The following is a 57671-nucleotide window of genomic DNA, read 5'->3' as shown; positions in this document are numbered from 1 at the left end:
GTGCGCGGCTTGGGCATCGAAGGTATTGCGCTGCACCGGCACTTCGTGTCGCTGTCGTATCGCGCGAACAGCCTGCCGCATGTGGCCGTGATGACCAAGCAGGACGCCGCGCAGGACTTCCTTGCCGGTAGGCCGTGGCGCTTTCGGGAGATCGAGCCACAGGAAGATGAATCGCAGGATGGCGAGGGCAGCAATGAGCGTGCGAATGAGCCGCAGAAAGCCAGCGCGACTGGTGAAGCTGGTGAATCCGGTGAAGCCGCGAAACTGAGGCCCAAAGAGCCGAGGCGGCTGTATTCCTTCGGCACCGGCGGCAATCCGTCATACGACGCGCCGCGCATGCGCTATTCGTTTGGCAGCTACACGCGGCCAGCCGAGCTGCACGAGTTGGACCCCGCCACCGGCGAGGATGTCTTGCTCAAGCGCGCGCAGGTGCTTGGCGGCTTTGATGCGCGCAACTACTCGGAGCGCCGCGTCTGGGTGAAGGTGCGTGACGGGGAGGATGTGCCGGTTTCGCTCGTCTGGCGCACCGAGGCGATGCCCCGGCTGGCCGCGTGCCCCAGGCATATCTCGGCCCCGGCTCCGGATGCGGTGCCAGGAAGCAGCGCCGGCATCGCCGCGCATGGAGCAGCCGGGTCTGCCGTTTCGATGCCGATGTTCGTCACCGGCTATGGGGCCTACGAGATCAGCTCGGACCCTGGTTTCTCCGCAGGCCGCATCAGCCTGCTTGATCGCGGCGTACTCTACGCGGTGCCGCATATCCGTGGCGGCGGCGAAATGGGCCGCGCCTGGTATGAGCATGGCCGACGGCTTGAGAAGAAGCATTCCTTCGAGGATTTCGTCGATGTGACCGCCGCACTGCAGGAGGCCGGGTACGTCGATCCGGCGCGGACAGTGGCCAATGGCGGGTCAGCGGGCGGCCTGCTCATGGGGGCCGTTGCCAATATGGCGCCGGAGCGCTTTGCCGCCATCGAAGCGGATGTGCCCTTCGTGGACGCGCTGACCTCGATACTCGACCCTTCGCTGCCGCTGACCGTCACCGAATGGGACGAGTGGGGCGACCCGCTGCACGACGAGCAGGTGTACCAGTACATGAAGTCGTACACGCCCTATGAAAACGCGCCGAGCGATGAGCATCCGGTTGCGCGCTTCCCGAAGATCCTCGTGACCACCTCGATGAACGACACGCGCGTGCTGGTCGTCGAGCCACTCAAATGGATTGCCAGGCTGCAATCCGCCGGCGTCGATGTGATTGCCAAAATCGAGATTGAGGCGGGTCATGGCGGCACCACCGGGCGCTACAAGCAGTGGCGGGAGGTCTCCTACGAGAACGCCTGGTGCCTTGACGCGATGGGAGCCACGCGGTTGATGACGCTTGGGCGTTGAAACGTCACAACCCCCGCATTATCTTGAACATAGTGCGGGAGTTGTGATGTCTCAGCGCGGCCAAACGTCACAAATCCCGCAGCATCCCGCCCTTTGTGCGGGGGTTGTGATGTATAACCACGGTTTTACGTCACGATTCCCGCACAAGGGTCGAGTTAGTGCGGGGGTTGTGACGGTTCGTGGCTCAACGACTGTCCAAGGGTGAACTCCGTTGTTTCCTCGGGCCCTTGGCGGGCCCTCGGCGTCGGCTACGCAGAACCCACTGGGTTCTGCGCTTAACGCCTCCGCAAACTGATTCCATAATCATGTCCAATACTTGGAACGCGCGCTCGGGTCGGCGGGCGGGCGCGACTAGTGTCACGGCTATGAGTACAACCCAGACATATCACATCGCCGTCATCCCCGGCGATGGCATCGGCAAGGAAATCATTCCGGTCGCGCAGGCGGCCCTCGATAAGGCGGCTGAAGGCGCGGCGCACTTCGAGTACGAGTCCTTCGACCTCGGTGCCGAACGCTATCTGCGCGACGGCGCGATTCTGCCGGACGAGGACCTTGAGCGCATCAAGCGCACCGACGCCATCCTGCTCGGTGCCATCGGCGACCCGCGCATCAAGGCGGGCATCCTGGAACGCGGGCTGCTGCTCAAGCTGCGGTTCGCGCTTGACCAGTATGTGAACCTGCGCCCCTCCAAGCTCTACAAGGGCGTCACCTCGCCGCTTGCCGACCCCGGCGACATCGACTTCGTTGTCGTGCGCGAGGGCACAGAAGGGCTGTACTGCGGCGCGGGCGGAGCGATTCGGCGCGACACGCCGGCAGAGGTCGCCACCGAGGTATCGCTTAACACCGCGTATGGCGTCGAGCGCGTCGTGCGCTACGCCTTCGAGCTGGCGATGAAGCGGCGCAAGCATGTCACGCTCGTGCACAAGAAGAACGTGCTCGTCAACGCCGGCGACATGTGGCAGCGCATCGTGGACCGTGTGGGCGAGGAATACCCCGAGGTGTCGCATGACTACCAGCACATCGACGCGGCGACGATCTTCCTGGTCTCCGACCCCTCGCGCTTCGACGTGATTCTGACCGACAACCTCTTCGGCGACATCCTCACCGACGAGGCGGGCGCGGTCGTGGGCGGCGTGGGCTATTCGGCCTCGGGCTGCATCAACGCGTCGAATGAATACCCCTCGATGTTCGAGCCGATTCACGGCTCTGCGCCGGATATCGCCGGCAAGGGCATCGCCAATCCGACCGCTGCGATTCTATCCACCGCCATGCTGCTGCGCCATCTCGGCTTCGAGGAGCCCGCCGTGCGCATCGAGAGGGCCGTCGAGGCCGATATCGAAGAGCTCGGATCCACGCAGCGCAGCACCCAGCAGGTGGGGCAGGACATCCTCGCCCGGCTGTGAGGCGCAATCGCATGCTCGCTGCGTTGGCTGACAACGTGTTGTATGACACTGTGTTGGCTAACGCTGTGTTGGTCAACGCTGTGCCGCACAACACTGCGTTAGCCAACACAGTGCTATGTCACAAACACTACGCCATAACGCAGTAAGCATAATGGAGCAGTAAGCGCAATACAGTAAGGTTGTAGGCATGAGCGACTTCAACCCCGATAACGGCCAGCAGCAATACCCGAGCGACAGCTATGCGCAGACGCCACAGGCTCCTGTCGGCGGCGAGCAACCGACGCAACCGACGCAGCCAAGTCAGCCAGCCCAGCCGGCACAGCCAATGCAGCAGGGTCAGGCCGGCCAGACGGGCCAGCAGCAGTATGCGGCTGGGCCAGCTGACCCGTACGGCTATGCTGGAGCGAATGCCGGTCCGAATACGAACCCGAATGCCGGGCAGCCGCAGTACGCTCAGCAGCCGTATGATGCATATCAGGGCGCGTACTATGCCCCCGGGCAGGATGGGTTCGAGGGCGGTTTCGCGCAGGGCGGGCAGCAAGGCCAGCCAGGCCAGCAGTGGGGCGCGCAGCCATACTCGGCGCAGGGCTATGCTGGTCCGGAGCTCCCGTACGGCTATATCCCTCGGCAGAAGCTGGTGGCCGGGCTCTTGGGCATTTTCCTGGGGAGCTTCGGCGTGCATAACTTCTATCTGGGCAATACCGGCAAGGCGGTCGCGCAGCTGCTGCTGACCTTGGTCGGGTGGATTATCGTAGTTGGTCCATTCGTGGCTTGGGTGTGGGGGCTGATCGAAGGCATCCTCATCCTATGCTCCAACTATGGATCGCCGTGGCACCGCGATGCGCGTGGAGTCGAGCTTAGGGACTGAGCGGCGTAAACGCTGCTCGGTGAGCAGGCGGAAGCTTGGTACGGCTATTCGTACGGCGAAGGAGTGGGCGCGCTCATGCAGATGAGTGACGAGCAGAGTATCCGTGAAGATGCCCGTAAGGGCTTCTCGCGCGGGGAATGCAAGCTCGCTGGCGGCAAGCTTGTGGGAGTCAATGTACGTCGTGATGGCACCGGAGCTGTCACGCAATGCCATCTTGACGGCGATTTCTTTCTTGACAGCGCCGACGAGCGGGAAATCGCGGCGCTGGTGCGCGATATCGAAGACGCGCTCATAGCGGGAACGCCAGTCGAAGAAGCCTTTGCCCGGCATCCAGACACGTCGATCGTCGGGATTGACGCGGCAGCAATCGAAACCGCTTTCGCCCGGGCCGTGGGCAGCACTGTCATGAACAGTGCCGACACGCGCAGCACCGACAGCTGCAATGCCTCCGTCAAACATACGGCTGGCAAGGGTGCTGCGGGTACGAATGCCGCCACGGCAATGGCCGGCCCGACTGCCGATGCACTGTGTGAGGAGGCACTGCGTGAGGATGCACTGCGCGACGAGGCGCGGCGGCGCTGGAAGGCCCTGCATCCGCAAGTCATCCACGACATCGCCCGCCAGCCACAGGAGCAGATGGATATCGACGAGCAATGGGCCCGCGAGGTGGCCGCAGGAACGCGACCGGCGACGCTGCGCATCTGGGAGTGGGCCAATTCCGCGGTGATCATCGGCCGTTTCCAGTCGCTTGAGGATTCGGTCGATCTGGCGGCCTGCCGCCGCGAGCAGGTGAGCGTGGTGCGCCGGTGCACCGGAGGCGGTGCGATGTTCGTGGAGCCGGGCAACACGATTACTTACTCGCTGTATGCGCCGAGGGATTTCGTGCGCGATGTCAGCATTGAGCAGTCCTACCGGCTGTGCGATCAGTGGCTGGTGGACGCCTTGGGCGGCATCGGCCTGGATGTGCGGTTCTCGGGGCTCAACGACATCGCCTCCCAGTACGGGAAAATCGGCGGAGCCGCTCAACGCCGCTTCCCGCCGCAGGGCGAGGGCCCGGGCTCGCTGCTACACCACGTCACGATGGCGTACGACATCGATACGGCGAAAATGAGTCGTATGCTCAAGGTGTCTCAGGAGAAGCTGCGTGACAAGGCCGTGCAGTCGGCGGCCAAGCGCGTCGATCCGTTGCGCTCGCAGACGGGCATGGGCAGGGCGTCCGTAATCGCGCTGCTTATGGAATCGGCGCGGGCGGGTCTACAATGGGCCTGAGTCGATGAGGATTCACCTGTTCATGGAGGATGACAAGCGTGGCAAAGCCGAATGAGATGCCTGAGCCGGATAATATCCTGCTGCGTACCGCCTTGTTCAAGCAGGTCTCTCCGGGGCAGGCCGAGGAGCTGCTGCCGCATTTGAAGCGGGCCACATTCGCGAAGAACCATTTCATCTTCCGCGAGGGCGGCGAGGACCAGCGCATATTCCTGCTCGAAGAGGGGCGGGTCAAGCTCATCCGCGAATCGCGCGACAATCGCGTGCAGCTGCTCAGCATCCATGCCTATGGCGAAGTACTCGGCGAGATACCCGTGTTCGACCCCCACGGAGGGCCGCGCACCGCCTCGGCGGTCGCGATGACGAACAACACGCGCGTCGCCTGGCTCGAACATGATGCGTTGTTCGCCTGGCTCGGCAAATACCCCCGGGTTGCTGTGGACATGCTGCAGGTGCTGGCCAACCGGATGCGCGCCAACAACGAGCGCATCTCCGACCTCGTGTTCATGGATGTTCCGGCGCGCCTGGCCAAAACCCTGCTGAGTCTTGCCTCGCGCTTCGGCGAACCGGTTGAAGCCGGTCTCAAGGTGCCGCACGACCTGACCCAAGAGGAGCTGGCGCAGCTGGTTGGCTCCTCGCGCGAGACGGTGAACAAGGCGCTTATGGATTTCTCCAATCGCGGCTGGATCGCGCGCGAAGGCCGTTCCATCATCATCTACAAGCCAGGCATGCTCATTCGTCGCTCCCGGCGCTGAAATCTCCTTCAGGCGCGTCGCATCGTGCGCTGCATCACTGTTTCGTACTGGTGCATTCTTCGCTGTCCTCATTGGCGAATCCAGCGAGTTATCGGCGTTCGCACAGCTTCGGCACCGCAACGTGAGGGCTTCGTTACGACTTCGCGACGGCGGCGATGCGGTAGAGACGCCCCCCTAGAATGGTCACCATGCCGAAGAAGAAACCCCTCATCGTCCGGCGCGTGCTTGCGCTGATTCTCGCCTACGTGATGCTGTGCGTCGCCGGTGGCGTGGTGGCGAGCTTATTCCTTGCGCCTGGCGTACTGGGGATGAACAGACTCACCAAAGCCGTCGTGCCGTCGCTCAAGGTGGAGGGCATCGACTTCGATGTGACATCGCTGCCGCAGAAATCGCGGCTGTACGCCTCCGACGGCAAAACCGTGCTGGCGTCGTTCTATGCGCAGAACCGCACGGTCGTGCCGATCAAGGACATCTCCGAACCGATGCGGCAGGCTGTGGTCGCCCGCGAGGACCGCCGTTTCTTCGAGCACTCCGGCGTGGACGTGCAGGGCGTGCTGCGCGCCTTCATCCAGACCTTCGTTAAGAAGGGCGACACCCAGGGCGGCTCGTCGCTGACCCAGCAGTACGTGAAGAATGTGCTGCTCATCAAGGCTCGCGAGAACAACGATCCGATCGGCGAATACCATGCCTCGGAGGATACGATCGCGCGCAAGATACGCGAAATGCTCATCGCTGTGCAGATGGAGAAGAAATACTCCAAGATGGAGATTCTGCAGGGCTACCTCAACATCGCGCAGTTCGGCACTGACAATCTCTACGGCGTCGAGACCGCGGCGCGGCGCTATTTCAACACCTCTGCCAAGGACCTGACCATCGTGCAGGCCGCGACCATAGCCGCCATCACCAAGAACCCGGCCGCCTTCGACCCCTCGATTGAGCAGAACCAGCCCGAGGCGCAGGACCAGCGCAACATCGTGCTCGATTTGATGTACCAGCAGGGCTACATCACCAAGGGAGAGCATGACAAGGCGCGCAATACGCCGCTCAAGGACACGCTGAACATTCAGGACAATGTGACCAACGTGGGTTGCCAGGCCGCAGGCGATGCCGGATTCTTCTGCGATTACGTGACCAAGCAGATACTCAATTCTCCCGAATTCGGCAAAACCGAGACGGATCGGCAGAAGATGCTCACCGAAGGCGGGCTGGATATCTACACGACGATGGATGTGCGCGCCAACGCGGCAGCCATGCAGGCGGCGCGCGACACCATCCCGGTGGGCGATCCCAGCGGCTTCGAGGTGTCCATCGCCGCAATCAAGCCGGGCACCGGCGAAGTGCTCGCTTTCGGCAGCAACCGCATCTATGACGCCACGGACGCGGCGAAAAGCGATCCGACGCACACCGCCATCAACTACGCCGTCGACCAGAAGGACGGCGGTGGATATGGCGCTGGCGTCGGATCCACATGGAAGCCGATCAACATGGTGGCCTGGATGCTTGCCGGCAAATCAATCAACACGCCGCTTGCCACATCGACGCGCTACAGCAACAGCTCTTTCAACTGCAGCCGTTACGGCGGCATAGGCGTATGGTCCGTGCAGAATTCAGGCGGCGGCACTACCAGCCCGGAATCGCCGCTGCAGGGCCTTGTCCGTTCGCACAATACGACTCAGGCTTCGATGGCGGCGCAGATCGGGCTGTGCTCGATAGCGGATGCGGCGAAGACGCTGGGCTATGAGAATTCGCCGCTTGGGCATGAGGATGTCTACGACCTCAATTCGCTGAACCCGCCAATGACTATCGGCGCGGTGCAGGCCTCGCCGCTTACGATGGCGAACGTCTACGCGACTCTTGGTGCCAACGGCGTGGAATGCACACCTATCGCAATCAAGAAGGTCACTGACAGGACGGGCAAGAATGTCCCGGTCCCCAAAGCCAACTGCCATCAGGCCATATCCCCTGAAATCGCCCAGACCACGGCCTACGCGCTGAATCAGGGCGTGGTGACGCCCGGTGGCGAGGCCGCCACGACCCAGCTTGACAACGGGCGCAAGACCTTCTCCAAAACCGGAACGAACGAGGACACCTACATGACCACTGCCGGGTTCACCCCTGGACAGGTGGCGGCGTTCGTGAGCGTGGGCAATATGGAGGTCCCGAAGAGCTTCACTGGCATGACGATCAACGGGCGTTCGATGGGCAGCTGGTACGGCATGTACATCGCGACTCCGGCTTGGAAGGAGTTCATGAACAATTACCTGAACTCGGCCGGAATCCCGCCGGACAATAATTACGGCAATCCGGCTCCGCAGTACATGTCCGCTCCGGCTGCGGCTCCGCGCACGCAGCAGAGCACGCCGCAGCGACGGTAGGCGGCATGCTCGTCCGGCTCGTCGACTCGGCTTGCGGTGCCAGGTAACGCGGAAAACGAGTCGTGGGAGAATTGGGAATTGAGCATTGAACCGTGCGGGAGACGAATCGCACTGAAATCAAGCAAAGGATGACTGCTATGGGCAAAGCCACGAAACCAGAGACGCCGAAGCTGTTCGAGCCGCTGACTTTGCGCGGCCTGACCATGCGCAACCGCGTGTGGATGCCGCCGATGTGCATGTATTCCGTGCCTGATCGCGACGGCAAGCCGACCCCATTCCACTATCAGCATTACGTTTCGCGTGCACTGGGCGGCTTCGGCATGATCATCGCCGAGGCGAGTGCAGTGAGTCCGGACGGGCGCATTTCGCCATGCGATGTGGGACTGTGGAACGATGACCAGATCGATGCATGGCGCTGGATTGTCGAAGGCGTCAAGGCTGCGGGCGCGGCCTTCGGCGTGCAACTCAACCATGCCGGGCGCAAGGCCTCGACAGGGTGTGTGGGGCTAGGGTATGAAAACGCCTCAGTGCCGCAGGATAAGGGCGGCTGGCAGACCGTCGCGCCGAGCCCGATTCCCTTTGGGGACTATGCCGAGCCTCGCGAACTGAGCGTAGACGAGATTCACGGCATCGTGGACGAATTCCGCAATGCTGCTGGCCGTGCGGTGGCCGCCGGCTTCCAGATGATTCAGATTCATGCGGCGCATGGATATTTGATTTCGCAGTTCCTCGATCCGCTGTCCAACAACCGGCATGACGAATATGGCGGCGAGCTGGTCAACCGCATGCGCTTCCTCATCGAGATAGTCGATGCGATTCGCGGCGTCATCCCCGAGACCATGCCGCTGACGGTTCGCATTTCAGCTACTGATTGGGCGACGAACGGCTGGGATCTTGAGGAGACGACCGAAACCGCCCGTGTGCTTAAGGAACATGGCGTCGACCTGGTCGACGTATCGACTGGAGGCATCGTCGCCGGCGTTTCCATTCCCGTCAAGCTGAACTATCAGGTGCCTTTCGCCGATGCGATTCGCCGCGATGCCGATGTGCCGGTGACGGCCGTAGGGCTTATCACCAAGCCGAAGCAGGCGGAGAAGATATTGCGCTCCGGCAAGGCCGACGCCATCGAAATCGGCCGGGCTTCGCTGCGCGACCCGTACTGGCCGCTGCGAGCTGCCGATAAGCTGGGCCTGAGCGCCGATCAGATTCCCTACCCGCAGCAGTATGTGCGCGGGGCGTTTGGCGATTGAGTTAGTTCAGGCGACTGAGCTGCCTCAGGCGTCGATGCCGACCGCGTCCGATACATGCTCGAAGCCGTCGGCGCGCAGCAGCTCGGCCAGGCCGCGCTTGAGCACGGTAATCTGCTGGGGGCCGCGGTACATCAGCGAAGTGATGAACATGACCAGGCTTGAACCGGAGCGAATCTTGGCATAGGCCTGCTTCGGAGTGAACACGCCGCCGACGCCGGCGATGGTGAAGCGGCCGCCGAACTCGCGATAGGTGTTGCGGATCAGCTCATTGCTGGACTGGTATGCCGGGCCGCCCGACAGGCCGCCCACCCAGTCGCGCGGAATGCTCAAGCCCGTGCGGTCCTTGCGCAGATTGGCGATGGTGACACCCTGCACGTCATGCTCGGCGAGCACTTCCAGCAGCTCGCGGAAATGCGGCCAGCCGGTGTCCTGCGGCATCTTGACCAGCAGCGGTTGCGGATGCGAGACATTGTCCAAGACGGTGAACAGCCTGTCGAGGCTATCCGGCTCTTCGACAAAGGGCTCGCCCACATGGGTGTTGGGGCAGGAGATGTTGATTTCCACCATCGAGCTGCGGCCCGAGGCCTGCTCGAGCGAGAGTCGGTAGTCTTCGATGCCTTCGTCGATTTCGCCGACAAGATCATCGTTGGTGCGGGCGATTGAGATGGACATGCGCATCGTCTTCGCCGCGCGTTCGGCCTGCTCGACGCGCCCGATGATCTTCGCGCTGCCCTCATTGGCCAAGCCGACATGCACGATCATCGAATCGTACTCAGGCAGCCGGTGGAACCAGGGCTTCGCATTGCCCAGGCAGGGGCGGGAAGTGATGGAGCCGACCGTTTCGAAGCCGAAGCCGGCATTGTCCATAAGCACGGGCATATCGCAGTTCTTGTCGAGCCCGGCTGACAAGCCGAAGGGATTGGCGAAATCGAGGCCAAGGGCTTCGGTTTCCAGAATCGGATCGGTATAGTCGATCGTCTCGCGCAGCAGCCACATGAGCGGCGTGATGCCTTTGGTCAGGCGGCAGAAATCAACCATGTTCTCATGCGCCTCGTCCGGGGCGTGGTTGAACACGAAATGCGGCTTGACGACATGCTTGTACCCGAAGGTGACCATGTCGGTCGCAGCCTTGTTCAGTGCATCGTGCCAGTAATTCGTCGAAACATAACCCATGACCACATTGTGCCACTGGTGCGAGAGAACGACACTCAGGCGGATGCTGTGTACCTTCTGCGCGTTCTGCGCTGCGGCAAGGAGGCGCGAGGCCACATGGCTTGTGATGCTGGCGGCATTGCGAGGCGACGCGGCTGTGGACAATGAGGCGGCGACGCTTGTACAGTGAAGCCGTGAGAATCAGACAGGACGCGGACACGACGGCTGCGCAGCCACGCGGCGAGCGAACGAGCAGCGGGAGCGCGGCGAACGATGCCGCTGCTGAGGTGGCTGGCGGCTTGGCGCATGATGGCGCTGTACATGATGAAGATGTGAATAATAGTGCTGTAGACGCTGAAGCGTTGGGCAATGACGCTGCGGATAATGACGCGGTGCATAGTGACGCATTGGGTGATGATGCCGTGGATGACAACACCGCAGGCGGCGGCGAGATATGCGTCATCATGCCGACGTATAACGAGCGTGAGAATATCGGGCCTACGCTGGCTGCGCTGTTCGAGTGGAATCCGCAGGTGCACGTGCTGGTCGTCGACGACGCTTCGCCGGATGGGACCGGCGAAGCAGCCGAAGCCATAGCGGCCGGCGAGCCGCGCCTGCATGTGCTGCACCGGGAGGGCAAGAACGGGCTGGGGCCGGCATATCTGGCGGGTTTCAATTGGGCGCTGAAACGCGGCTATGCCACGCTGTGCTCGATGGATATGGACGGCTCGCATCGCGCGCAGGATCTGCATGCGATGCTGCGGGTCATGGCCGATAATCCGCATGTCGCCTTGGTAATCGGCTCGCGCCGTGTGCCGGGCGGGCGTACTGAAGGCTGGTCGCGGCATCGCAACTGGATTTCGAGCGCTGGCTCGTGGTATGCGCGTACGATGCTCGGCCTTGGCGTGCGCGATATGACGTCAGGCATGCGCGCCTACCGCGCCCGGATTCTACGCGCGTCGGACCTGCGCTCGGTCGAGGCGAACGGCTACGTCTTCCAGATCGATATGACTCGGCGTGTGGCGGCGGCAGGCGGAAGCATCGTCGAAGTGCCGATCGTCTTTCCGGAGCGGGTGCGTGGGCGCTCGAAGATGGGCATTGGCATCGTGGTCGAGGCAATGCGGCGCGTGACTGGATGGGGATTACGGCGGCTGTTCGGCCGGAGTTGACCGGAGCTGACCGGAGCTGACAAGGCTCAGCGATGTGAAGTCGTGTTCGGTTAAAAGTATGTTTTGTTTGACTTTCTGGAAAATATGTGCGATAATGTTCATATGATTTCGTCACAACGTCAGCATCTCATACTGAGCCGGTTGCGCACCCGTGGAGCCGTGCGCATCACTGCGCTGTCCAAGGAACTCGGCGTGTCCGCGATGACCATTCGGCGCGATATCGCTGATCTCGCCGATAAAGGATTGCTCAAGCGCGTTCATGGCGGGGCGGTGACCACCAGCACGCTGCTGAGCGAGCCGCTGTTCTCCGTCAAATCGCAGCTGGACATCGGCCTCAAGGACGCCATCGCGCAGGAGGCGGTCAAATACGTGGCGCCCGGGGATGTGATCGCCATCGGTGGCGGCACTACGGCCTACGTCTTCGCGCAGCACCTGCTCGAATCGCAGCAGTCGTCGGGCATCACGATTCTGACCAATTCGATTCCGGTCGCCGAACTGGTGCAGGCCTTGGAATCCAAGGACATTGAGGTCATCGTCACCGGCGGCGTCATCACCCGGTCGAATTCGCTGGTCGGGCCGATCGCGGACAAGGTCATCGAATCGCTGCGCGTCAACACGGTGTTCCTCGGTTCGCATTCCGTGTCGATTCCGCGCGGCTTCCTCATGCCGAACTCGCTTGAGGCCGCCACGGATATGGCGATGATGGACATTGCCGACCGCACGATTATCCTGACCGATCACACCAAATGGAGCTCCACGTCGCTTTCGCTGTTCGCGCGTTTCGACCAGGTGGACACGGTCATCGCCGATGACGGGCTCGACCCTGATTCGACGGCTAGGACCAAGGAGCTGGTCAAGGAGCTGGTGCTGGTTCATCAGAACGAGAACGCGCAGGAAGGCGAGCGGCAATGACTGCACAGGCAGCGGCAACAACGGCCCAATTCGACCACTACGCGCCGGGAACATATGCGGCGCAGCATATTCGCATCACGCCCACGACGCTTGCGGACGGGCGCGAGTTCTTCTATATGGATGATGACCCGGAGTATGTCTCCGGGCGCAAGACGCGAGAGCTGCACGACCCGCGCCCGCTGGCGTACCGTTTCGCGCCGCACCTCGACGCCGATGGCAATGAAGTGCCGTACGCCGCCCCGCAGATGCGCCGCGACCCGCTTACCGGCGACTGGATTCCCATGGCGACCGCACGCATGAACCGCCCGATCAACACCGGTCCGGGGGCCACGGCGAAGGGCAATCCGCTCGCCGCGCGCAAACCCGGCGACCCCTACCAGGATGGCGAAGTGCCGGACAGCGATTACAACGTCGTGATCTTCGAGAACCGTTTCCCCTCGATGGTGCGCGTGCCTGGGGCTTCCACTGAAGTCGGCTACGTCAACAACAACCCGCTGTGGGAGCAGGAGCTTGCCGCGGGGCGCTGCGAAGTCATCTGCTTCGACCCCAACGAAAACGGACTGCCAGCCGATCTGCCGGTATCTCGGCTGCGTACTGTGGTCGAGGCGTGGGCGTTTCGAACCGCCGAGATATCGCATATGGAGGGCATCGAGCAGATATTCCCCTTCGAGAATCACGGTCAGGAGATTGGCGTTTCGCTCGCGCACCCGCACGGGCAGGTGTACTGCTACCCCTTCATCGCGCCGAAGCTGGAAAAGGAACTGGTGCAAACGCAGGCCTATTATGAGCGCACCGGCGGCAATCTGCTGCACGACATCATGCGCAGCGAGATCGAGGCGGGGGAGCGCATCGTGATGCGCAACCACAGCTGGGTGGCCTACGTGCCGGCCGCTGCACGCTGGCCGCTCGAAGTGCATGTCGCCCCGCTGCGCGACGTGCTGACCTTGGATGAGCTGAGCGATCAGGAGCGATGGGACTTGGCTCAGATGTATTCCACGCTGCTCAAGCGCGGAAACGCTTTCTTTGATACGGGCGACGGCAAAGGCATGGACCTGCTGTACATCGCCGCCTGGCATCAGGCCCCGATTCACGACGAGCGTCGGGCGCACTACCGGTTGAACTTGCAGTTCTTCTCCTTCCGGCGTGCGACGAACAAGATCAAGTACCTGGCCGGGTCGGAATCGGGCATGGCTGCCTGGGTTTCCGACACCACGCCGGAGCTGATCTCGCAGCGCTTCCATGAGATCGGCGGCATTGACATCGATGACTAGCTGCTGTTACAGCTGCGCAAACAGCGGCTGCAACATCAGACAATATATGCATATATACAAAGGAGTACCTATGAAAACCGTTCAGTTCATTGACGCACTGACGCATGACGAGGGCGTTGAGCGAGCCACCCGATTGTTTGCCCAGGCTTATGGCGAGCAGCCTGATGGCGTATGGTCCGCTCCGGGGCGGGTCAATCTGATCGGCGAGCACACCGATTACAACGCCGGTCTGTGCCTGCCCATCGCCCTGCCGCACCGCACCTTCATCGCGCTCAAAGCTCGAAACGACACGACGGCGCGGGTCGTTTCGGACATTTCGCCGGACAAAGTCGCACAAGCCGATCTTGACGGTTTACGGGCTGGCGGCGTAGACGGCTGGGCCGCCTACCCGATTGGCGTGGCCTGGGCGCTGCGCGAAGCCGGGTTCGCGCAGGTGCAGGGCTTTGATGCCGCCTTCACGTCCTGCGTGCCGCTCGGCTCGGGCCTAAGCTCGTCGGCGGCGATGACCTGCTCCACTGCGCTGGCTCTGGATGACGTATACGGCTTGGGCTACGGCGCGTCCGATGCGGAGCGTGTGACGCTGATCAACGCGGCGATGGCCTCCGAGAACGACATGGCCGGCGCGTCCACCGGCGGGCTTGACCAGAACGCCTCGATGCGCTGCACTGCCGGGCACGCCCTGCTGCTTGACTGTCGCCCGGAGCTTACGCCCCTCGAAAACGTCTCTCAGCAGCCCTTCGACCTTGACTCGCTTGGGCTTGAGTTGCTCGTGGTCGATACCCAGGCGCCGCACCAGCTCAACGACGGGCAGTATGCGCAGCGCCGTGCCACCTGCGAAGAGGCCGCGCGCATCCTCGGCGTCACCAGCCTGCGGGTCAGCGCCGATGGCATCGTGAAAGCGGGCGACTCCTTCCAGGCGCTCAAGGAAACGCTGGACGCGCTGCCGGACGAGACGATGAAGAAGCGCGTGCGCCACGTCGTCACCGAAATCGAGCGCGTGCGCTCCTTCGTGCATGCCTTCGCGCAGCACGATATCGTGGCGGCCGGGCGGCTGTTCAACGCTTCGCATGATTCGCTGGCATCCGATTACGAAGTCACCGTGCCCGAGCTGGATGTAGCCGTGGATGTGGCCCGGCACAGCGGCGCCTACGGTGCGCGTATGACCGGCGGCGGCTTCGGCGGCTCCATCATCGCGCTGGTGGATCGGGGCCGCAGTCAGGAGATTGCGCAGCAGATCGCCGACGAATTCGACGTGCGAGGCTTCCATGCGCCCCGCGCACTCGCTGCCGTGGCCGCCGACAGCGCTCGTCGCGAAGGCTGAAACCGAAGGTTTGCGCACTATGCCCCTTTCGTGACGCTTATCACGGGTTAGCGTCACAAAAGGGGCATTATCTGTGGGGAGTTGCGTGGCGACGAGGCATACTGCTGCGCCGAGGGTGAAGAAATCGTTGCAGAGCGCTTGTCTTCATAGGACGTTCACGTTGTTGCCGGTAGTCTGCTTAAGGGTTGATGAAGGTGACGGCGTGTCCGGATGACTATGGAGGGTGTATGACTCAGGCTCAAACGGTGGCGGATGCGGCTGCGCTTGACGGCAGCGATGTCGTCATCACCTCCGCGTACCGCACGCCGACCGGCAAGTTTCGCGGGAGCCTGAGCGATGTCAACGCCGTGGATATGGCGTCCCGGTTGGTGTCTTTGGCGCTTGAACGCGATCATATCGTCTCCAAATACGTGGATCAGATGATTTTTGGTAATGTCCTGTCCACCGGACTGGGGCAAAATGTTGCGCGGCAGGTTCAGATCAATGCCGGGCTGTCGGTCGACGGCACGGCGATGACCGTGAATCAGGTCTGCGGCTCCGGCCTCAAGGCGGTCCGGCTCGCCCAATCGGCCGTGCTGCTCGGCGACGCGCGTGTGGCGATTGCGGGCGGCGTCGAAAGCATGTCGGGAGCGCCGGCTTTTGCGCCAAGAACCGGCAAGAAGACATTCGATACTGACGACTGGCGTGACACGCTGTTCAACGATGGGCTCAACGATGCCTTCGAGGACTATGCGATGGGAGTCACGGCCGAGAATCTCAACCAGATGTTCCATCTTCGCCGTGCTCAGCTTGACGAATACGCGCTGGATTCGCAGCGCAAGGCGGCGCAGGCGTGGCAGGCCGGCTGGTTCGACGCGGAAGTGCTACCGATCAATGAGCTGCTGCGAGACGAGTCCTTGCGGCCGAGCTCGACCTTGGAAATACTGTCTGGTCTGCCCCCGGTCTACCAGCAGGACGGCATGGTGACTGCGGGCAATGCGGCGCCGCTGAACGATGGCGCGAGCATGGTGGCCGTGACCACGGCGCGCACGGCGGCGGAACTAGGACTGACGCCGCTGGTGCGCATCACCGGCTATTGCGAGGCGGGCTACCAGCCCGGGCTGATGGGCTACACGCCGATTCTGGCTATTCGCCGGCTGTTGGACCGCTGTGGGCAAAGCATCGGGGACATCGATCTGTTCGAGGTGAATGAGGCCTTCGCCAGCCAAGCCGTAGTGGTGCGGCAGGAACTCGGCATAGACCCGGATATCTATAACATTTCCGGCGGTGCTTTGGCGTTGGGGCATGCGCTGGGGTCGTCAGGCACGCGGATTCTGACGACGCTGATTCACAATCTGCGGCGCACCGGGGCGCGCATAGGCATCGCAGCGCTGTGCATCGGCGGTGGGCAGGCCATCGCGATGGAAGTCGAGAATCTAGGCAGTTGCGAAAAACTTGAGGGTCAGGCATGACGAAATTCTATGAGCTGAGCACCGATGAGCGGCTCGACCGGCTGGTTGCCGATGGGTTGCTAAGTGAATCTGACGCCGTTTTGCTGCACGATGGCGGGCTGAATGCTGATATTGCTTCGCGAATGGTCGAAAACCATATCGGTGATTTTCCGGTGCCACTGGGTCTTGCCGAACATTTCCTCATCGACGGTGAGCAGTATCTCATTCCGATGGCTACTGAGGAGCCGTCGGTTATCGCAGCCGCGGGCAACGCGGCGCAGCGTATCGCCCGCAGCGGCGGATTCCACACAGATTCGGTGCGTGGCGGCATCACCGCACAGATTGTGTTTCGGGGTGGTCGATCGGGTGACAGCGTTGATGCGGTTAACGAAGATGCTGATGGAGCTGGTGCAACCCATGTCGGTGCCGATGGCGATATTCCTTCCTTAGCTATCCTTGCCGAGATGAATGTGGCTGGAAACGTTGTCGATTCACAACAGACGAAGAATCCGTGGCTCGATTTCCTGCATGCGCATATCGCGCGAATCAATGAGATTGCGCAGCAGGCCCACCCGACGCTGGTGAGCCATGGGGGAGGGCTGCGGTCGGTGAGCGTGCGGCGAACGAGTGATATCGGCGCTGTTGAGCACGGCGCAATGCATGGTGACACGCTGAATCACACAGGAAACTGTGCAGGAAATAATGCGAAGAGCGTTGCGACGAACAGCACAGGAACATGCGCAAAGATGTATGCAGGCGAGTTCATCGAATTCGACCTGCTTATCGATCCGGGCGCGGCGATGGGCGCGAACACCGTTAACACGATTGCGGAGGCGGTGTCGCGCTATCTGGCAGATCAGCTGCCGCAGTACGAGCTGCTGATGGCTATCCTGTCCAATTGCGCGCCGCAGCAGCGGGCAAAGGCCTGCGCATGTATCGACGCTGAGCTGCTGGCGACCAAGGATATGCCCGGAGCCCAAGTGGCAGAGCGGATTGCGGCTGCATCGCGGTTCGCGCAAGTTTCGGAGCTGAGGGCTGCCACGCATAACAAGGGCATCATGAATGGCATCAACGCGGTCGTGCTGGCGAGCGGCAACGACACGCGCAATGTGAACGCTGCCGCATATGCCGACTTGAGCGAGCGCCATCGCACATGGACGGATTGGCGCTTCGACGGCGAGCAGCTCATTGGCGAAATCGATATGCCGATGCCTATAGGCTCGGTAGGCGGCGCGATTTCCACGCTGCCGACAGCGAAGCTTGCCATGCGGCTATTGCGCCAGCCATCCGCTGAGTCCCTGATGGGCATCATCGCCAGCGTCGGTCTCGCCTCGAACCTCTCAGCGATGCGCGCGCTGGTGACGCGGGGCATTCAAGCGGGGCATATGAATCTGCAATTGCAGAGCCTGGCTATGATGGCTGGCGCGCAAGGTGCCGAGGCAGAAGAACTGATTCGCTGGCTCCGTGCGAACCCGCGTCAGGCGAGCCTCGCCGTCGCGCAGGAACAATTGCGACGGCTGCGCGAAGAGTAACAGCGTGGCAATCGAAAGACGGAAATGCGCGGACGTGATGATAATGCATGTGTGCGCATGCTACTGAGCCTGCAACGTAAAACGAGAGCATATATACATATATAAGGAGCAGCACATGAAGGTCGGCATCGACAGGATTGAGTTTTCCACGCCGAATCGCTATCTGGATCTGGTGGATCTGGCGCATGCTCGCGGAGCCGACCCCAACAAGTATTTGATTGGCATTGGTCAGCGCAAGATGGCCGTGCCGACGCTCAGCCAGGACATCGTGGCAATGGGTGCCAATGCGGCAGAGGGAATACTGGAAAACCTCGATGATGCGGCAAGAGCGTCGATTGGCTTGCTGATTGTCGCCACTGAAAGCGGCGTAGACCAGTCCAAGGCCTCGGCGCTATTCGTGCACGACCTGCTTGGGTTGCCGACCTCGATGCGTGCCATTGAGATCAAAGAGGCTTGCTATGGCGGCACGGCCGGCTTGCAGCTTGCTGCGGATTTCGTGCGTGCACATCCCGGTACCAAGGCTCTGGTGATTGCGGCTGATATCGCCCGATATGGTCTCAACACCGGCGGCGAGGTGACGCAGGGCGCCGGCGCAGTGGCGATGCTGGTGAGCGAAAATCCGCATATCCTCGCGCTTGAGGAGCGCTCGGTGGTGCGCAGCCGCAGCACCGATGACTTCTGGCGACCGAACTATTCCGCCGAAGCCTTCGCGAAAGGCAAATATTCGGAGCAGGTCTATCTTGAGATGTTCGCCGAGGACTGGCGCGAGGCCGAGTCGCTTGGACTGACACAGGTGAGCGGTCTGCAGGCGCTGCTCTTCCATATTCCCTTCTCGAAGATGGGTCGCAAAGGGCTGCGCTCGCTGGAACCCATAATCCCCGCAGCAGACTACGAGCGGCTGACCGCGCGCTTCGAGAAGGGAATTGTGTACGGCCAAGAGGTCGGCAATCTGTATACTGCGTCGCTCTACCTGAGCCTGATCTCCCTGCTTGAACAGGACGAGAGTCTGTGCGCCGGCGATCGCATCGGATTGTTCTCCTACGGTTCGGGTTCTGTAGCCGAGCTGTTTTTCGGCACGCTGCAGCCCGGCTATCGCGATCGACTCAATCGAGTCGGCCACGAGGCGCTGCTCGCAGCTCGCCAAAGGCTTTCGATGGATGAATACGAGGCGATTTTCAGCGCCTCGCTGGTTATCGACGGTTCGCGGCAGGATATCGAAGACGGCGACCCGGCCGCTCCGCATGCCCTGGTTCGCATGGAAGGCCACGAGCGCTTCTATCGGTGAGATGTAGCTGCGCATTTGCCCGCCCTCAGAGCTTGTAATGAGCAGGCGGTCGACAGTTCGTCCGCACGTACTAAGCAGATTGTGGTGAATCACGGTGTTGCGAGAGCTGTAGTGCCAATGCGTCATAGGCCAGGAATGGCGGCATTCCGCCATTCCGTTGCGGGCTGGTTTTCGAGGCTACTTGGCGGAGTGCTTAATAGGCGAAAAATGTGCTTAATAAATGATGTTAGCGGGGATTCTGCACGGTACTTCGTTTGGTTTAGCTTGTCTTGTCTTGTTCGGGCGGATAATTTCTGCTCGGCAGGCCATTATTACCCTTTATAGACACGTATTAAGCACTTTTTTCGTCTATTAAGCACCTCAGCGAAGTACAAGCCCAATGCACTATTTTGGGATCCTTGGAATTCCGCCATTCCTCGGCAACGGCAATGTCTAGGGAAGTCCTTCGCATGCGGTTTCAGTTGGTAAAGTGCTTAATAAATGATGAGCGCAATGGTAAACAGCGATAAAGTGGGCAGTTGGTAGCGCCGCAAGATCGACAGCACTATCAGTAAGGGTTGTTGGGAATGCTGTCGTTGGGAATGCGCGAGTCTGCATAGGCGCGGGAAACAGGCAGCGTTGTTGCGGAGATGCAGAGACGTCCAATCTCATATGATGATGCCCCGCACAAGCGTTTGGCTTGTGCGGGGCATCTGTTCAGATATCGCATGTGCGAGTCGGTTCAGCGATTTGTTTCTGCTGACCTATCGCTCGGCGATTGCGCCTCAGCGGTCGCTGGTGCGCTGGGCGTCACGGTGGTAGTCGCGGCGGCCACGGTCATCATAGGAGGAGTGACGGCGGTTGTCGCCACGGCGATAGTCGCCGGAGCCGCGATGCGACTGGCCTTCGCGCCTGTCATAGGATTCGGCGTGATTGCGGCGCTTGTCGCTGCGGCCGTCGAAGGGCTTCGACCAATCGTCGTTGTCGGCGTCAGTACGACGGGATTCGGCGTGATCGTGGAAGTCCTTGCGCGAGTCGAATTTGGAATCGTTGCGGAAGTTGCGGTGCGAGTCGTGCGAACGCGGCCCACGATTGAAATCACCATCGTGGTGTCCACCACGGCGGTCGTCGCGATAGTCAGAGCGATCAGAACGGTCCGAGCGGTCGAATCCATTGGAACGCTCGGCATCATCCGAACGATCAAAACGATCGGCATGCTCGAAACGGTCGGAACGGCGGAAGCGGTTGCCCCGACCCGAATGACGGCGATCCGAGCCATCGCGATTGTCACGCGAACCGTATCCGCGATGGCCGTAGCCGCCTCGGCGTGAATCGCGCGAAGTCTTGCGATTGCGCCTGGTGAAGTCTTCCAGCGACCAGCCTTCGACAAGCGGCGCGGTTTCGCCGACGAGATCGAGCAGGGCGTCAGAATCCTCGTCCACGCGCACGACATGGCCCTGGAGCCCGGCGCGGTGCAGCATCTGCATGGCGCGGCGCTTCTGCCGAGGCAGCACGAGCGTGACGACATCGCCATCCTGACCGGCGCGTGCGGTGCGGCCCGAGCGGTGCAGGAAGGACTTGGGGTCCTGCGGCGGGTCGAGCTGAGCGACCAGCTCGACGCCGCTGATATCCATGCCGCGAGCAGCCACGTCGGTGGCGACCATCACGCGCACTTCGTCGGAGCTGAAGGCCTTGAGGTTGCGATCGCGCTGCGACTGCGAGAGATTGCCGTGCAGTTCGGCCGTCGGAATGCCGCGCTCGATAAGCGATGCAGCGAGCTCCTCGGCCTGGATCTTGGTCTTGGTGAACAGGATGCGCTTGCCCATGCCGGAGGCGAGTTCGTTGATGATCTGCGGCTTGTCTGCGGCGCTCACCTGGAAGATGTGCTGGGTCATGGTCGAGACCTGCGCGGTGGCCGAATCGATTTCGTGCACCTTCGGGTCATTGAGGAAGCGGCGCACCAGCGTGTCGACGCCGTGGTCGAGCGTGGCGGAGAACAGCAGGCGCTGGCCGTCGGCCGGAGTCATGCCGAGCAGTTCGCTCACGTCGGGCAGGAAGCCCATGTCGGCCATCTCGTCGGCCTCGTCAAGCACGGTGATCGCTACGTCATCCAGCGTCAGGCGGCCCTGATCGATGAGGTCCTTGAGGCGGCCGGGGCAGGCCACGACGATGTCGACGCCGCGACGCAAATCGCGGGTCTGCACGCTTTGGCGCACGCCGCCGTAGATGGTGGTCGTGGTCAGATTGCAGTCGCTGGCCAGCGGGCGCAGCACGTCGTTGATCTGGTTGGCGAGCTCGCGGGTCGGTGCCAGCACCAGGCCGCGCGGGCGGTTGGGCTGGGCGCGGCCTTCGAGGCGGGCGAGCAGCGGAATCGAGTAGGCGAGCGTCTTGCCTGAGCCAGTAGCTCCGCGGCCCAGGATGTCGCGGCCCTGCAGCGAATCAGGGAGCGTTTCGGCCTGAATGGGGAAAGCGGTGGTCTTGCCGTCTCGGGCCAGACCCTTCACCAAGGTCGAGGGAACGCCCAGCTCGGCGAAGGTCGGCGCGTCGGAGTGCTGATCAGCGGTGCTGTTGCCAGCGTTGCTGGCATCGTTTGCGGCGTCGGCCATAGTGTTGGCAGCGTCGGCAGTGTTGACGGACTCGACAGAAGCGTTGCTATCAGCGGAATCAGCGGTAAGCGTTGCTGCGGATGTCATATCGGTTGTGTCTGAATAAGACAAATGGGTACCTTTCGGGATGTGAAGAAAGTGTCTGCATAGGGTCTGCGCCGGTTGGCGCGCCTGATGAATCGCAAGTAAGTGAGCCGTGTACCTTATGGAATTCGCGATTCACTCCTGCGGCCTGTATGCAGCCGACTCATCGTCTATCCCGAAATACTTAAGCATTTTTCAGCGACGCCGGGGCTCTTTCTTGTCCTTACCCCGGACTGTTGCAACACTATACGCGAGGGTCGCTACTTTCGGTTGCGGCGGTCGATGCCGCGGCGGTTGACGCCGGCTTGGCTGGTGCCTTCCTTATACTGAGGAACGATTGACGCGGGGCATGTGGATTGCGCGCATTCGGCGGCGCTACGGCGCTAGAATTCGGCGTTTAGGCAATGTGTCGATTCGGCACGGCGAATGCCGCATCGACACGGGCCGGCACTAGCCGCAATGCCCATGCTGCCCGCGTCGGCAACGCGAAGCACCGGAGGAAGCATGAACAAGGCCATCATCACCGTCGTCGGGCAGGACACCGTCGGCATCATCGCACGCGTGTGCACATACCTGTCGCAGCATCGCGTCAATGTGCTCGACATCTCGCAGACCATCATCGACGGATTCTTCAACATGATGATGATTGTCGACTACGCCGATTCCGATAAGGAATTCGGCACCATCGTCACCGATCTGGACTCGCTGGGGGAGGAGATCGGCGTGCGCATCCGCTGCCAGCGCGAGGAGATCTTCACCAAGATGCATCGCGTCTGAGCCGGCTGAAAGGGAGAAGACCATGCTGAATATCATGGAGGTCCACGAGACCAACCAGATGATCGAGCAGGAGAAGCTCGACGTGCGCACGATTACGATGGGCATTTCGCTGCTCGATTGTGCGAGCGACGATGTAGACCAGCTGTGCGAGAACATCTACCGCAAGATCACCCGGCTCGCCAAGGATTTGGTAGCTACCGGCGAGGCCATCGAACGCGATTACGGCATACCGATCGTCAACAAGCGCATCACCGTCACGCCGATTTCGCTGGTCGGCGGCGGGGCGTGCAGGACGTCCGAAGATTTCGTCGCCATCGCCCACGCGCTTGACAGGGCGGCCAAAGAGGTCGGCGTCGATCTCATCGGCGGGTATACCGCGCTGGTGTCCAAATCGATGACCAAGGCCGACGAGCTGCTTATCCGCTCGCTGCCGCAGGCCTTGTCCGAAACCGACATCGTGTGCTCCTCGGTGAACGTCGGCTCGACGAAAACCGGCATCGATATGGATGCGGTCGAGCTGCTCGGGCACATCGTCAAGGACATCGCCTATGCGACCCGCGACACGGACAGCTACGGCTGCGTGAAATTCGTTGCCTTCTGCAACGCGCCGGACGACAACCCCTTCATGGCGGGCGGATTCCACGGCGTGACCGAGGGCGACGCGGTTATCAACGTCGGCGTGTCGGGCCCGGGCGTGGTCTCGCGATCCTTGGACGCCGCTGTGGGCAAGGATTTCGAATTCCTGTGCGAGACGATCAAGCGCACCGCGTTCAAGATCACCCGCGTCGGCCAACTGGTCGCGCAAGAGGCTTCGCGCCGGCTCGGCGTGCCCTTCGGCATTATTGACCTTTCGCTTGCGCCGACTCCTGCAGTGGGCGACTCGGTGGGTGAAGTGCTTGAGAAGATCGGACTTGCGCAGGTCGGCGGGCCGGGCACCACAGCGGCGCTCGCCATGCTCAACGATCAGGTCAAAAAGGGCGGCATCATGGCCTCGTCGTATGTCGGCGGGCTTTCGGGCGCATTCATCCCGGTCTCTGAAGACAAGAACATGATCGACGCCGCAGCGGCCGGCTGCCTCACCTTGGAGAAGCTTGAAGCGATGACCTGCGTGTGCTCGGTCGGCCTCGATATGATTGCGATTCCGGGCGATACGCCGGATTCGACCATCTCCGGCATCATCGCCGACGAAGCCGCCATCGGCATGGTCAACCAGAAGACGACCGCCGTGCGGCTCATTCCGGTGTACGGCAAGGGCGTGGGCGATATGGCCAACTTCGGCGGCCTGATGGGCTACGCGCCCATCATGCGGGTCAACACCTCATCGTGCGAGCCCTTCGTGACGCGTGGCGGGCGGATTCCCGCACCGATTCACAGTTTTAAGAACTGAGTCTTGAAAACCTGAGTAGACGCACCATTTTGGGATGTGGCTACTCAGGTTTCATATTTTCCCGTGAAAATGCAAGCTGACGATTGGGCTATTCACCGCCGGTGAAGTTTGACTGCCTCCACGCCTCGTAGAGAGCGATGGAGGCGCAGTTGGTCAGGTTGAGCGAACGCAGGCTGGGGCGCATGGGCAGACGGACCTGCTCGGCGACGTGCGGGCCGGCCATGATGTCCATCGGGTCGGGGATATCGCCGGGTTCGGGGCCGAACAGCAGAATATCCGAAGGCTTGTAGTCGACTTCGGTGTACAGCTTCGTGGCATGGGCGGTGAAGGCGATGATGCGCGAATTCGGCATCGACGTGACCAGATCATCGAAATCCGGATGCAGCACCACATGCGCCATATCGTGATAGTCGAGCCCGGCGCGGCGCAGCTTGGTGTCGTGCAGGTTGAAGCCCAGCGGCTCGACCAAGTGCAGAATGCTGCCGGTCACCGCGCACAGGCGTATCGCGGAGCCGGTATTGCCCGGGATACGCGGCGAGTAGTAGCACAGGTGCGGCGTGACGGTTTCGGTCTCGCTGGCCTCGCGCGCGCTCAACATCGCGTCGACCACGCTGATCGGGTTACCGTGCGCGTCGGTCACCAGCTCGTCCGGGCCGTAATTCGACTTGCGATACCCGTACTCGTACATGCCGTCCACGCGCGACTCGGGGTCAGTTGTTTTCTTTACAGTCGTATTGTTCTGCGCGCTTTCGCCCATGTCACTGTCCTGATTCTCTAATTTCCTTCGTGATAATGCTTTGGCTGTGTGCGAATCGAACTGAGGCCGCAAACATCATCCATCACCATGCATGAATGAGCTTAGAACGGCCCGTACCCGGTGATGAAGTGGGCGCTGGTGTATCCCGCGTGGAGCACAATGGTGGCCGTGCAGTATGTAGGGAACAATGCCGCGACGACGGCTGACGACATGACCGATTCTGATCAGACGATGAAGGAACTCATCGAAAATGAGCTGTTCGCGTGGTGGAATCGGAACGCGCGCGATTTGCCGTGGCGCTTCGGGCGGACGACGCCGTGGGGCGTGCTTATATCCGAGGTCATGAGCCAGCAGACGCAGATGAGTCGCGTGGTGCCGTATTGGCTCGCGTGGATGGAGGTGTGGCCCGACGCGGCGTCATTGGCCGGCGCGAGCACGGCCGAGGTGATCACCGCGTGGGGGCGGCTCGGCTACCCGCGTCGTGCGCTGCGCTTGCAGGAATGCGCGCGCGTGGTCGCGCAGCAATACGATAACGAGCTGCCGCGCACGTACGATGAGCTGCTTGCGCTGCCGGGAATCGGCGACTACACGGCCTCGGCGGTGATGAGCTTCGCCTTCGGGGGCCGCATCGCAGTCATCGACACGAATATCCGCAGGGTGCTCTCCCGCGTATTTCTGGGGGTTGAATCGCATGGCGGCTCGGCGACTAGGCAGGAACGCGAACTGGCCGCACGGGTGCTGCCCAAGGATGCCAAGGCCAGCGTAACGTGGAACCAGTCCGTCATGGAGCTTGGCGCCGTGGTGTGCACGGCCAAGAATCCGCTGTGCGAGCAGTGCCCGCTGGCCGATTCGTGCACGTTCCTCGCCGCAGGGCGACCGGGGCTGGGAGAGCAGCGAACCCGGCCTCGCCAGCGCTTCCAAGGCACGAACCGACAGGTGCGCGGCATGATACTGAATGCCTTGCGTGGGCTTGGTGCTGGCGGCAGCGCAGATGAGGCGGCTGGGAAACGAGCAAAGGGGATAACAAAGAAGGCGCCAGCGGATGCGGGGCATGCAGCAGCCACATCGCTGCCGCGCGATCAGGTCGAGGCGCTATGGGGCGACCATGTGCAGCTGGACTTGTGCATCGCTTCGCTGGATGAGGATGGCCTGATCGAGATTCTCCCTGACGGGTCGCTGCGGCTGCCGCAGTAGCTGCGCGGGCTCGCAGGTTCGGTTCGTGTCTGCTGTGAGTCATCCTGGTTGGGCAGTCGGTTTAGACTCGTGGGTATGGCCAGCACACCCCACTCTCCCAACACGCGCAAATCCTCTACCGGACGCGGCGCATCGGGCACATCGGGCACATCTGGCGGGCGTCAGCAGCGCGGCCAGCGCAGAAAACCAAGCAAGGAGCAGCAGCGGATCTTTCGCCGTCGGCGCATTGTGGCGGCTGTGGCCTTGGTGCTGGTGCTCGCGTTCATTGTTTTCTGCGTCTACAGCCTCGGCAGGGGGGTCGCGGCGGTTTCCGGCGTCATTCGGCATGACGATCTCACGGCGCTGACGCGCAATGAGGTTCCAGGCGTGAAGCAGACCAGTGGCGTTCACGATTGCACAGCCAGTGACGTGAAGCTGGAATTGAGCGCGCAGTCGCAGACCGTGCCGGTGGGCGGTTCCTTGGATTTCACGATGACGGTCGCCTATGAAGGCACGAGCAGCTGCCTGATTGACGTGTCGAATGCCTCGCGGATCCTGACAATCACCTCGGGCAGCGACACGATATGGAGGTCGGACGCGTGCCCTGCCGACCCGCATAGGCTGCTTATGTCCAAGGGCGACAAGCGCGTGGACACGCTGACGTGGAATGCGGACAGCACGGGTTCGCAATGCGTTGACGACGCCAGCCTCCCCAGAGTCAATCCCGGGACGTATATGGCCAAACTGAGCCTGAAGAACGATGCCAAAGCAGTGAGCGATCCGGTGCCGGTTATCGTGCAGTAGGCGCGATGGTGCAGTAGATGTGGCAGCGCAGTAGGAGCGGCATTCAAACACGCCAGCTTGCGCAACCAATTCCAGCGTGCTATACTTTTGACTCTACGTGAAGTATGTCATATAGCGGGCATGCCAACAAGACAACGAAGCGCCCGCAGCTTAGGCATACGGCGGTTTGCGTTGTGCAGCTTATTAGTGGAAGTATATGAGCTTGCACAGTGCGGCTGCATCCGGGCGTTTCGCTAGCCATACGGTGCTGATAGTAGCTACTTTAAGCAGCTGCACAGTGCTGATCCGTACAGCATCGATCGAACAGATCGTAACGAACAAGCGAGCGATAAGGAACGTCTTTTGGCTGACGAACAAGCTATGACGAATACCACAACAGTCAACGCACGCGCCGACGAGCAGGACATTGCACGACATCTGGCATCGGACCGCGTGAATTTCGGTTCCATCAAGGAACCTATCGATGTGCCCTACCTGCTGGGTGTGCAGACCGACAGCTTCGATTGGCTGATCGGCAACGAGCGCTGGAAGAAGCGCGTGGAGGAGGACGAGGCCAACGGCACCAACACCGTCCCGCACGCATCCGGCCTCGACGAGGTCTTCCATGAGATCTCCCCGATTGAGAACTTCGCCCAGACCATGAGCCTGACCTTCTCCGACCCGTACTTCGAGGAGCCGCGCCACACGGTCCAGGAGTGCAAGGAGAAGGATTACACCTATTCGGCGCCGCTCTACGTCAACGCCGAATTCGAGAACGGCGACACCGGCGAGATCAAGAGCCAGACCGTCTTCATGGGCGACTTCCCGCTGCAGACCCCGCACGGCACCTTCATCATCGGCGGCACCGAGCGCGTCATTGTCTCGCAGCTCGTGCGCTCCCCGGGCGTCTACTTCGACCGCTCGCGCGACCGCACCTCCGACAAGGAGGTCTTCGGCGCGAAGATCATTCCGAGCCGTGGCGCGTGGCTTGAATTCGAGATCGACAAGCGCGATGTGCTCGGCGTGCGCGTGGACCGCAGGCGCAAGCAGTCGGCCATCGTGTTCCTCATGGCCATCGGCATGACCAAGGCCGAGATCGGCGCATCCTTCAAGGACTACCCGCTGGTCATGGATGCCCTCGAAAAGGAGACGATCGAGACCCAGGACGACGCCCTGACCGATCTGTACCGCAAGATCCGCCCGGCCGACACCCCGACTCCCGACGCCGGACGCAACTTGCTGGACTCCTTCTACTTCAATACCAAGCGCTACGATCTGGCGCGCGTGGGCCGCTACAAGATCGATCGCAAGCTCGGCCTGGAAACCGACATCAACGACCGCAGCCTGAGCGTGGACGACATCATCGCCACGATCAAGTACCTCGTCTCCCTGCATGCCGGCGACAAGACCTTCCCCGGCAAGCGCAATGGCGAGGACGTGGAGCTGCGCGTCGACGTGGACGACATCGACCACTTCGGCAACCGCCGCATCCGCCAGGTCGGCGAGCTGATCGAGAACCAGCTGCGCACGGGCCTGAGCCGTATGGAGCGCGTCGTGCGCGAGCGCATGACCACGCAGGATGCCGAGGCCATCACCCCGCAGTCGCTGATCAACATCCGCCCGGTGAACGCCACCATCAAGGAGTTCTTCGGCACCTCGCAGCTGAGCCAGTTCATGGATCAGAACAACCCGCTGTCCGGCGTGACCAACAAGCGCCGCCTCTCGGCCCTGGGCCCTGGTGGCCTGTCGCGCGACCGTGCCTCGATGGAGGTGCGCGATGTGCACCCCAGCCACTTCGGCCGCATGTGCCCGATCGAATCCCCTGAAGGCCCGAACATCGGCCTGATCGGCTCGCTGGCTACCTTCGGCCGCGTCAATCCCTTCGGCTTCATCGAGACCCCGTACCGCAAGGTCGACAACGGCCACGTCACCAACGAGGTCGTCTACATGACCGCCGATCAGGAGGCCGAGCACGTCATCGCGCAGGCCAACCAGGAGATCGACGACAAGGGCAACTTCGTGGCGAAGACCGCTCTTGTGCGAGACGCCGCCAGCGAGGCTGACGATGTTCCGATTGAAACGGTCGACTACATGGACGTCTCGCCGCGCCAGATGGTGTCGGTGGGCGCATCCCTGATTCCCTTCCTCGAGCATGACGAGGGCCACCGCGCACTGATGGGCACCAACATGCAGCGCCAGGCTGTGCCACTGGTCAAGTCCGAGCGTCCGCTGGTGGGCACCGGCTCCGAATGGCGCTCCGCCTACGATTCGGGCGACACCATTCTGGCTGAGAAGCCGGGCGTGGCGATCTACGTCTCCGCCGACATCATCCGCGTGATGAACGACGATGGCACGCAGTCCAGCTACAAGCTGGCCAAGTTCCAGCGCTCCAACCAGACCACCTGCTACAACCAGGTGCCGCTGGTCAAGGACGGCGAGCGCATCGAAAAGGGCACCGTGCTGGCCGACGGCCCGGCGACCGAAAAGGGCGAGATGGCGCTGGGCAAGAACCTGCTCGTCGCCTTCATGCCTTGGAACGGCTATAACTACGAGGACGCCGTGATTATCTCGCAGCGCCTCGTGCAGGACGACACCCTGAGCTCCATCCACATCGAGGAATACGAAATCGACGCGCGCGAGACCAAGCTCGGCGCCGAGGAGATTACCCGCGACCTGCCGAATGTCGGCGAGGACGCGGTGGCGAACCTCGACGAGCGCGGCATCATCCGCATCGGTGCCGAAGTCGAGGCCGGCGACATCCTCGTGGGCAAGGTCACGCCGAAGGGCGAGACCGAGCTGACCCCGGAGGAGCGCCTGCTGCGCGCCATCTTCGGCGAGAAGAGTCGCGAAGTGCGCGACACCTCGCTGCGCGTGCCCCACGGCGAAACCGGCACGGTGATCTCAGTCAAGGAGGTCACGCGCGAGGACGCCGAGGAGGACGGCGACGAGCTGCCGAACGGCGTGAACCAGATGATTCGCGTCTACATCGCCCAGCACCGCAAGATCACGGTGGGCGACAAGCTCTCCGGCCGCCATGGCAACAAGGGCTGCATCTCGCGCATCCTGCCTGAGGAGGATATGCCTTTCCTTGAGGACGGCACTCCGATCGACATCATGCTCAACCCCTTGGGCGTGCCTTCGCGTATGAACCTGGGCCAGGTGCTCGAATTGCATCTGGGCTGGATCGCCCATGCCGGCTGGGACATTTCGCTCGACCCCGATATGGAAGCCGAATGGAAGAAGTTCGTGCCCAACGGCGCCGAAAAGGGCGAGCCGGGCACTCCGGTCGCCACTCCGGTGTTCGACGGCGTGCGTCCCGATACGCTGCGCGGTCTGCTCTCGACCACCTTGGCCGACCGCGACGGCGACCGCCTCGTGCGCGACAGCGGCAAGGCCGTGCTCTTCGACGGCCGCACCGGCGAGCCCTTCCCCAAGCCGATCTCGGTTGGCTACATGTACATGCTCAAGCTGCACCACCTCGTGGACGACAAGATTCACGCCCGCTCCACCGGCCCGTACTCGATGATCACCCAGCAGCCGCTGGGCGGCAAGGCCCAGTTCGGCGGCCAGCGCTTTGGCGAGATGGAGGTGTGGGCCCTCGAAGCCTACGGCGCCGCCTACACGCTGCACGAGATGATGACCACCAAGTCCGATGACGTCGACGGCCGCGTGCGCGCCTACGGCTCCATCGTGAAGGGCGAGAATCTGCCGCCGGCAGGCATCCCGGAGTCCTTCAAGGTGCTCCTGAAGGAGATGCAGTCGCTTTCGCTCAATGTCGAAGTGCTCAACGCCGAAGGCGTGGCGATCGACATGAGCGATGAGGACGATGACGACATCGTGTCCTCCTCCGAGGATCTTGGCTTCAACATCGGCGCCAGGCCCGATGCCTCCGCCAAGGAGGAGCAGGCCGCGCCGGAGCCCGAATACCGCTGATAGGCGACCAACGCAGTACTAGACAACCGAGACAACACAGATTTATAAACGCGCAGTATTTAGCAGTATTGATAAACGCGCAGTGTTTATAACGTAGAGACAGGACATAAGAGTGCAGGACGTCAACGCATTTGACAAAATGAGAATCGGACTGGCCACCACCGAGGACATCCACAAGTGGAGCTACGGCGAGGTCAAGAAGCCCGAGACGATCAACTACCGTACCTTGAAGCCGGAGAAGGACGGCCTCTTCGGCGAGCAGATCTTCGGGCCGACCCGCGACTGGGAGTGCGCCTGCGGCAAGTACAAGCGCGTGCGCTTCAAGGGCATCGTGTGCGAGCGCTGCGGCGTGGAGGTCACCCGTTCCCGCGTGCGCCGCGAGCGCATGGGCCACATCGAGCTAGCAGCTCCGGTCACGCATATCTGGTTCTTCAAGGGCGTGCCGAGCCGTTTGGGATATCTGCTCGACATCGCGCCGAAGGATCTGGAAAAGGTCATCTACTTCGCGGCCTATATGGTCACCAAGGTCGATGAGGAGCAGCGTCATCAGGATCTGCCTGACCTGCAGGACGAATTCGACACCGAAATCGCGAACCTGCTCAGGCGTCGCGACAACGAGATCGAAACCCGCGCCCAGAAGGTCGAGTCCGATCTGGCGGCGCTCGAAGCCGACGGCGAGGCCAAGGGCAGCGCGAAGTCCAAGCTGCGCAATGGCGCCGAGCGCGATATGGCGGCCATCCGACAGCGCTACGACGAGCAGGTGCAGCGGCTGAATGCGGTCTTCGACCGTTTCAAGGCGCTTAAAGCCGGCGATATGGAAGGCGACGTCGACCTGTGGCGTGAGATGGAGGATCGCTACGGCGATTACTTCGAGGGCTGCATGGGTGCCGAGGCCATCAAGAAGCGTCTGCAGGATTTCGATCTGGAAGCCGCTTCCAAGGAGCTGCGCGAAGAGATCGCAACTGGTTCCGGCCAGCGCAAGGCCCGCGCCTTGAAGCGTCTCAAGGTCGTCAACGCCTTCCTGACCACCGGCAACAAGCCTGAGGCCATGGTGCTTGAGGCCATCCCGGTCATCCCACCCGAACTGCGCCCGATGGTGCAGCTGGACGGCGGCCGTTTCGCGACCTCGGATCTCAACGACCTGTACCGCCGCGTCATCAACCGCAACAACCGCTTGAAGCGACTCATCGAGCTGGGCGCGCCTGAGATCATGCTCAACAACGAGAAGCGCATGCTGCAGGAGGCCGTCGACTCGCTGTTCGACAACGGCCGCCGAGGACGGCCGGTCACCGGCGCCTCGAACCGCCCGCTCAAGTCCTTGTCCGATATGCTCAAGGGCAAGCAGGGCCGCTTCCGTCAGAACCTGCTGGGCAAGCGCGTGGACTACTCCGGTCGTTCCGTGATCGTGGTCGGTCCCTCCCTGCGCATGCACCAGTGCGGTCTGCCCAAGCCGATGGCGCTGGAGCTGTTCAAGCCCTTCGTCATCAAGCGGCTTGTGGACCTCAACTACGCGCAGAACATGAAGAGCGCCAAGCGACTGGTCGACCGTGGCGACGCCGAGGTGTGGGGCGTGCTCGAAGAGGTCATCTCCGAGCATCCTGTGCTGCTCAACCGCGCACCTACGCTGCACCGTCTGGGCATTCAGGCCTTCGAGCCGATTCTGGTCGAAGGCAAGGCCATCCACCTGCCGCCGCTCGCCTGCGCCGCGTTCAACGCGGACTTCGACGGCGACCAGATGGCAGTCCATCTGCCGCTGAGCGTCGAAGCGCAGGCCGAGGCCCGCTCGCTGATGATGGCCTCCGATAACATCCTGAAGCCGGCTGACGGCCACACCGTGACCATGCCGTCGCAGGATATGATTCTGGGTCTGTACTATCTGTCCACCGTGGTGGACGGCGCCAAGGGCCAGGGCCGCGTGTTCTCCTCGCTTGAAGAGACGATTATGGCCGTGGATCGTGGCGATATCGACACGCAGGCCAAGGTGCTTATCCGACTGCCGAAGGACTTTGTGCTTTCCAAAGACTGGGAGCCCGCTGAGCTCAAGGTCGTTGACCCCGAACCGGGCAGCCCGGACGTGGTCAAGGAGGAGCGCTTCAAGGACGGCTCCGTGCTGTTCGCGACGTCCTACGGCCGCATCCTGTTCAACGAGACGCTGCCGACCGACTATCCCTTCGTCAACGAGCAGGTGGCCAAGGGCAGGCTTTCCAGGATTGTCGACGAGATCGCGACGCGCTACTCCACCGAGCAGGTGGCCGCGACCCTTGACGCGCTCAAGGATCTGGGCTTCACCCGGGCCCCGTGGTCTGGCGTCACCATGTCCTTCTCCGACATCGTCGATCCTCCGGAAGGCGACGCAATCATCGCCGACTACGAGGGTCAGGCCGACAAGGTCAACTCGCAGTACGACATGGGCCTGCTGACCGAAGAGGAGCGCCGCCAGGAGCTCATCAACCTGTGGACCGAATGCACCGACAAGGTCGCCAACGCCATGCGCGACAACTTCCATGATGACAACAACGTGAACATCATGGTGCAGTCCGGGGCGCGCGGCAACTGGATGCAGATTCGCCAGATCGCCGGCATGCGAGGCCTCGTGGCCAATCCGAAGGGCGAGATCATCCCCCGACCAGTCAAGTCGAACTACCGCGAGGGCCTGTCCGTGCTCGAGTACTTCATCTCGCAGCACGGCGCGCGCAAGGGTCTGGCCGACACCGCACTGCGTACCGCAGAATCGGGCTACCTGACCCGTCGACTCGTCGACGTGGCCCAGGAAGTCATCGTGCGCGAGGAGGATTGCGGCACCAAGCGCGGACTGGCGATGAAGGTCGCCGAACGCGATGAGGACGGCAATCTCGTGCTCGTCAAGGCGGCTGACGGCGGTCCTTACTCCCGTCTGCTTTCCGCTGACGTGATCGACCCGGCTGACGGCACGACCGTGCTCTACAAGCGTGACGACGGCCTTTCGATGGACGTGCTGCGCGATCTCGTGGCGCACGGCGTCGAAGAGGTCAAGGTGCGCTCCGTGCTCACCTGCGAGTCCAAGCGCGGCGTGTGCGCCAAGTGCTATGGCTGGTCGCTGGCCACCAGCAAGCTGGTGGATGTCGGCGAGGCCGTCGGCATCGTCGCGGCACAGTCCATCGGCGAGCCTGGCACGCAGCTGACCTTGCGTTCCTTCCACTCCGGCGGCGTGGCATCGGCCTCCGATATCACCCAGGGTCTTCCCCGTGTCACCGAGCTCTTCGAGGCGCGTACGCCTAAGGGCGAGGCGCCGATCGTCGAATTCCCGGGCACCATCAAGGTGGAGGACACCGATCGCGGCCGTCAGGTCACGCTGACTCCGGACGATACGAGCATCGAGCCGATCACCTACCCGGTGACCCGTCGCGCGCCGATGCTGGTCAAGGACGGCGATCACGTCGAGTCCGGCACGCAGCTTATCGAGGGTTCCGTGGATCCCAAGAAGATCCTGCGCATCCTCGGCCCCCGTGCTGCCCAGGTCAACATCGTGGAAGAGGTGCACAACGTGTACCGCTCCCAGGGCGTGGACATCCACGACAAGCACATCGAGGTCATCGTGCACCAGATGCTGCGCCGCGTCACCGTCATCGACTCCGGCGACACCGTGCTGCTGCCCGGCGAGCTGGTCGACCAGGCGCGCTTCCGCGAGGCCAATATCGCCGCGGTCAAGAACGGCGGCAAGCCTGCCGTCGGCCGCCCCGAGCTCATGGGCATCACGAAGGCCTCGCTGGCCACCGACTCGTGGCTGTCCGCCGCCTCCTTCCAGGAGACGACGCGCGTGCTCACCGAAGCCGCGCTGGGACAGCGTGAGGACGAGCTCAAGGGTCTTAAGGAGAACGTCATCATCGGCAAGCTCATTCCAGCCGGCACCGGTCTGGCCCGCTACCGCAATGCGGTCGTGGAGCCCGACAAGGCCATCCGCGACACCATCTACCCGAACTTCGGGCTGGGCGGCGACGAGCTGGGCAGCGGCTACTCCGATTCCGAGGCGAGCGATGTGGACTTCTCCAACATCGACTTCGGCGATCTGAAGCTCGGCGACGACTTCAACCCCGATGACTTCCTCGACGATCAGGGCGGCCAGGGCGACCTGGATATGTAAGGATCGCAAGGCCGCAGGGATTGTAAGGATTGCAGGTTGTAGGGATTGTAGGGATACAGAGCAGGGCTGTGGATTGTAGTTTGTGGTTTTGGCTGGTTGCGGTTTGCGAGCCTTGAGCTTAGTCTACGGGCCTTGAGCTGTGGTCTGGTTGAGCTGTGGTCCTTGAGTGTGGTCTTGGCCTACGGATTGTGATCTGTGGGTCTTGTATTCAGCGAGTGCGCTGTGACGATATACGCGGATGCGTATGCGCCACAGCGCACTTTGCGTTTGCGGGTACTTCCGGGTTTGAGAGTACTTTCGGATTGGCTGCGTGCTGCGGAAGGCCAATCGTGTGTGCAATCGTCGCAGACGCGGCTGCTGGCGCAGCATTGCGGCACGGAGACGATCGGCGTCCCGCCAGCAGGCTTGGGCGGTGTGCTCAGCTGTTGGCTGATTGGAGAAGGTAGCCCGGTCGGCCTGCTCGCAGAGCCGCATCAGCAGCGGCTTGTCGATGCCGGGGATTCCGGCTGCGATGGCCGCTGCCTGCATACGTCGTGTGCAGACAGGGCGGGCGCACGCAAGTTGGGTTCGAGCAGACTGCATCCCGCTTCGCCTAGCCATCAGGCACACCGACTCCCAGGCGGATTCGACGCGCCTGCCAGGCGGGCCGCGACGACGCAACCGAGCCAGTTGCCGTGCGTTCGCCTGCATAAGCGACATGCCGAGCAGCAGCGCGAGCCACAGCGGAAGGCTGTACAGGGCCAAACGGGTCGCGATGCGTTGCACGGCGTGCAGAGCCGAATCCCGTTTCGGCCGCTCGGCATCGCGGCCTCCTGTAGCTGAGTCGATATGCTTGGGTCGGTCGTCGTAGAGCGGATCGGCCAGCGGTGGCGGAGGCCGTCGGCGCAATGTCTGCGGGTCGGGCGGCGTGGCCATGATGTCGTCATTCGGTATCTTGGTTTTTTCGGGTGTCGGATGGAAGGCGACCCAGCCCAGGCCGGACAGCTCAACCTCCACCCACGCCTCGATATCGTTACCGGTGAAGGATTGCTCGCGATTGCTCGGCGGATGACTCTTCGTTGGTGCAAAACCCAGCACCACGCGCGATCGCAGACCAAGCTCCCGTGCCATCAACGCCATAGCCGAGGCATATTGCTCGCTGTCGCCGACCATTGCCGGGCCCGACAACAGCTGATTGATGCGGTAGCTTCCGTGCCCAGCCGAAGAAGGATAATCCCCGCCTAGGCCATGCGAGAACCAGCCGCTTTCGTGCAGGCCACGCGCCAGTGCGTGCGCGGCCTTTCCGCCAGTGCCGCCGCCTGCCATCGAGCGTGCCACAGCGCCCACCGAATCGGGAACGTGTTCGGATTGCGGCAGAGAATGTCTTGTTTCGGGCGTTTGCGCCGCGTCGATGCGTGCTTCGGAGACGTTAGGTGACGCCGTTGCGGACACTGTGTAGCGCGTGCCGGCTCGGATGGGCTCGGGAAGCAGCGCGGTGTGGGTGCTGCGGTTGTAATACACGGATTGCGCAGGCTGAGTGTCGTTGCCTGCGCCCAAGGGGCCGTGTGCGCTATCTGAATCATGTGAACCATCTGAACCATGGGAAACGGCTGGACTATGCGAGACTGCTGCGTTTGGCGTGTCTGGGCGCATGATGATATTCGTGGCGGCTCCTGCGCTCGGCAGCCAACGATCTGGCAGATTGGCCTTGACGAGAAAAGTCGCGTCGAAGTGCGGTTCTTGCCGCTGATCATCGTCAGCGGTCGTGCCGATGAGGCGGAAATCCGATGAGCTGCCGGTAGCGTTCGCATCCGACAGATTCCAGACATTGCCGTCGAAACGGTCCATAACCGCCAGCCGTATCGGCGTGTGCGGCGCAAGCCCGCGCACGGTGAGCAGCACGTCGTCCTTATGGTTCGTGATGTACCAGCGCATGCCGCTGAGCGGGCTGGTCTGATTAAGCGCATCGATGGGCGGCTCGTAGTGATCGCGACCGATGAGCCGTTCGCGCGGCAGTGCGAGACAGGCCGTAGCCGCGATGGCACTGGCACACAGGCAGGAGATGGCAATCGTAGGCCAATCGCGACTAGCCCATGTGCGGTTCCGCCAGGAAAGCCACAGCACGAGTATGACGGCAATGGCGGCTCCGCGCACGATGACCGTGGGATTGTGATCGCCGTTTGCGCTGGTGCCGAGATACGCCGCAGCAGCGAGGTTCACACCGACGGGGATGCAGACCAGCGCCGCGCGATGACGCTTGAAAGATACTGCTGCGATTGCAGCGAGGAAAGCGCACCACAGCATGGGCGTCCACAGCGCCATAAGACCCTGTGCCATAAGACTCTGCGCCGCAATATTCTGCGCCATGCGATCGCCTTCGCCAATCCCTATGGGCACGGGGAGCACCAGCACGTATTTGAATGAGTCGATGGTGGATGTGAGCCCTTTTGCGATGGTCTGCCATGTTGGGATAATCCCGAATGCGGTCGTATAGCGCAGGACAATCGTCGGGCCGACGACGCATTGCCCGGTCAGCAGCGTGGGTATGCTCCACAGCGCCCGCGCGCCGGTGCCGGAAGCGAGCAGCCCGGCGAATGCGCCGGTCAGTGCTGCGGGAAGCGCAACACTGAGCCAGGAGCGTCAACGAGCCGTAGACAGTGACCAAGCTGGATGAGGCCAGAAGATTGACCATGATGACGACGCCGAGATTGACCGCATGCCGCTGATATACGCGCCCTTGCGCCCGCGCGTGTGCAAGGGCGTCGGCTCTGCTTGCAAGGCCCTCCCGCTTGCCTGCGCTGCCATGCAGCGGAGCATGGCTGTTGATCGGCAGCAGCAGACTGCACGGGTCCGCATTCTGCTCGGCTTGCAACCAGGCGCTCGCATCGCTGCTGCTGCGACGGCGCTTCGATTGCGTATGAGTGCGCATGTGCGCATGAATGGCGGTTGTCGCAACTGACGTTGCTCGCTGTGGATATACCTGAGTTGCCGTGGTCATAGCGCACCTCCTGCCGTGGCAAGCTCATGCAGATCGCCGAAGCGCGCCAGCGTGAAACCATGCAGATGCTTGAGCTGCATGGAGGCGCCCAGGTCGGCCTGCAGCACTACAACGCGCGCATGCGTATGAAGCGCGAGGGATGCGCGGCGTATGGCGGCAACATTGGCAAGGGAGCCGACTGCGAGATACCGTACCGAGGTCTGTGATTGATGCAGTGCTGCTTTTGCGCAATCCTGCGAGTTCTGGGCATTCTGGTGCTGGATGCCCGTATGCTGGGCGTCCGGCTCAAGCGTGCTGCACCAATCAAGCAGCGTCGTAGCGTCGGGCGCTGATTGACATGACGCTTCGCTGCAGACAGTCAATGCATCGCCATTGCGCAGGCAGCGCGAGCCCACCGAGGCACCGAGAGAGATGGCGAGCTCGAATTCCTCGCGGCTGCAGTAGCCGCTCGAGTCGAGATCGATGCTCAGAGTGCTGCCGGTGCGCAGCGTGGATTCGTACTGCCGGGTCATCAGATCATCTGATTTCGAAGAACTCAGCCAGTGGACGTTACGGATATCATCGCCGGGAGCATACGGCCGTAAGCCGTGGAAGTCGAGATCGTCGTCCACGATGCCGCCGTGCGCGCGTCCTTCCATATCGCGTACGATTCCCGCCGCTCGTATGCCAAGGTCGACGGTTGGCGGATGCACGTACAAGGTCACCGGTTCGGCCAGTGCGTCGCGTCGGCGCATCAGGGCGAAAGGGTCGCCGGTGCGGGTCGTGAACGGCCCGATTCGAATTGTCGCTCTTCCTGCAGCTTGGTATGTGCGCGTGATGCGCTCGCTGCGTTGCGCTCCCAGCGCGGGTATGCTCACACTCGCATGGGATTGTCCGATTGCCAGGACTCCATGCAGGGCGGGAATTGGCAAAGTTCCAGGGTTGCGCGCAGCAAGCGTTATGGTGACTCGGTCGCGCACTCCGACGCGAAGTCGGTCGAGGTCTATGCGCATGCCGATATCAGGGCTTTTCGTCGAGAACCATGCGGCGAACACCAGCAGCGCCAGTATCGTTACGCCGCATGCCAGCAATTCGTGCCATCCGGTAAACGGGAATGCAATCAGGCATATTGCGCAGATCGCGACCATAATCCATCCCAAAGTTGAGAGACGTACTGAAGCGAGTCGGGCGAGCCGGGTGAAGCGAGTGTTTCTGATGAATGCGGCAACGACGGTGAATCTGGCGAGACCAGTGGGATCAGCGGGGTCGGCAACACGGCCGAAACCGTTGCTGGGAGAGGCGCTACTGCGCAGCTGCCGGGCATGGTCGTGCAGCTGCCGACCGAGTCTTACGATGATGGCGGAGATGCCAGCATATGCTGCGGAAACCGGCGTAAATAGTGTTCGCGCACGTCGCGTCGCCGTCTTCGGCTGCCTCGCGCGTTGTCGCGGAAATGAGGAATCCGACATTGTTCTCGCCTCGTTTCATTGGTATTCGTTCGATAGCGCCAGCGTATTGGCGGTGCCACGTATTGCATGTCATGGTGTTGGCGTTGTCAGCGCAGGGACGGGAACCTGATCGAGAATCTCCTCGATGATTTGCTCGATGCCGATTGCGGCGAAAGAAGTCTCGGGCGTAGGCGTGAGTCGGTGGGGGAGCACGAAGGGGACAAGCTCGCGCACATCGTCAGGTATGACGTATGCTCGCCCCTGCGAAGCGGCCCAGACCTGGGCGCATAGGGTCAGCGCGAGGCCGCCCCGCAGCGATGAGCCGATCGCCAGACGCTCATCCTGACGCGTCGCCTCAATCAGGCGCATGATGTATGCGAGAATGCGGTCGTCAACGTGAACCTGCTGGGCGACGTTACGCAGCTCAAGGATGTCGCTGCCTGTGAGCACCGGTGATATCAGCTGCGAGCGGTCACGGATGTGGCTTTGCCTGAGCAGTTCCACGCTGACGTCATGGCCGGGATATCCGAGCGAGGCTCTGATGAGGAAACGGTCCATCTCCGCCTGCGGCAGCATATAGGTGCCGAGGTGATCGCTCGGATTCTGCGTGGCGATGACGATGAATGGGTCAGGTGCCTGATGCGCGGTTCCGTCAACGGTGATCTGGCGTTCCTCCATCACTTCAAGCAGCGCCGATTGCGTCTTGGGCGAGGCCCGGTTGATTTCGTCGGCGAGCACGATGGATGCGAATACCGGGCCCTTGCGGAAGGCGAAGGAACCCGTTTTTCGCTCGTAATAGGTCACGCCAATCACATCCGAAGGCAGCAGATCGGCTGTGAACTGGATGCGATGGCAAGTGGTGTGGATGGCTTGCGCCAACGCGCGGGCCAGCTGTGTCTTCCCGGTGCCGGGGTTGTCTTCAAGCAGGATATGGCCGCCTGCCAGCAAGGCTGTGGCACAGAGCCTGACAGCCATCGCCTTGCCGGCAAGAACCCGTGAAACCGTTCTCGTCAGCGTCGTGAAACGTTGTTCGAAGCGGGCGATATCAGCGTTGAAACCTTCGACGTTGCAGGGCGAATCGTCTTCGAGTCGGATTGGCGCGCCGATAAGACTGGGCTTGCCGACGTCACGGGCTTGACGCTGCTGGGCTTGGCGCTGTTCAGAATGTGGTGCGGCAAGCGGTTCCCATGCCACGTTCTTGCCGGATGCCATGTCATCGTCAGTTTCGTTAACGGAAGCTGTTTTGCTTGGCAGCATTGTTCGGCCTGACATCGTCCTGTCTGACGGCGCGGTCTCGTCTGACAGCATAGCGTCCGGCTGTGCGGTGTTTGCCGGCGCGGCGTTCGACAATACCGTTTCGTCAGGCAGTCGTGCAGAGGGCGCGTGCGCGCCTTCGTGCCTGGGCGCGGTGCCCAAGCGTATGACACTGCCCAAGCGTGTCCGCAAGCTGTTGCTACTCATGATTGCCTCCTTCGATCATGGGAATGCTGCGGTTCGTGTGTTGCCAAAAGCGTGGGACGAGTGGGGTCGAAATGAACGGGTACAGGATGTTCAAACGCGAAGCGAGAGGGTACGAAGCGAGAGAGCGTGGGATAAGAGAGTGCAAGATTGGGGAGAATAGAACGCGCGGATGAACGCAGCAGCATCGGCGAATGTTCACCGAGCGCCGAGGAAACGGGGGAACCCAGCGGTTTGCGAATGCCCTGAACGCTTTGTGGCTGGCTTGCTGCATGCAGTCCATTTTCTCCGGCAGACGATGTCACTATGACGCTCCATGTGTATGCACTCGCATCAGGCAGATTCGAAACGTCGATTTCCGTCATGCCCGGCTGCCAGGGATATTCCCGCCGCACAGCTCCGGCGGTGACGGCGAGGCGTATTGAAGCCGGCTGCCCCCAAGTCTCGATGCTGCCTTCGGTGACGGTGAGACGGCCGTGGCCTTGCACCGCCCACATGACGATCGGCGGCGTGATGGCAGCTGGGACTTGGTATTGGTAGTCGTTGCGCGCGCCTGATGCCGGGCTGCTGCGCCCATTGAGCGTCTGCACGACCTCGGCCAGCGCGCATCGCTGCCAAGGGTCTAGCTCGAATATGGCAGACTCCTCCGATTCGTCGGCGCGTACGGTTCCCAGTCCTGAAGCGGTGACGATGAAGCCGTCGCGCTCGCCTTGACTCCGCCATGTGACTATGCACTGCTTTCCCTGCCCATGCAACGACACGTTCTGGGGCGCAAGCAAGGCATATTGCGGTGTTATCGATGCCGAAGCCGTGGATTGCGCAGTGCCAGACTTGCCTGGGTGCAGCACGGCAACGACCGTGAAGGGTTTCCAGAACTGTTGTCCGGCAATGCCCAGACGCACGACCGATGCCCCGCAGCTGGTCTTGCTTGATCTGTCACCTTCGAGGGTTATGGCGGAGCAACCGGCGTTATGCTGATTGCGTGGACTTACGGCGGCATTGATTGCATTGCCCTCCTGCTCAAGCGCGATACTGGGTGGGTCAGGATCCGACCAGACGTATGCCTGCGGGCTGGCGGGGCTTGGAGCGCCTTGTCCGATGCGACTTCGGGCAACGACAGTGGCCGAGAATGCCGCACCGTCGCCCGTGGCATCATGCTCGACGCTGAATGTGATTGGCGATGCCGTGCCTGTGGCGGTTTTGCGCCATCCGTTGGAGCCGCTCAACGTCACTATGTATGCCTCGGGCGCGCTGCCCTCGTAAGCAGGCGCTTCCCAGTGCACAGTAGCCTGACGGTATCCGGCTTCCACACGGACATTGCGCGGAGTACTTGGCGCTCTGTCCGGTTTCGCGGTGACAGAGGCTGAAAGGCCGGACCAGCCGGCGTCGTTCAAGGCCTGCACGCGAAATGTATATTCCTTGCCGTTCGTCAGGCCGTCTATACGGCACACAGTGACCGCTCCGCATGACAGGGAGCCTGCATCCCACAGGATGCGATAGTCGCTGATGGCGCTGCCATTCGTATTCGCTGCGGACCAGCGCAAAGTGGCTGATGAGTCGGCTGCCTGCGCCGAAGCGGAGGACAGTTTCGGCGGATCGGGTCGCCCGATTGTCGAAATCGTGATGATGGCGCTCACCTGACGTTCCTTCGACCGCGTGGCATCATGCACATTGACTGTCAGCGTGCGGCTCGCGGCGGTGATTGCGGCGGAAGCGTTGATGCGCAGCCGGCCATTCGCAGCGCAGTCGGCGTGTAATTCCTCGTCTTCGGGAACGCATTTCACCACAGTCAGTGGCGTATCAGGGAACGGGTTGTACGCACCGTCAAGCAGATCCACGCTGGCGCTCGAGCCTGCGGCGATACGCAGCTGACGATCGGGAACCTGTGCCAGCGCGCGTCGAGAGGCGACCACCAGTGCGCTCACTCCGGTTTTCATCGTGCCGCCGGGGTAGGCGATGGAAACCGGGATGACGACTCTTGCGCCTATCGGAGCCGCTGGCCGCGCGCGCACCGTAAGCCTGCCTTTCGGCGATACCGCGGCGTCGAGCGCCGGAGACTTCACGCCGCCCGAAAAGCTGTAGGGTATGCCGGCATCGCCATGCGGCTGCATCAGTGCGCTGAGTTCGATTGCACGCTCGCCGTCGCCTGCGGCTATCTCCACAGTAGATGCGGCGAAGACCGGCGGATTGGCAGCATCGGCGAGGATGGTGATTGGCAAGGTCAGCGTCGCGGTATTCGCACCATGCGTGGATTCGGATTTCTTGGGCTTAGCTGATTCGGCGGAGACGCCGCCGTCCGTTGCACTGAAGGTGATGGATGCTGGTCCGTAGTAGCCATCGACTGCGGTGAAGCGCAGCGTCTGTGCATCGGCACGCAGATCATCGTTGGCGTTTTTGGTGGCGCTGACCGGGCTGGTGGCGTCAATGGATACGTTTTTGCCGGCACCGACGCGCACATGATCGGCGATAGCGATGGTCAGCGTCTCTCCGGCGTGTACGGTGAGCGGCGGAGCCTTGGGACGCAGCTCCGGCGGGAAAATGCCGTATGCGGGCACATGGATGAAGGCCGTGGAACTGAGATTGTGCACGGTGTTCGTCACCCGATATGGCACGATGCGGGCATGGGGGGTCAGCTCGATCGTGATGATACGAGGCAGCGTTGCATGTTCAGACGCTTTGACATCGGCGTGGCTGCTGTCGAGCGCATCGATGCGCAGCTCGCTATCGGAACCGGAGGGATTCGCAATCAGCGCGGCGGCATCGACCTCCACTGTGCGCTTGCCGACCGTCGCCGAGGCGGGAACGCGGTAGTCGCGGGCGACAGGCGGTTCCCAAGGAGCCGTAGCATTAGCGCGTATCGTCAGCGTCGCAGTGTCGCTTAACCCGGCATCATCCATGACTGTATAGACGATGTATGCTGTTCCGTCACGTTCAGGAGCTGTGAAGGAGATGGAGCCTCCTGCAGCCGTTGCGTCGTTGATGCCTTGCAGTGCAAGATCAGCCGAGACGACGAGTCGCTCGCCAGCCGAAGAAAGGTCATTGTCGGTGACTGGCACGGTGGCGCGGACTCCTGGGCGCATGATGATTTCGTCGTCACGTGCATGCACCCGCCTCTCTCCGAGTGTACGGGTTATGCCGACCCGTATCCTCGCCTGCGCGCGCTGACCGGTCCAGTCTTCTATGGCATAGGAGAAGGAATCCGTGCCCGAGGAATCGGGGTAGGCCTCATAGGTCATGGACGTAGCGTCGACCCGGGTTATGCGACCCAAGCGAGGTGCGTCATTGCCTAATCCCAGCAGCATATCGTCATCGCCATCCTCATCGATGCCGCTGAGCGGTATCTCGATGGGTACCGCTTGGCCTGCGGCGACGTGAGCATGGATGTCTTTCGGCTTTGGCGCGGCCTTGGATTGCGCGTCTGAGGCGTGGACCTGCCATGTGATCGTGCCCGAAGCGGCGTTGCCATGCCGGTCATGAATCGTGTACGTCGCCGTGTACGTCCCGGCTCGTGACGGGGCCAGATACCGTATGCGTCGATCGGAGACGGCAGGAATCCCGGCGAAATCCTTCTGGTCATGGCGCAGCGATTTTTCGAGTGTGAACTCCCCGGAGGGAATGCTGACATGATCGCGGATATCCGCTGAAACCGTTCCCTCAGTACGCACGCTGAGGCTGATATCAGCGGCGTTCGGCATCGCGGTATTTATCGCGCGTGCGGGAGGATGCAAGGTGATGGTGCCGGGGGAATCGCCAGCGGCGTTGGATGCCGTATAGATGATTTCGACGGTACGTGAAATGGCTTGCTGCACCTTGATATATACGCGACGGTGATCGACAAGCGTGACAGTGACGCCCGTTGACGGCTCGGCATGCACTGAGCTTGCCGCAAGCACGCCGCCCATAGGGTCGATATCGTTCAGCAGCGGCTCGATGATCGCATTGCCATCTGCTCCCAGAACCGCAGTATCGTTGACTGCCACGGGCTTGATGCCGTCCTGGCCGCCAACAGGTACGACTTCGATGCGCGCCAGTCCCACGGATTTGATGTCGCCCTGCGCCATCGTGAAGGCCACATGATACGTGCCGACCTGATCCGCCGTGAAGTGCAGCGACGACGCCGTGCCGCCGCGCGCTATGCGCGTATGGTCCGGAGTGTCGAAGGATACGAGCGTGGGCTCCTGCATCGAAGTCCTGTGAATATAGGGGCGCAGATCAATGGTTGCGGCGACGTTGACGACGGTGGATACGGTGCAGGCGTCTGCGAATGCAGCCACAGTGTTCGCCGGGCGCACCAGGAAGTGGATGAACCCTAAGGCGGTATGCGTACCATCCGATACGCCGACTTCCACGCTGACGCGACCTGTAGGCGACGAGCCGGCATCGAAGGTCAGCAACCCGTCGGGCCGTATGCAAGCCAAGGCATCGCTGCTATTGCGCACCTGCGCTGAGACCAGCGTCAACGCATCGCCTTCCTTGTCGTCGAACGCTGCCACGGCATTCGTGGTGAATGTCGCGCTCTGTTCGACATCGTGCTGCGGAACTGGGCCCGCCTGCTGCGGCGGGCTATTCGCCGAGTCGCCTACGATTTCGATAGTGACCGTAGCCGAGGAAGTCTGTCCTCTGCCGTCGTCGATGGTGTAGTCGAAGGTGGCGCTGCCAGGCGGCCCGGTGCCTGCATCCACAAGAACGGAACGCCCGGAATCAACGATCGAGACTCGGATGGGGGAGCCGCGTGACGGCGACAGCGCAGTGATGCGCAGCACTGAACAGTCGCTCTGCTCATCGTTGGCCAGAACAGTGATGACCCGGCGTTTCCCTGCGCGCACGCCGAAGCGGTCGTCCACGGCCATGATCGCGCCGGATTGCTCGGCGCAGGAGTCCGCGAACGTCGACGCGTCGCTTGGGGCCGTTTCACTGGCATCGATATTGTCGATATGCTCATTTGCTGCCGTGCTCCATTGGATGGAGATGCGTTCGACGCCGTTCTCGGGATTCCATAGGCCTCCGTTGCCCACATCATTGAGTATCGCCATGCGGTGATTGACTCGGAAACGCAGCTCGGAGGTCTCGCTTATGCCTTCAAGCGTGCTGATGCTCGGTTTCGCGGGGCCCGCAGTGCACAGGCGCAGATAATTGCGTTCAGGGCGCGTCCATGCGGCGTGGACGCAGCCGCCGACCGAAACCGGCTGGGTTGGTCCGCCTGGTCCCATGAGTGGTATGCGTTCGGCGTGCTGACGGCCTGGTTTCAGCGCAATCGTGAGCAGCGCATCGTCGCCTGCGGCAGCGAGCCATCCGTGTTGACGCTTGTCGCTGGGTGCGGCCTGAAGCTTGAGCGGGCCGCGCGCCTTGGTGTCGCTGCCGCCATCAGGCCATGCCAGGCGACTGCCGTATGATGCGACCGGCACGCCGTCGACCACAGTGAAATCGTCCGCTTGCCACGCCTTGCTCTGAGATAACGACCCGAGCTGCTTCACCTGTCTTGCGTTGGATTTGCGTATGGACATCACCATGCCATCGTTTCGCCTGAGTCCATAGACTGCCCCATCGTGGTCCACTGCGATGCGCCCTCCCGCGCCCAGGCGCATATTCGGCGTCCGCGTCAGCTGGATTTCCTGAGGCCTGCCCGCCTGACCCACCCATACGCGGCCGGACGCAGGATCAAGCACAGCCAGGGTTTCGCCGCCTATCAGCGCGATTGCTGCCTGTGCAATGTTCGTGTCAGAGCGTTTCAGGGTCGCCGGATCAATGCCGCTGAGCCGCCGGCCTTCGTGCAGCACAGTGCTGCTGCCATGCTGCGCCACATCGAATGCGGCAGTCGCGGCGTGCACCGTGGCGTCGGCTTCGGATGCGCGTACGTTAAACCGGGCCGCTGCGCGCTGGTCGGACGAGGTCACCCAGATGGTGCCGTCGTCCAACTGCACATGCTGGCGTGTCGCCGAATTCATGATCAGGGCGAGCACGACTATGCCGATTGGCGCCATGATGGCAATGCCGATGCTTATCCATCGGCTGCGCGGAGCGCCGTGCGAGGTCAGGGCCATGTGCCGCAGCATCTCGTAGGCGCGGGCCAATCGATGCGTATGCCTTGTCAGTGGTTTCATGGGTGGCCTCCTTTAGCGGTAACCGTTGGTATGTATGGGAGTGCAAGGCTGTTGGCTTCGCCGATCATGGCCCTGCACGAGGGTTGCGCAGGTCATGGGTGCGGCGTGCATGCGATGGGTGAGCGCTGCGACATCCGATGACTGCTGCGGATGATGCTCACCTGGATGCAACGTCGATGTTGGGGATCTCGGGGCAGTGTGACGATGGTGGTCTTCGTGATGGCGGAGGGGCTGGGAGCCGTGCGGTTAGGGGGGGATGTGGACTGGGCGGCGCTGTCCGAGTCTGCATCATCTGGCTCGGCAGGTGTCCAGGCGTACGCATCGCCTTCGTGCGGGTCAGGGTTGGTCCAGCGGAACACGGCGGCATCGCCGCTGATCGATCCCGCCACATGCTGGGGCGGGCTGATGGGTGTGCCTTCCGCATTGAGATTGGTTTCGTCCTTCGCTAGGTCGTTGGGCGTAGACTGCCGATCCGGTTGTTTGAAAGCTGTATGCGAATACCCGGAAAATCGTTGGAAGGCAAGAGGCGGGGCATGGGAATAATGCGTAAGCGCGGCGGCAAGGGCGAAAATCAGCACAAGCATTGCCGCGCTGAGTGGCATGGCTGTCCGCACTGCGTGGTGTGAACGCGTACGCCGGTTGCGGGGTGGCGGCATAGGCTTGCAGAGTTGGGGCGAAGGTGCGCGCGATGACGATGGACGTGTTGTCGTAGATGAGTGCGCCGCTGTGGGTGGACATGGTGCTGCTTGCGGCAACTCGAGCATGCTCAGCCGAGCGATGTCACGGCCGTCAGCGGTGCTGCAGCATTTCAGCTCGGCAGGAACGGGTGCTGCCCCGTCAACCGCCAGCGGCGTGACATGGTGGAAGCAGGCGAACTGCACATGCTGCAAGGCGCGGGCGAAGTCAAGCGCCGAGACGAAGCGGTCTCCCGGATCCTGCGACATCGCGACGCGCAGCGCCCGCGAGACCGTCGGTGGCGCATGCGCTGCATCGAGCACGGGCGTGGCACGGGTGAGCATGGCGCGGACAAGTTCGTTATGCGAGCGCGGACGGTAGGCGTGCTCGTATGGTGATTGGCCGCACAGCAGCGCGAACAGGGTCGCGGCGAGCGAATAGATGTCTCCGGCCTCGCTGCCGGGGCTTGCTTGGCTCGCCACCTCTGGAGGCGCCCAAGGCAGCGAGAATCCGGGTGAGTCCTCTGGCTGGTACACAGAGGTGCAGATGCCGAAGTCGGCCAACAGCGGCGTCCCGGAAGCGGCGATGAGCACATTGCTCGGTTTGATATCGCGGTGCAGATATCCTGCCCGGTGCGCGGTGGCTAGGGCGCAGGCCAGGGCGATGCCCATGCTGAGCGCCTCGTCTACCTCGAATGCCTTGGCGCGCAGCCGTTTGCGGCAGGAACCTAGCGCAGCGTAATCAAGCACGAGATACCCATGACCTTCCTGCGTGACGCCGGCAGCATGCCAGGCGAGAATATTCGGGTGCGGGCATAGTGCGGCAAGGCACTGGGCTTCGCGGCGCATCAAATCCGTACTATCGTGTCGCACTGGTCGTTTGCCCACTTTTACGGCGATATCCTCGCCGGCTCGCGTAAATCGAAGGTCAATGCCGGCTTCGGCTCGGCTTGTTCGGTGCAATCGGTACACCACCGCGCTGGATCCTGAGGCGATGCGCCCCGTGCAGGCATATCCCGGCACAGTGGGTGGTCGCGGGTCGTTGCCTGTCGTTGCCCTGCTCGCTTCCTGATTCATCTTCCGGCTCCTTTCTTCCGCGGTGTGTAGTGACGGAGTATGGCGGTGTTCGTAGGACACATTTCTAGGGAAATATACCGACGAATTTTCTTTATGCCGTGTGTATGCACACTTTTGGCATCGACCCGATTTTCGACCTATTTCGGCCTGATTTTCCACTTGTTCCGTGAGCAGGGGCGATAGGTGTAAAACGTTGGAATTCCAAGTCTGAGAGCAGGGCGCGGATGGGCGTGTCGCGCGATTTGCTTTTTGCGAACAAATATGCATTGGCCTGTTTGAAATCGGCATGGAATCGGCATGAAGTCAGCCTGCTTTCGAATCGGCTCGGGGAGGGCGGACCTTAGTGTGGAGGCATGCACATGAACAACCGGACTCAGGAGCGCGAAGCCGTCGAGGCGCTGATCGACGGCTCGCTGGGCAGCGCCTCCGGCGCGCCTACGAACACGCTTCTGGTCGCGGGGGCACCGTGCACGGGGAAAACCGAATTCGCACTTGAATCGTTGATGGCGGGGCTGCACGCCTTTGGCGATACCGGTGCCGTGATGACCGTTTCCAACCGTAAAACGGCTGATTGCTACGCCGACGATGTCGTTCGTCGCCTGCAGGCCAGCTCGCAGGCGCGACCGGTGACGACGCTGTCCGCTGTCGCATTCCGCGTCATCGCCGCCATCCGCATTCGCGCAGGTGCCCCGCTGCCAAAGCTGCTCAACGGGGCGGAGCAGGATGCCCTGGTGCGCCGGGTGTTGGCCGTGCATGTGCGTCATGCGGTTTCGGGCGATGCATGTGAGACGTGCGCGATGCTGCGCGAGTATTTCGCTCTTGATGATTGGTCGAGCATGGTCGCCGGTCCAGCTTCATTCCCCGGCCAGCGCAGTGCCAGCGACTCGGCAGCGGGGGTGAGCGGAGCGGGCGCGGATGCGCGTAGCGCACATGGAGCGCCAGCGTCGTTAGCGGCGGCGACTTCGCCGCTTTCGACCACGGAATCGTTGTTCGCGCGGGGCATTAACGACGCTTTCGTCGTGCAACTGCGCGATATGCTCGCCCGCATGGACGAACTCGGGGCGTCGTATGGCCGGGAAACCGAGATCCTCAACCGTTTGGGGTCGTGGAACCCGCATACGGAGCGCTTGCGCGTGCAATGGCGGCTCGCGTTCGCGCTGCGTCGCGAATACGCACGCATGGTTGACATGGAATATCCCGCTCAGTTTCGGCTCGACTCCTCCCGTCTGCTTGTCGAGGGCACGGATGCAGTGCGCAATGCGCTGCCGGATGAGTTGCCGCGCTATGTGGTCGTCGATGATTTCCAAGACCTTACGTTGGCCGGACTCGCTTTTTTGCAGGCTTTGTCGCAATCCGGCGCCCGTCTGGTGCTGGTGAGCGACCCGGACGAAGCAGTGCAGACCTTCCGAGGCTCGTATCCTGAGTACCTGTACGCGCGGATGCTGGAACCGCCGTTCTCTGCGCATGTCGTGCGGCTGCGTCCCAGTCACGGCGGGCAGCCCGGGAGTGGCGTGGACGGCGAAGTTGCCGGCAGGGGAGAGCTGAACAGTACAGACGCGGTTGAAGGAGCCGCTGCCGATTCGGCACCGGGCTATCATTCGCTGGTGGCTTCGCGGGTTTCGCTCTCGATTCTCTCGCCCGAGGACGATGCGATAGCACCGGCTCGTCGGGCATGGAAGCTGCCGCGGTATGAGGGAAGTCTGCCGATTGCCGCTGTGCCCGAATCGGCCGCGCTGATTGATGATGGTAGCGTCCATGCGGCACTGTACCGCTCGGCGAACGAGGAATTGGACGATGTCGTCTGGCGGGTCAAGGAGGCTCGGCTTTCCCAAGGCAGGCAATGGAACGATCTTGCCCTCATAGCGCACGATAACGCCACGGTGCGCGCCTTCGGCGAACGACTGCGGCGTGACGGGGTGCCGGTGCGCTATTCCTCAGTGACACGGCCGCTGAAGGATGAGCCGTTTGTGCAAGGCCTGTTCGCGCTTATCGAGCTGGCGCTGCTGCGCAGACGCCTATTGCGTGAGAAGGCGGGGCAGATTCCCGCTCAGCCGCATTCAAGTGCCGTTGCCGGGGCACTCGTTGAACCACTCGTTGAACCTGCAGCTCAATCAACTGCTGGAACGGCCGCTGAACCGATTATTGAATCGACTGCCGAACCAGCCGCTGGGCGGGTCATGGAGCCGTCTGCCGGATCCATAGCTGATGCTGCTGCCGTTGAATCCGCAGCTGCGCCTGGCTCCGCGTCGCTCGCCGCTGAGCCTGTTCTTCCATCGAATCGCAATCGAGCGCCGTCGCTGAACTCGTTGGCCGCCTATGTGCGCACGAGGGTCGCCGCGCTGATGGACAGCCCGCTTATCGCCATCGGCTCGCAGACGCAAGGCGAGGGATTCCCTGCCCGCCTGGCTCCGGTGGAATCGGCTATGAACGCCCTTGGCTCCCTGCAGGCAGTGCTTGCGCGGGATGGAACATCCGAAACGAATGCACTGTCCGCAACGCAGGCATCACAGGAAGGACAGGGCGCTGCCACTTCGGCGCTTGCTGATCTGGAACAATCATGGAATCATCTGCGTGATAGCCTGCGCGCCAGCCGAAAATCGCGCGACGATGAAGATAACGTGGTGCAGGTGGATGACCGGGCGTTTTCCGCGGTTTCCCAGGGCGACCAATCACAGGATGACGACAGCATGGAACTCGGTCCTGAGGCCCTGTACGTGATGCTGGCCTGCGATGGCTTCGACAACCTTGCGGCGGATGACGTCGTGGATGTGATCCGCTCCGTTGGCGGACGCGAGCCGAATGCCGAGGCTTTCGGCCATCTGTGGGATCTGGTGGCACAAGTCGCCGATGGAATGGCTGCGCTGTCATCAACCGAGCCGCAGTATGCGCTGGCGTTGGCATGGGATTCATGCAAAGTGGCTGAGCGGTGGCAGCGTGAGGCGCTGAACAACACTGATGACGGGCGGGCAGCCAATGATCGGCTCGATGCCGCGATGCGACTGTTCGACTATGCCGCAGGCAGCGGAGCGAGCCGCGATATCGAAGGCTTTCTCGAACAGGTGCGTTCGATGCGCATCGAGGCCGATTCGCTGGCCAAGGTTGCGCCCATCGACCAGGCGGTTACCGTGACCACGCCAGCAGGAGCCGACGGCCAGCATTGGCCGCAAGTGTGGATTGTGGCGATGCAGGAAGGCGTGTGGCCGAACCTCGCGGCACGCAACACGATGTTCGGCGGCGAGGAGCTGGCGCAGATCATGCTGCGTGGGCGGCTTGCCGACGACCGACAGATCGCTTTGACGGGGCATGATCCGCAGCTGGCCGCAGTGCTGTGCGGCGAGCAGAAGAGCTTCCTTGCCGCGCTGACCAGAGGGCAGGAACAGGTGACGCTCAGTGCGGTCGCCAACGATGACCTGTCCCCGTCCGACTTCCTGTACGGATATCTTCCCGAGCTGTTCGACCGCAATGCCCAAGCTGACACCACGACCCGCAACTACAGCGAGGTCGGCGGCAGCGATGCCTTCGCAGGACTGGATGCCGACCCTCGCGGACTGGTGGCTTCGGCGCGACTGCTGCTGTCCAAACGCGCGCTGCAGCAGACGCAAGACGCCTCCGAGGTTCATGATGCCGCCGAAGCCTTGGCATTGTTGGCCTGCAACGGCATCGCCTCGGCCGACCCGGACAATTGGGCCTATCCGCAGCCGCGTGCATCGCCACTGGACGACGATGGCAGTGTCAACGCAGTGCGGGCGAAAGCGGACGATACGCTGCAATCAGAATCGGCTTCGCGCCAGCGAGAGAGCTCCGCACAAGAGCCCGAAGAACAGGTAGAACAAACAGAACAACCAGCAGCAGGTCCGGTGGTCTCCCTGTATCCTTCCGCCGTGGATGGCTTGTGGGCGTGCCCGGTGTGCTGGCTGCTCGAAAATCGTTTCGCCGGCCCGCAGCGTGGCAGCGCGGCGACGGCTTTCGGCACGCTGATTCACGCGGTTGCGCAAAACGCCAGCGAAAACGGCTTCGACATGCCTGACTTCCTGTCGGAGCTGCCCGAGGACGAGCGCATAACAGCGCTCACCGAACGCATGATGGACATCTACCGCGAGCTGCGCGGCGACCCGCAGTCCATCGATGACCCGGCAAGCCGCTATAGCGCCATCCGCAAAGACAACGACGCCGAAGCCGTAATAGCGAATATCGCCAGATACTTCGTGACTTCCAGTGGCACGGAATATCTGGGCGGCAACGCGGAGAAAATAACCGTGGGGACTCTGACCGATGTCGCATGCGAGCGCTCGTTTGCTTCCAGGTTTTCGCTGGATGACATTCTTGAGGCGTACAACGCCCTTGACGAGGTCGACCCGGTGTCACGCCGCGACCTGTACGGCATCATGGGCGCTCTCGTGGGCGGCTGGCCCGAGGCGATGCGCGAAAATATGATAATCCGGCTAGGCGGCCGGATTGATCGTGAGGAGACGCGACGCCTGCCTGATGGCAGCATGGTCGTGCGGCTGATTGATTATAAGACTGGTGCCGTTCCCGACATCGTGCAGCAATTCAGCGATTTGCAGCTGGTCTGCTACCAGCTTGGTCTGGCGTTCCCGGTCGAAGGTCCGGGCGGCGCGGCAGCGCTGAGTGTCATGCCGCGCATCGAGCAAAGCGACCTGTTCTACGTGGCGAACGGCAAGCTGCCGGCGGAAAGCTACGCTCCCGAAAGCCTGTTCCAGCCGCCGCTGTTCGTCGACGGACATCTGAACGATGCGACCTTCGCTGCGCGATACCATTACACGAGCTTGGAGAAGCTGACGGATACGGTCGCTCTTGACCCCGATGCAGTTCCTGAGGGCGTGGATGAATCCGCATGGCGGCAGTTCGTCGCGTTGCGTGGCACGCAGGCGGTGTGGGCGCTGACCATGATTGCCAGAGTGTTCTATGCGGCTGCGGCGAGCTGTTCCGCGAGCCTGATCGCCCACCCGAGCAGGGGCCATATGAAGTATTGCCGCATGCGTGCCGTGTGCCCGGCGTGCTCCGGGCGCAGCGACACGGTTTTCGAGATCAGGAAGGGGCGGGCAGCATGACCGATATCACCGACAGTTCCGAGCAGGCGCTGGCCGTCAATGCGCCGATCAACGACGATATGCTGGTGGTCGCGGGCGCAGGCAGTGGCAAAACCTATACGATGACCCGGCGGATTATCGCGCTGATCGAACGCGGCGTCGCCCCGCAGAGCATCCTCGGCCTGACCTTCACCCGCAAGGCGGCGTCCGAGCTGCTTGGCCGAGTCTCGCAGGCCGTGATGAGCCAGCCCATGCAAGCGGGCGTGGGCAGCGGAGCGTCTTTTGAAACCATGAACCGGGCGTTCCTCAAGCCTGAGGTGCTGACGTACGATGCCTTCTTCCAATCGGTTGTGCGCCAATACGGCCTGCTGGTCGGCTTCGACCAGGATACGCAGCCACTGAGCGAGGCTGGTGCATACCAATTGGCGGCCAATGTCGTCGACGAGCATATGGAGCTGTTGTCCGGGCAGGACTTCGGCGCATTCACGACAGTTGTGAACGCAGTGCTGGCGCTGTCCAACGCCATCTCCGGCGCGATGATCGGCGACGGATGCACAGGGGCCGGCGAAGCCACCGAACGCATCCGGATATGGGATGCAGGATTCACAGAACAGCTGAATAAGGCCATCGGCGACGAATCGATGCCCGAAAGCGAACCTGCGCCGAAGATGAGAAAGCGCACGAAGAAGGAAAGCGATACACACTACCAGCAACGTCTTGAGGAATATGAGACCGAGCTCAGACGGCTCTGCATCTACCGTTGCGGCCAACTGCGGCAGGTCGTGGCGCAGCGCGAAACGCTGCTCACACTCGTGCAGGAATACCATGAGGCCAAACGCCGGCTCAATATGGCGGAATTCAACGATTTCACCGTGGCGGCATTCCAACTGGTCACGCGCTTTCCCTCGATCGGCGAACGTTACCGACGACGCTACGGGCACGTATTGCTTGACGAATATCAGGACACGTCCACGACCCAGGCGGCGCTGCTTGCCGCTATGTTTCACCCTGCAACAGCTCAAGCTGAGTTGGCTAATCTTGTGCAGGGTGAAGCTTTTCGTGACGAGTCGGCTAGTGCGTCCGCGCTAGCGGGTGTAGACGTGCACAACACAGACAGAGGAGATGAGAGCGGCAGCGCGGTGGGCGCGGTCGGCGATCCCTTCCAGTCCATCTACGCCTGGCGAGGTGCCAGCCCGGGCGCGTTCCGCATATTCCAGCGCGATTTCGAGCTGGGCGAGTCCAGCCGCCCGTACGCGCTCAGCGTCACGCGCCGCAATGCGCGCATCGTGCTCGAAGCGGCGAATAATCTCACTGCGCCGTTGCGTGCGGCTGGGCGGCAGCAGCGCCCCGGCAGTTCGCTGATGCATGAAGTCGATGTCGACCGGCTGCAGGCGATGGACAATGCGCCAACCGGCACGTTGGGGGTTCTGGGATACGAGACGCTCGGCCAGGAAATCGATGCCGTGGCGAGATTCGCGCTCGCCTCGATCGCCAGACATTCCGAGCATGGCGACGGACTCGACAGTGCAGGAACCGATGTCCCCAGCAGCTCCGCAGTCAACGGGCCTCATGTGGCCGTGCTGTTCCGCACGAAATCGCTGATGCCGCAATTCGCGCAAGGCCTTGAGAAGGCCGGACTCACAGTGCAGATCGTCGGCTACTCCGCGCTGCTTGAACGCCCCGAGGTGCGTGACCTGCTTGCGCTGCTGCATGTGGTCGCCGATCACACGGATTCCGCGTCGCTGATGCGGCTGCTCGCCACGCCGAGATACGCGCTTTCGACGCACGAGCTGCAGGCGCTCGCGGATGCCGCCGAGCGGCGCAACACCGAATTCCGCTTCCGCGCACTGGTGCAGGCCGGAGTGGCAAGCGCCGATCTGCCTCAGGAACAATGGGCGCAATGCGTCAATGAGCATCGCGACGCAGTGCCCAATGCGGTGTTCCTCGGCGATGTGCTCGTCGATCCCGATTTGCCGCAGCAGCTTGAGCGCATGCCATCGCTGACGCCGCGCAGTCGGCAAACCATAGCGCGCGCCGGCGCTGCGATACGGCAGGTGCATCGCGTGCTCAACCATCCGCTGGCCGAAGTGGTGCGTACAGCGGTCGAGGCGCTGGATCTGGACATCGATGCCATCGTGGCCCAGGCGCTCGCATACCCGGATAAGCCGGTCTCCCCGTCAGTGGCCCGCGCGCCGATGAACGCGGTCATCCAGCTGATCGACACCTACACGCAGGAGATTACCGAAGGGCAGCGGGCCACCCTGCGCGGCTTCGTCTCCTGGATTGATGCGCTCGCCTCCATACAGGACCAGACCGCAGCAGCGCCGGATGAATCGGCGGATGTCGTGCTCATGACCATCCATCAGGCGAAGGGATTGGAATGGGATTCGGTGGCGGTGGTCGGCCTCGCCGAACGCACATTCCCCAGCAGTCAGGGCGACAATCTGAGCATCAGCCTGGATGAGGAGCATCCCGGCGGCATGCAGGGCGGCGTGTGGGTCTCCCCGCAATACGCGCAGACCGCGAACACCTGGCTGACCGACCCCGCCGCTGTGCCAGTGCCGATTCGCGCGGATGCAGGCATTCTGCCACGGTTCCCGCATGATGCGCAGCAGGGCGCAGACCCGATCGAGGCCCTGCGCTCTCTTGACGACGTCGAGCAGATCGACGACGAGATTTTCGGCGATATGCGGGCCGCCGCGCCTTTGAACGAAGGCGTCGGAGAGGAGGACCGCGAGGCATGGTATCTGACCCAGCGAGAGGAGTACGGCAGACGTTTGCACGCCGACGAACGACGGCTTGCATATGTGGCGTTGACGCGCGCACGCGAGGAGGTTCTGCTCACCTACAGCGCCACGAACGAGACTGGCCGCGAGCCGGAAGAGACGAAAGGGCGACGTGCCAAGCCCTCGAACTTCTGGGTCGAAGTGCACGATTCGCTGTGCCATCACGAGGATATCACCAAGCCGCAGGCCGACAGTGACCAGGCCGTCGAACGCAGTCTTGCGGCTACTGAAGCCGTGCTGCCTGAGGGCTTCTTCGCTGGCGAGCATGCCGAATGGTACCAGCGGCTTGTAGTCAGTGAGGCCTGGCAGTCCGAGTTGGCGGACGATGAGGACCCGGAGGGACTGCCGTGGCCCAGCGCGATGAGCGAGAATGTATCGAACGCATTGCGTCTCTCCGCCGACGCAGTGCGCGCGGCACTGGCTCGCCGCCGAAAACCGGCATCAGATCCTCTCGTACCGCAACAATCGCAAACGACATCAGCTCATCGGGCGATACCAGATCTTGCGAAGGCATCTGCCGACAGTACTTTGCCCCCTGCACAATCCTTGCTGTTCAGGGCTCAGCTGCTGGTCGAAGACGAGGACCTCATGCCGTGGACCGTCGGCGGCGATGGGACTTCGACCCGCACATTGAATGATGTCGTCCGCGAGCGAGGCAGGCGGATTCTGGCCAATCGACGGCAGAATGTCACCGCGCTGCAGGCGCGTTCCGGCTCCATGAGTGCACGTGAGGAGCAGCGATTCTGGCGTGCTCTGGTTCGCCCGATACCGCAGGTCGCCTCTCCTGCGGCGCAGTCGGGCACCATTGCGCATGCATGGGCCGAGCGCTTCATCAATGCCTTTGGGCGCGACGATGTGCCCGACAATGCATGGGACGTGGATGCGAATACGATTGCCGCCGAGACGCCCAGCCAGACTCGGGCGCAGATGCTGGAAGAGCTCAACACCGCAGAACGACGCGCCGAACGCGGTGATAGTGACGCCAAGCAACAGCGGATTTTGCTGTGGGAGCGCCGGCTGGCCGATTCACGATGGGCACGCCGACGCCCAGCTTGGGCGGAGCGGCAGATCGTCGTCGCGCTGCCGCAGCTGGGCGATCACATCGTCGTAGGCAAGCTCGATGCGGTCTTCTTTGGAGGACTGGACGAG

General features: G+C 62.2%; 30 protein-coding genes (2 of these 30 cut by a window edge). 22 read left to right on the top strand and 8 right to left on the bottom strand.

The window, feature by feature from the left end; all coding sequences use genetic code 11:
- From DDF78_RS09575 to DDF78_RS09545, 7 genes are all read left to right on the top strand, one after another.
- Nucleotides 1-1383 carry the 3' portion of a S9 family peptidase gene (locus DDF78_RS09575; protein WP_237564639.1) on the top strand. The gene continues 1086 nt to the left of window position 1, outside the view, so the window shows 1383 of its 2469 coding nt (coding positions 1087-2469); its start codon lies off the left edge, out of view; it ends in the stop codon at nucleotides 1381-1383.
- A 365-nt stretch (nucleotides 1384-1748) separates the two neighbouring features.
- The gene (locus DDF78_RS09570) at nucleotides 1749-2786 is read left to right on the top strand and encodes a 3-isopropylmalate dehydrogenase (RefSeq protein WP_152581085.1); all 1038 of its coding nucleotides are present in this window, start codon (nucleotides 1749-1751) and stop codon (nucleotides 2784-2786) included.
- A gap of 187 nt (nucleotides 2787-2973) precedes the next feature.
- Nucleotides 2974-3654, top strand: coding sequence for a TM2 domain-containing protein (locus tag DDF78_RS09565; protein WP_237564633.1), 681 nt, complete (start codon nucleotides 2974-2976; stop codon nucleotides 3652-3654).
- Nucleotides 3655-3729: 75 nt separating this feature from the next.
- Nucleotides 3730-4923, top strand: coding sequence for a lipoate--protein ligase family protein (locus tag DDF78_RS09560; protein WP_237564632.1), 1194 nt, complete (start codon nucleotides 3730-3732; stop codon nucleotides 4921-4923).
- A gap of 56 nt (nucleotides 4924-4979) precedes the next feature.
- Nucleotides 4980-5675, top strand: a complete 696-nt coding sequence (locus DDF78_RS09555; RefSeq protein WP_415481725.1) for a Crp/Fnr family transcriptional regulator — start codon at nucleotides 4980-4982, stop codon at nucleotides 5673-5675.
- A 188-nt stretch (nucleotides 5676-5863) separates the two neighbouring features.
- Nucleotides 5864-8050 (top strand): transglycosylase domain-containing protein, encoded by a 2187-nt coding sequence (locus DDF78_RS09550; RefSeq protein ID WP_152581087.1) that lies wholly within the window; start codon nucleotides 5864-5866, stop codon nucleotides 8048-8050.
- A gap of 137 nt (nucleotides 8051-8187) precedes the next feature.
- Entirely contained in the window at nucleotides 8188-9300 is a 1113-nt protein-coding gene (locus tag DDF78_RS09545; protein WP_162000751.1) for an NADH:flavin oxidoreductase/NADH oxidase, read from the top strand.
- Between the two features lie 24 nt (nucleotides 9301-9324).
- Here DDF78_RS09545 and DDF78_RS09540 read toward each other — a convergent pair whose 3' ends face one another.
- On the bottom strand, nucleotides 9325-10473 hold the full coding sequence (locus DDF78_RS09540) for a quinone-dependent dihydroorotate dehydrogenase (protein WP_152581089.1): 1149 nt from the start codon (nucleotides 10471-10473) through the stop codon (nucleotides 9325-9327).
- A gap of 443 nt (nucleotides 10474-10916) precedes the next feature.
- Between DDF78_RS09540 and DDF78_RS09535 the strand changes: the two genes are divergently transcribed.
- From DDF78_RS09535 to DDF78_RS09505, 7 genes are all read left to right on the top strand, one after another.
- Entirely contained in the window at nucleotides 10917-11621 is a 705-nt protein-coding gene (locus DDF78_RS09535) for a polyprenol monophosphomannose synthase (protein ID WP_152581159.1), read from the top strand.
- 102 nt (nucleotides 11622-11723) lie between these two features.
- The gene (locus DDF78_RS09530) at nucleotides 11724-12533 is read left to right on the top strand and encodes a DeoR/GlpR family DNA-binding transcription regulator (RefSeq protein ID WP_152581090.1); all 810 of its coding nucleotides are present in this window, start codon (nucleotides 11724-11726) and stop codon (nucleotides 12531-12533) included.
- Nucleotides 12530-13804 carry a galactose-1-phosphate uridylyltransferase gene (galT, locus tag DDF78_RS09525; RefSeq protein WP_152581091.1) on the top strand — a complete coding sequence of 425 codons (1275 nt, stop codon included), beginning with the start codon at nucleotides 12530-12532 and terminating at the stop codon, nucleotides 13802-13804. Before DDF78_RS09530 ends, galT begins: the two co-directional genes overlap by 4 nt.
- A 70-nt stretch (nucleotides 13805-13874) precedes the next feature.
- Entirely contained in the window at nucleotides 13875-15125 is a 1251-nt protein-coding gene (gene galK, locus DDF78_RS09520; protein ID WP_152581092.1) for a galactokinase, read from the top strand.
- Between the two features lie 227 nt (nucleotides 15126-15352).
- A complete protein-coding gene (locus DDF78_RS09515; protein WP_152581093.1) occupies nucleotides 15353-16576 on the top strand; it encodes a thiolase family protein in 1224 nt (407 codons plus the stop codon).
- Nucleotides 16573-18087: a hydroxymethylglutaryl-coenzyme A reductase family protein gene (locus tag DDF78_RS09510; RefSeq protein ID WP_152581094.1), complete on the top strand. Its 1515-nt coding sequence runs from the start codon at nucleotides 16573-16575 to the stop codon at nucleotides 18085-18087. The genes DDF78_RS09515 and DDF78_RS09510 overlap by 4 nt, the downstream gene beginning before the upstream one ends.
- A gap of 115 nt (nucleotides 18088-18202) precedes the next feature.
- Nucleotides 18203-19372 carry a hydroxymethylglutaryl-CoA synthase gene (locus tag DDF78_RS09505; RefSeq protein ID WP_152581095.1) on the top strand — a complete coding sequence of 390 codons (1170 nt, stop codon included), beginning with the start codon at nucleotides 18203-18205 and terminating at the stop codon, nucleotides 19370-19372.
- Nucleotides 19373-20136: 764 nt separating this feature from the next.
- Here DDF78_RS09505 and DDF78_RS09500 read toward each other — a convergent pair.
- Nucleotides 20137-21957, bottom strand: coding sequence for a DEAD/DEAH box helicase (locus DDF78_RS09500; RefSeq protein ID WP_152581160.1), 1821 nt, complete (start codon nucleotides 21955-21957; stop codon nucleotides 20137-20139).
- A 588-nt stretch (nucleotides 21958-22545) separates the two neighbouring features.
- Here DDF78_RS09500 and DDF78_RS09495 point away from each other — a divergent pair.
- Both DDF78_RS09495 and DDF78_RS09490 read left to right on the top strand, forming a co-directional pair.
- Nucleotides 22546-22818 carry an ACT domain-containing protein gene (locus DDF78_RS09495; protein ID WP_024462676.1) on the top strand — a complete coding sequence of 91 codons (273 nt, stop codon included), beginning with the start codon at nucleotides 22546-22548 and terminating at the stop codon, nucleotides 22816-22818.
- 22 nt (nucleotides 22819-22840) lie between these two features.
- On the top strand, nucleotides 22841-24205 hold the full coding sequence (locus DDF78_RS09490; protein ID WP_152581096.1) for a PFL family protein: 1365 nt from the start codon (nucleotides 22841-22843) through the stop codon (nucleotides 24203-24205).
- A gap of 88 nt (nucleotides 24206-24293) precedes the next feature.
- On the opposite strand, the gene DDF78_RS09485 is transcribed toward DDF78_RS09490, so the two are convergent.
- Nucleotides 24294-24962, bottom strand: coding sequence for a tRNA (cytidine(34)-2'-O)-methyltransferase (locus DDF78_RS09485; protein WP_152581097.1), 669 nt, complete (start codon nucleotides 24960-24962; stop codon nucleotides 24294-24296).
- 231 nt (nucleotides 24963-25193) lie between these two features.
- Here DDF78_RS09485 and DDF78_RS09480 point away from each other — a divergent pair, with 231 nt between their 5' ends.
- The 4 genes from DDF78_RS09480 (at nucleotide 25194) to DDF78_RS09465 (ending at nucleotide 34971) form a co-directional block, all read left to right on the top strand.
- Complete coding sequence (locus tag DDF78_RS09480; protein WP_152581161.1) at nucleotides 25194-26156, top strand: iron-sulfur binding domain-containing protein; 963 nt, start codon at nucleotides 25194-25196, stop codon at nucleotides 26154-26156.
- 75 nt (nucleotides 26157-26231) lie between these two features.
- On the top strand, nucleotides 26232-26939 hold the full coding sequence (locus DDF78_RS09475; protein WP_152581098.1) for a hypothetical protein: 708 nt from the start codon (nucleotides 26232-26234) through the stop codon (nucleotides 26937-26939).
- Between the two features lie 360 nt (nucleotides 26940-27299).
- Complete coding sequence (gene rpoB / locus DDF78_RS09470; RefSeq protein ID WP_162000760.1) at nucleotides 27300-30851, top strand: DNA-directed RNA polymerase subunit beta; 3552 nt, start codon at nucleotides 27300-27302, stop codon at nucleotides 30849-30851.
- 112 nt (nucleotides 30852-30963) lie between these two features.
- Nucleotides 30964-34971 (top strand): DNA-directed RNA polymerase subunit beta', encoded by a 4008-nt coding sequence (locus tag DDF78_RS09465; RefSeq protein ID WP_152581100.1) that lies wholly within the window; start codon nucleotides 30964-30966, stop codon nucleotides 34969-34971.
- Between the two features lie 123 nt (nucleotides 34972-35094).
- Here DDF78_RS09465 and DDF78_RS12460 read toward each other — a convergent pair whose 3' ends face one another.
- The 5 genes from DDF78_RS12460 to DDF78_RS09440 all read right to left on the bottom strand — a co-directional run bounded on the left by DDF78_RS12460 (nucleotide 35095) and on the right by DDF78_RS09440 (nucleotide 48685).
- Nucleotides 35095-37317: a transglutaminase TgpA family protein gene (locus DDF78_RS12460; protein WP_152581101.1), complete on the bottom strand. Its 2223-nt coding sequence runs from the start codon at nucleotides 37315-37317 to the stop codon at nucleotides 35095-35097.
- Between the two features lie 627 nt (nucleotides 37318-37944).
- A complete protein-coding gene (locus DDF78_RS09455) occupies nucleotides 37945-39396 on the bottom strand; it encodes a DUF58 domain-containing protein (protein WP_152581102.1) in 1452 nt (483 codons plus the stop codon).
- A gap of 69 nt (nucleotides 39397-39465) precedes the next feature.
- A complete protein-coding gene (locus DDF78_RS09450; protein ID WP_152581103.1) occupies nucleotides 39466-40836 on the bottom strand; it encodes an AAA family ATPase in 1371 nt (456 codons plus the stop codon).
- A complete protein-coding gene (locus tag DDF78_RS09445) occupies nucleotides 40833-46934 on the bottom strand; it encodes an Ig-like domain-containing protein (RefSeq protein WP_152581104.1) in 6102 nt (2033 codons plus the stop codon). Before DDF78_RS09445 ends, DDF78_RS09450 begins: the two co-directional genes overlap by 4 nt.
- Before the next feature lie 92 nt (nucleotides 46935-47026).
- On the bottom strand, nucleotides 47027-48685 hold the full coding sequence (locus DDF78_RS09440) for a serine/threonine-protein kinase (protein WP_162000753.1): 1659 nt from the start codon (nucleotides 48683-48685) through the stop codon (nucleotides 47027-47029).
- Nucleotides 48686-49044: 359 nt separating this feature from the next.
- On the opposite strand from DDF78_RS09440, the gene DDF78_RS09435 reads away from it, so the two are divergent.
- A complete protein-coding gene (locus tag DDF78_RS09435) occupies nucleotides 49045-53757 on the top strand; it encodes a PD-(D/E)XK nuclease family protein (protein WP_152581106.1) in 4713 nt (1570 codons plus the stop codon).
- Nucleotides 53754-57671, top strand: the 5' portion of a protein-coding gene (locus DDF78_RS09430; RefSeq protein ID WP_152581107.1) for an ATP-dependent DNA helicase. 345 nt of this gene lie beyond the right edge of the window; only the first 3918 of its 4263 coding nucleotides appear in the window; its start codon is at nucleotides 53754-53756; its stop codon lies beyond the right edge, outside the window. The genes DDF78_RS09435 and DDF78_RS09430 overlap by 4 nt, the downstream gene beginning before the upstream one ends.

The sequence above is a fragment of the Bifidobacterium tibiigranuli genome, from assembly GCF_009371885.1.
In the GTDB taxonomy this organism is placed as follows: Bacteria; Actinomycetota; Actinomycetes; order Actinomycetales; family Bifidobacteriaceae; genus Bifidobacterium; species Bifidobacterium tibiigranuli.
This window is presented reverse-complemented; position numbering and strand designations above follow the sequence as displayed.

Coding starts and splice junctions, on each gene's coding strand:
- DDF78_RS09570 (WP_152581085.1), top strand. CDS start 1,749: ATGAGTACAACCCAGACATATCACATCGCCGTCATCCCCGGCGATGGC.
- DDF78_RS09565 (WP_237564633.1), top strand. CDS start 2,974: ATGAGCGACTTCAACCCCGATAACGGCCAGCAGCAATACCCGAGCGAC.
- DDF78_RS09560 (WP_237564632.1), top strand. CDS start 3,730: ATGCAGATGAGTGACGAGCAGAGTATCCGTGAAGATGCCCGTAAGGGC.
- DDF78_RS09555 (WP_415481725.1), top strand. CDS start 4,980: ATGCCTGAGCCGGATAATATCCTGCTGCGTACCGCCTTGTTCAAGCAG.
- DDF78_RS09550 (WP_152581087.1), top strand. CDS start 5,864: ATGCCGAAGAAGAAACCCCTCATCGTCCGGCGCGTGCTTGCGCTGATT.
- DDF78_RS09545 (WP_162000751.1), top strand. CDS start 8,188: ATGGGCAAAGCCACGAAACCAGAGACGCCGAAGCTGTTCGAGCCGCTG.
- DDF78_RS09540 (WP_152581089.1), bottom strand. CDS start 10,473: ATGGGTTATGTTTCGACGAATTACTGGCACGATGCACTGAACAAGGCT.
- DDF78_RS09535 (WP_152581159.1), top strand. CDS start 10,917: ATGCCGACGTATAACGAGCGTGAGAATATCGGGCCTACGCTGGCTGCG.
- DDF78_RS09530 (WP_152581090.1), top strand. CDS start 11,724: ATGATTTCGTCACAACGTCAGCATCTCATACTGAGCCGGTTGCGCACC.
- galT (WP_152581091.1), top strand. CDS start 12,530: ATGACTGCACAGGCAGCGGCAACAACGGCCCAATTCGACCACTACGCG.
- galK (WP_152581092.1), top strand. CDS start 13,875: ATGAAAACCGTTCAGTTCATTGACGCACTGACGCATGACGAGGGCGTT.
- DDF78_RS09515 (WP_152581093.1), top strand. CDS start 15,353: ATGACTCAGGCTCAAACGGTGGCGGATGCGGCTGCGCTTGACGGCAGC.
- DDF78_RS09510 (WP_152581094.1), top strand. CDS start 16,573: ATGACGAAATTCTATGAGCTGAGCACCGATGAGCGGCTCGACCGGCTG.
- DDF78_RS09505 (WP_152581095.1), top strand. CDS start 18,203: ATGAAGGTCGGCATCGACAGGATTGAGTTTTCCACGCCGAATCGCTAT.
- DDF78_RS09500 (WP_152581160.1), bottom strand. CDS start 21,957: ATGGCCGACGCCGCAAACGATGCCAGCAACGCTGGCAACAGCACCGCT.
- DDF78_RS09495 (WP_024462676.1), top strand. CDS start 22,546: ATGAACAAGGCCATCATCACCGTCGTCGGGCAGGACACCGTCGGCATC.
- DDF78_RS09490 (WP_152581096.1), top strand. CDS start 22,841: ATGCTGAATATCATGGAGGTCCACGAGACCAACCAGATGATCGAGCAG.
- DDF78_RS09485 (WP_152581097.1), bottom strand. CDS start 24,962: ATGGGCGAAAGCGCGCAGAACAATACGACTGTAAAGAAAACAACTGAC.
- DDF78_RS09480 (WP_152581161.1), top strand. CDS start 25,194: ATGAAGGAACTCATCGAAAATGAGCTGTTCGCGTGGTGGAATCGGAAC.
- DDF78_RS09475 (WP_152581098.1), top strand. CDS start 26,232: ATGGCCAGCACACCCCACTCTCCCAACACGCGCAAATCCTCTACCGGA.
- rpoB (WP_162000760.1), top strand. CDS start 27,300: ATGACGAATACCACAACAGTCAACGCACGCGCCGACGAGCAGGACATT.
- DDF78_RS12460 (WP_152581101.1), bottom strand. CDS start 37,317: ATGGCGCAGAATATTGCGGCGCAGAGTCTTATGGCACAGGGTCTTATG.
- DDF78_RS09455 (WP_152581102.1), bottom strand. CDS start 39,396: ATGTCGGATTCCTCATTTCCGCGACAACGCGCGAGGCAGCCGAAGACG.
- DDF78_RS09450 (WP_152581103.1), bottom strand. CDS start 40,836: ATGAGTAGCAACAGCTTGCGGACACGCTTGGGCAGTGTCATACGCTTG.
- DDF78_RS09445 (WP_152581104.1), bottom strand. CDS start 46,934: ATGAAACCACTGACAAGGCATACGCATCGATTGGCCCGCGCCTACGAG.
- DDF78_RS09440 (WP_162000753.1), bottom strand. CDS start 48,685: ATGAATCAGGAAGCGAGCAGGGCAACGACAGGCAACGACCCGCGACCA.
- DDF78_RS09435 (WP_152581106.1), top strand. CDS start 49,045: ATGAACAACCGGACTCAGGAGCGCGAAGCCGTCGAGGCGCTGATCGAC.